A 55,196-nucleotide genomic window follows, 5' to 3' on the forward strand; every position below is an offset into this window, starting at 1 on the left:
CGGCGTCACCTACCTCAACCCCGTGGCCGAACGCCTGACTGGCTGGCAGGCGTTTGACGCGGCAGGCCACAACGTGGACGAGGTGGTGAGCCTGCGCAGCGCAGACAACGACGACCTGCTGGCCAGCCCGCTGCGCGCTGCCATCCAGCAAGCTGCGGTGGTGGACGTGGTGCGTGGCGTGGTGGTGCACCGCCGCAGCGGCCAGCGTTTTCAGGTCGAAGAAACCGCCAGCCCCATCACCGATCGCCATGGCGCGGTGACCGGCGCCGTGGCCGTGCTGCGGGATGTGACCGAGGCCGCGGCCATGGCCGAGCGCATGGCCCACCTGGCGCAGTACGACGCACTGACGGACCTGCCCAACCGTGTGTTGCTGCAAGACCGCGCCCAGCTGGCCATCTCGCAGGCACGGCGCGATGGCAAAAGCCTGGCCGTGATGTACCTCGACCTGGATGGCTTCAAGGCCGTGAACGACAGCCTGGGCCACGATGTGGGCGACCAGCTACTGGTGCAGTTTGCCCAGCGTTTGCAGGCGGCTGTCCGCGCGTCAGACACCGTGTGTCGCCAAGGGGGCGACGAATTTGTGGTGCTGCTGCCGGGGCTTGATGGCGCAGAGGCCGCATGTGGCGTGGCGCGCAAAATTCTGGCGTCGTGCGACGCGCCGTTTCACCTGGCGGGCGAGATGCTGCATGTGGGCCTGAGCGGCGGCATCGCGCTGTACCCCCAGCACGGCGACACGTTTGACGCGTTGTCGCGCCACGCCGACAGCGCGATGTACGCCGCCAAACGCGGCGGGCGCATGCGCTTCATGCTCTACGTCGGGCAGGGCGCCGAGCCCACGGTGGTGTTGGCGGGCACGGTGGTGGTCACCGCCAAGTAGTGAGTGGGAGTTTTCGAGAGTTATTGAGTCGGCACCTTCGCACTGGAAACACCCGTTCGGGCGGTGCCCTTTGGCAGGCTCAGGATAGAAAGCTCAGCATGAACGGTTTTCCGTAGATGGATGCCGACTCCATGCAACCCTTCACGTTCTCATCACGAGGCGCGGAGGACACCAGCCTTGGCGATCGCTTCCTGCACGGTGTCCATGCGCGGTTCTTGGTGCAGTGCCCGGTTTTCTGCAAGGTTCAGCAACAAGGGCAGCTGCCCGCAGCATCGTTCCGTTGACGGGTCGAGTTCTGCTGGTGAAATTTTTGCGGCAGTGCGCCTGCCGTAAATATTTTGCAGACCATCGAAATAATTTTGATGGCTGGGCGGCTCGCCACCGCCTAACATGCAGCGCATCCCCCGTTCTGGAGAGCTGCGTGCCCAATCTGTCCAAAATCACCTGCATCGAAGACCTGCGCGTCATTGCCGAGCGCCGCGTGCCGCGCATGTTTTATGACTATGCCGATTCAGGCTCGTACACCGAGGGCACCTACCGGGCCAACACCACAGATTTTCAGAGCATCAAGCTGCGCCAGCGCGTGGCCGTGAACATGGAAGGCCGCAGCACCCGCACCACCATGGTCGGGCAGGACGTGGCCATGCCCGTGGCCATTGCGCCCACGGGCCTCACGGGCATGCAGCACGCCGACGGTGAGATTTTGGGAGCCAAGGCGGCCAAAGCGTTTGGTATTCCGTTCACGCTGTCCACCATGAGCATCTGCTCTATCGAAGACGTGGCCGAGCACACTGGCAACCACCCCTTCTGGTTTCAGGTGTATGTGATGCGCGACCGCGATTTCATCGAGCGTTTGATCGACCGCGCCAAGGCCGCCAACTGCTCGGCGCTGCAGCTCACGCTGGATTTGCAGATCCTGGGCCAGCGCCACAAGGACATCAAGAATGGTCTTTCGGCTCCGCCGCGGCCCACGCTGAAGAACCTCATCAACCTGGCCACCAAGCCCCGCTGGTGTCTGGGCATGCTGGGCACCCAGCGCCGCAGCTTTGGCAACATCGTCGGCCATGCCAAGGGTGTGGGCGACTTGTCGTCGCTCTCGTCGTGGACGGCCGAGCAGTTTGACCCGCAGCTTAACTGGGGCGATGTGGAGTGGGTCAAAAAACGCTGGGGCGGCAAGCTGATCCTGAAAGGCATCATGGACGCCGAAGACGCCCGCCTGGCCGTTGATAGTGGCGCCGATGCGCTCATCGTCAGCAACCACGGCGGCCGCCAATTGGACGGCGCTCCATCCTCCATCGCCGCGTTGCCGGGCATTGCCGCCGCAGCGGGCAAAGACATCGAAGTGTGGATGGACGGCGGCATTCGCAGCGGGCAAGACGTGCTGAAGGCCCGCGCGTTGGGTGCGCAAGGCACGTTGATCGGCCGCAGCTTTTTGTATGGCCTGGGCGCGTTTGGCGAGGCGGGCGTGACGCGCGCGCTGCAAATCATTCAGAAGGAACTGGACATCACCATGGCGTTCTGCGGGCACACCAACATCAACACGGTGGATCGGTCGATTCTGTTGCCGGGAACCTATCCGGTTTGAAATTTGAGCGCTGCTGTCATCGAGTGAGAGTGACTGGGCGCTTCAGGCGATCACGGCTGAGCGAGCAAGCGAATAAGCACGCCTGAGCCTGCGCATCGTTGAATTCCTGGAATCTGCTCTAGTTGCTGTCGATCTGCGGCTGGGACGGCGAACTACCGCCCATGGAGCCAGCCTGTTCGCCGCGTGCCAGCCGGTGCTGGATATCGTCCAGCACCGGTAGCAGGTCAGCGACCGAGTCGATCACATAGTGCGCTCCGGCGCCATGTAGCTTTGCGGCCGCCGCCGCGCGTCGTGCGATCTGCTGTTCCTCAGAAAGTGCCTGCCAGTCTGCGAGCGACAGGCCCATCGCGTTTCCGCTGACGCACACCCCCACGGTCCAGGTCCCTGCATTCAGCCCTTCTTCGATGCCCACTTCCGTGTCATCGACCTTGACGACAGTCGAGGGCCAGCAAATGCCCAAGTCCGCAAAGGTGCGCCACATCATCAACGGCGTGGGCCGACCCGTGACGAGATCGCCTGCGCACACCAGGCTGTCAGGCACAAAACCGCCACGGGCGGCGATGGCGGACACCACCTCCATGATGGGCCGGTTGTAGCCCGTGGTGGAGCCGACTTTGAGGCCCCGCTGACGGATGGCCGCGACTGTGTCCAGCGCTCCCGGAATGAAATCCGAAAAGTCTGGCACCACGGCCGCGTTGAGAGGTGTGAAAACCTCGTAGAGGCGGTCCACATCAGCGTCGCTCATGGGCTGGCCATAGCGGTCCTGCCATTGTGCGGCGACCTCAGGCAGAAGACCCAACGCGCGGATGTGATCCCACTTGGCCATGCCCATGGGGCCTCGGGCCTGTTCGATGCTGAGCGTGATGCCGAACTGCTCGAAAAGGCGCACGAAGGCACCCATGGGCGCGCAGGAGCCGAAGTCCAGCAAAGTGCCTGCCCAGTCGAAGACAACGGCGCTCAATTGGTCCTGGGCATTAGAAACGGAAGGGGTGGATTGGATGGTGGCGTTCATGAATCGGTTTCAGAGTGAGGGGTGATCACCAGGCAGAGAACACGTCTTCGGCGATGCCAAAGGCCGTGCTCGCGCCGGTGCCGCTGGTGACGAGGACGAGGCGCGTGGAATCGTCGGGCGCATCGATGAGGCAATCCCGGGTGGCGGACGAGGGGTACGTTCCGACCCACCGGGCGGTCACGGTGGCCTGTTGGAGCTTGAGCGTCTCGCGCAGGTGGCGCAGGATCAATGTGTCCACGTGCTCTTGCGCAAAAGGTTCGGGCGCCGCGCCGTAGTGATGCGAGTCGCCTACCACCAGAGAACCGTCGGCGCTCTGCACCACGATGAGGTGGATGCCATGGGCCAGCGACTCGGCCTCCTCGCGCTGCAGTTGGGCCAGCAGTGGCGCAGCTTCGGGCAACTGGCTGTATCCGGGGTAGCGCACCAAACTGAGATCGCCCATCACCGACCCTGGCAACCGGAATCCCGGCTCAGGCGTGACACGCAGCATCTGCAGCTGACACAGGCGCAAGTCCTGGTGGCTCAGTCGCTCGGCAAACAAACCGTGCAGTTCGGTGTTGGTGCAGACTGCCACGCGCTCGGCGCGCAGCACCGCACGCGAGGTGCGCACGAGGGGCGTGGATATCTCCAGCACGGCTTCTCCAAAACGGAAAATCACACCGTGCTGTGCGGCCAGCCAGCGCGCCAGCAGGCCGATGGCCGTGCGGGACTCCACGCGCAGATCGTGTGGGCTGTAGAGTACGGCCTGCGCTGCGTCGAGCTGCAACACCGGCGCGCGCAGGGAGGCTTCGGCCGACGTGAGCAGCTCGCAGCCCTCGCCCATCTCCGTGCGCATGAAGGCTTCCAGAACCGCGTGGGCCGAAGGCCGCTGCGCACGGACGTACAGCCCACGGTGCAGAACCTCGATGCCCGCCTGCGGGGCCACCGTGTCCCACACTTCGCGCGAGCGGCGCGCCCGGCGCCAGGTGTCGCCTGCGCCCTGGCCCGTGACGGTGACAAAGCCGAAGTTGCGAATCGAGGCGCTGACACAGGCGGCGTCACGTTCGACGACGCAGACTTTGAGGCCTCGACGGGCCGCCGTGTAGGCATGGGCCAGGCCCACGATGCCCGCACCGACGACGATCAGATCGAAGTGCGAGGCATTTCTCGTCGGCTTGTGAAGGATATCTGTCATTTCAGGTAGCCATCCGGTGCGGGCTGCTGAGAGGTGGAGCGCCAGAGTCCAGAGAATCGGGGAAGGACGTTCATGCGGCTTCGGCCTCCAGGGCTGGGGCAGAGCCAATGAAGTTGCGCCCGCGTGCGCCGGTCAGTGCGTGCGCGACCATCCGCTCGGCCTCGGCGTCGGACACGCCGTAGTCGGCAAAGTGCGTGCCCACGCCCAGGCCTTCGATAAAGGCCGACAGCCTGCCAGGTGCGTCGGTCAGGGGGCCAAGCGCCTGCTGCAGCACGGCATCCCGCGCAGCGTCGCGCCCGATGGCCCGTGCCAGCACCAGCGGCAAGGGGAAGGCGCACGCAATGCCGTGCGGCAAGCCGTGGCGCAGCGTCATCTCGTACGAGATCGAATGCGCCAGCGCAGTGCGCGTGTTGGAAAAAGCCATGCCTGCCTTCAGGGCGGCCAGCGCCATCCGGCCCCGCAACTGCACGTTGTTCAGCGCCCCCATCAGGGCTGGCAATGTGGCAAAAATCTCTTGAACTGCGGCAACGGCGAAGGTGTCGGAGACCGGGTTGGCATTGACGTTCCAGATCGCTTCCAGCGCGTGCGACAGGGCATCGAGCCCGCTCTGCAGCGTGACGGACGCCGGCAGCGACAGCATGAGTTCTGGGTCGAGCAACGCGACCGAGGGCCAGGTCTGCGGCAGATGCAGCGAATATTTCTTCTGCGCCGCTTGGTCCCAGATCGTTGCCCAAGGCGTTACCTCGCTGCCCGTGCCTGCGGTGGTGGGAACGGCTATGAGTGGCTTGAGACGGGTCGGTGTGAAACCCTTGCCAGCCTCCAGCGCCCGAATCAGTTCGCCGAAGCTGCCATCGGTGGTGCCCACCATCAACGCCTTGGCGGTGTCGATGGCGCTGCCCCCACCCACCGCAATGAGGAGGTCGGCTTGCTCAGGCGCACCCCAGAAGGCTTCGTAGAGCGCGCGCAGCTCGCGCACATCGGGATTGGGTCGCACGTCGTCGATGACCTGGACGAGCGACGGCCCCAGAAGCTGTTCGATGCGATGGACCAGGCCCAGCGCGCGGGCTTCAGGAAAAGTCACAAGTGCCGCTTTGCGGCCGTCCACCAGCGCGGTAAGGGACGTGAGCGAACCGACTCCGTAGACGCTGCGAACGGGGTTAAAAAAAACGTGGGTCATGGGGGTTCTACGTAGAGGCTAGTGTGTGGTTCAACACGAGGTCGAACACATCGAAGTTGCGCAGGCGGCGGCCAGCATCCACGCCCTGCAGAGGCCGGTTGAACAGCAGCGGAACCTTCTGTTCCGACAGGCCGCCGTGGGAGCGCAGCGGCACGTCCAAAGCGCTCAGGTCGTGATCGGCAGGACGGGTGCCGAACACGGTCAGGTGATCGCCCAGCACCACCCAGTCACCGATGCGGTCGGTCGGCAGTTCGAAGCGCTGCGCAGCCTCCTCGCGCGGCAGCACCTGCTCCACGCCCGGTTGCACGCTCAGAACCTCTTGCACGCTCGAACCGAAAGCAGAAGCCGCATAGACCGTTGCAAAGGAGCCCAGCGCCCCGTGATGCACCACATAAGGGTCGGTGATGGGCAGGATCACGCGCGTGCTGCCAGCGCCCAGGCGTTCATCCAGAATCTGCTGCAGATAGAGCACCTGGGGCTGTCCGGCTGCGTCGGTTTTGGCGCTCATGCCATGGTCGGCTGTCAGACCGATCACTGCGCCCAGCGCGTCCATGCGGCCCAGGTAGCCGTCCATCATGGCGTAGAAATCGTTCGCTTCGGTCGTGCCGGGCGCGGCCTTGTGCTGCACGTAGTCGGTGGTCGACAGGTACATCAGGTCGGGGCGCCTCGTCTTTAGCAAGGCCACGCTGGCGGCAAAGACAAACTCGCTGAGATCGGCGCTGTAGACCGATGGCAACGGACGGCCGACCAGATCCAACGCATGGTCGATGCCGCCATCCGCCAGCGTCGCCTGGTCCGCCTTTTCGGCCGAGAAGCAGATGCCACGCAGGCCATGCCCCAGCAGGCGGCGCAGCTTGTCCTTGGCCGTTACGGCTGCGACGACGGCGCCTGCTTGCGCAAACGCGGCCAGCAAGGTGGGCGCTCGCAGGTAGGCGGGGTCGTTCATCATCACCTCGCCGCCGGTCGTCACATCGTAAAAGTAGTTGCCGCAGATGCCGTGCACCGAAGGCGGAACGCCCGTCACGATCGAGACGTTGTTGGGGTTGGTGAAGCTGGGCACCACGCTGTCGCCGGTCAGTGCGCCGTAACGCGACAGCACGCTGTCCAACCATGGCGTGACACCTGCACGGCGGGCCTGCACGAGGTAGTCGGGCTCGCAGCCATCAACACACACCACGACCACGGGCGCTTGCGGCCAGGCGTAGCGGCGCCCATTCACCTCGATAGCTTGTTGGGAATGTGGGGAAAGGGTCATCACAGGAATTCTTCAAAAAGGCACAGAGCGGGCATGCGCGCATCGGTGTGGTGCAGCCCTGGCCGAAGCCAGGATTGCGCCAAGGCGTTGTCAGATGAAGCGCTTGCGCACCTTGGCCGACACCACGTCGATCAGCGATACCGTGACCACCAAGATCAACAGAACGGCCGCAGTCTGGCCGTACTGGAAACTGCGAATCACCTCGTACAGCACCACACCGATGCCGCCCGCGCCCACCATGCCAACCACGGAGGCCGAACGCACGTTCGACTCGAAGCGGTACAGCGTGAAGCTGAGCCACAGCGGCATCACCTGCGGGATGACACCATGGATCACTTCTACCAGGCGGTGGCCGCCGGTGGCACGGATGCCTTCCACCGGGCGCGGGTCGATGGCCTCCACCGACTCGGAGAACAGCTTGGCCAGCGTGCCGGTGGTGTGGATCGCCAGGGCCAGCACGCCTGCGAAGGGACCAAGCCCGACGGCGACGATGAATAGCATTGCGAACACCATCTCGTTGATGGCGCGGCAGGCATCCATGAGGCGGCGCATGGGCTGATACACCCAGGCCGGCGCCACGTTGGAGGCACACAGCAGGCCTGCGGGCACGGCGGCCACCAAGGCCAGTACCGTGCCCCAGATGGCGATGTGCAGCGTGACCAGCATCTCCTTGGCGTAGATCCGCCAGTCGCGGAAGTCAGGCGGGAAGAAGTCGCTGGCGTAAGTGCTGATGTTGCCCGCATCGCGAACCAGGTCCAGCGGCCGGATCTCGGCACCCCGCCAAGCCCAGGCCAGCACGCCCATCACGGTCGCCCACACCACGTAGGTCAACACGCCCGGGCGCTCGCTTTCGGCGCGCGCCCGTAGGCGCTCCAGCGCTGCATCGCTGGGCGCGGCGCGGTGAAAGGTTGCGGTGTTCACAGTTTCAGTGCCGCCAGCTTGGCGTCAATCTCGGCCAGTTGCTTGGCGCGCGTTGCAGCGTCCAGCGCGGTGTCGTTCTCGACCTTGCTGCGGTCCTTGAACAGCTCCAGTTGCCGAATCGGCACCAACTGCGCATTGCTGGACTCGCGGAAGCCGCCGTAGTTGTAGATGTTCTTGAGGATCGTCTTTTCCTGTTCATCCGTCTTGGCGTAGTTCAGGACGAAGTTCTTGATCTTTGCTTTCACGGCCGGGTCCAGGTCCTTGCGCCAGACGAAGGGGTCGCTCGGGATCAGCGGGCTTTCCCACAGCACGCGCAGTTGGCTGGCCAGCTCGGGCTTGCTGGCTTTCAGCTTGTCCATCTCTTCGGTGTTGTTGGTGGCCACGTCGATCTGGCGGGCCAACACAGCTTGGATGTTGGCGCCGTGGCTGGCGTTGCGCGCCGTCTTGAAGGCCGTGCGGTAGTCGATCTTGTTTTGTGAGAACAGGTAGAAGGTCGGCACCAGGAAGCCCGATGTGGAGTTTGGGTCGCCGATGCCGAAGTTCAGCGACTTGCCGTTCTTCACCACGTCCTCCCACGACTTCAGGGGGCTGTCGTTGCGCGTGATGAGCAGGCTTTTGTAGCCGAAGCTGCCATCAGCAAACATGACCTGCGCAAAGACCTCGCCGTTGGCACGGTCCACGGCTTCCATAGCGGACTTGTTGCCGTACCAGGCCACCTGGATTTTGTTAAAGCGCATGGCTTCGATCACACCCGCGTAGTCGGGTGCGTAGAAGGACTTGACGCTCAGGCCTGTCTTCTTCTCCATGTCCTTAAAGAAGGGCTCCCAGCGTTCGCGCTGGGTGGACGCGGAGTCGGTGGCGATGATGCCGAAGTTGATGTCCTGCGCATGGGCGAAAGCCGCTGCGGCAGACAGGGCAGCAATGGCGAGGGTACGAAGCTTGAGCATGTAATTTCCTTTGGGGGTTGAAGGGAGTGGGTGCTGGCGTCAGGCCGCCAGCGCGAGTGGGATCACGTTGTTGACAGAGTCTTCGGTGCCTGGTTTTTCGGTACCCGGTTCTTGCAGCAGCTCTGCTGCGGCAGTGCCGTAGAGCTGTTCAAGAAAGCGCGGAGTCAACGCATCGCTGGGGCCGTCGTAGACCAAAGCGCCATCGCGCAGGGCCACCACGCGGTCGCAGTAGCGCTGCGCCAAGGCCACGTGGTGCAAGCTCACGACGAGCGTCATGCCGGACTCGCGGTTCAGGGCCGCCAGGTGCTCCATCACGCGGTGGGTGGACTGAGGATCCAGCGACGCAACCGGCTCATCGGCCAGCACCAGTTCAGCGCCCTGCAAGAGGACGCGGGCGATGGCTGCACGTTGCTGCTGACCACCCGACAGCGTCGATGCGCGCTGGAAGGCCTGGGGCATCAGGCCAATGGCATCGAGCGCGTCCAAGGCACGGGCCTGGTCATTCACGTGATATCGACCGGCCAGTGCGCGCCACAGCGGCGCCTCAGCAGCCAATCCCGTCATCACGTTGTTCATCACGCTCAGGCGGCCGACCAGGTTGAACTGCTGAAAGATCACGCCGATGCGCCGCCGCAGTGCGCGGATGTCCGGGCTGAGCCGACCTCGTGCCTGCAGCAACTGGCCAAAGGCTTCGATGCGGCCGCCGTCCGGGTCGGTGGTTTCGAGCCCGCACAGACAGCGGATCAGTGTCGACTTGCCAGAGCCGGAGGCACCCAGCAGTGCGACGCGCTCGCCGCGCCGCACCTCCAGAGAGACATTTCGCAGAGCCTGATGACTGCCGTAACTGCGCTTCACGGAGCTTGCGCTCAAGACGATGGGATTCATGAGATGGGAGGCCTTGCACGCCGAGTTGGCGATGGCCTTGCAACAGGGATGACGGCAGTATTTCGGCGCTGTTTGACGATTCCGTGACAGCGGAAGCTCCCTCAGCTATTTAGTCCATACAAAAAACTGTCATCAACTATTGATTCAATCTATGGATTCACCCAGACCCACCTGAACCTGTCTCCACACCTCCCATGCGACTGACCCAACTACGTTCTTTCCACGCAGTAGCAACCACCGGCAGCTTCACGGCCGCGGCCCGAAGCCTGCATGTCAGCCAGCCCACGGTGACTACGCAAGTGGGCCAACTGGAAGTGCTCTACGGCGTCGAGCTCTTCCATCGCGCGGGACGACGGGTTCGACCCACAGAGATGGGCGAACGCCTGATGACCTTGTCGCGGCAGATCTTTGGGTTGGAAGCGGAGGCTGTGCAATTGCTGCGAGAGTCGGGTGAGCTGCGCACGGGCCACCTGCGCGTGGCAGCGGTTGGTCCGTCACACGTCACGCGGATGCTGGTGGCGTTCAACCAGCACTATCCGGGAATCACGGTATCGGTGAGCACTGGCAATTCGCAGGAGGTTTTGGACCGGCTGGCGGATTACAGCGCCGATGTGGGCGTGCTCGCGCAGGTTGCTCACGACGAGCGCTTCGTATCCGTGCCCTATAGCGAGCACGCAGTGACCATTTTTTGTTCGACACAGCATCCCTTTGCACTGCGCCGCAGTATTGGAATTGCCGAGCTGCAGGGCGAGAGACTGATCCTTCGCGAATCGGGTTCTACGACCCGCAAGGCCATTGAAATGGCCATGGAGTCGGCGGGTGTGAAGCCCGATGTGGTCATGGAGATCGCCAGCCGCGAGATCATCCGCGAGGCGGTGCTGCAGAACGTTGGTGTAGCGGCCGTCTCGGAGGTGGAATATGTTCCAGGCCCCGGCTTGCGCGCAGTGCGAATCAGCGATGCCAAAGTGCGAACGTACGCGCACGTGGTGTGTTTGGCAGAACGTCAGAACAGCGCCATGGTGCGTGCCTTTGTGCAGTGCGCGCAGGATGCTCGACCTGCGAAGGAATCGGGCGCTCCCCAACGTTCAGCCACACCGTCGCTCTCGACCAACCCATAGCGCAGACCTCTTTGCGGAGAACAGCGGATGTTGCGGGCTGAAAGGAAAATCGTCTTCCATTGCCGCACCCGCCGCTTGGAGTGCAATAGACGTTTGCGAAGGCCGACGCGATGGTGGCCGGTGGCCGAAGCGGGGCACATCTCTGCGGACTGATCAATGAGTGGGTGGGCGGGGCACGGACTCATCGTGCTTCCCATGAGTTCTGTTCACAGATTTTTTAAGCAAAAATAGCCTCTAGCGCTTATCCATCAAGCGCTAGCAGCTATCAAATTTGAATCTCTCGCCGATGGATGTGTGCCATGCGCTGCCTCAGCGCAGACGCTTGAGCGTGGCGAGATACGCCACCACATCCTCACGCTCGCGTTCATCGTCCAGTTGGTAGTCCATGCCCTGGCCGGGGATCAGCGCCTCGGGGTTGGTCAGCCAGGCCTTGAGCGTGGCGCGTGTCCACAGCAGCTTGCTGCGCTGCAGCGCGGGCGAATAGTCAAAATCTTTGAGCGCCCCCGCGCGACGGCCCACCACGCCCACATGCGCGGGGCCGTCTCCGTGCACGTTGACGCTGTGGCAACTGCTGCAATGCGCTGCATAGACGGCGCGCCCCCGCTCCACGGATTGCGCCCTGCCGGGGCTGTGGGCGGCGCACAGCACAAGCAGTGCGGCCAATGTGGCAGTTGAACGAACGCGGTGCGAGGGAGGCGAGAGCAGGGGCTGGGTTTGCATGGGCGGCGGTTGAATGAAAGGGAGTGCGCTGGCGACCCGGCAGAGCGCGCAAGGCGATGTGGACCCTTGGAGTACGGCCCGGACCCGCGGCTGGATTCAACCGGCGGGCACATCCCTCTGGCAGTCTCTTCACGACGGGTGCTCGCCAGAAAACAGGTTTTTTTTGCCGCTGGCTACATCCAAAGGGCTGGTTGTGGCGTATTCACCTACAACAGCAAATCCCTGCAACCCCGTGAAAACCGGCCTATCCCAGAGAATGGGCGCATGAGCACCCCCCAACCAGATCGTGAACTGATGGACCTTCTTGACCGCATCGCCGCGCAGGACGACTCCGCGCTCAAAAGGCTGTACGAGCGCACCTCGTCACCGCTTTTTGGACTGGCGTTGCGCATTGTTCGCAACCGCGATGCGGCCGAGGACGTGCTGCAAGAGGCGTTCATGGGCATCTGGCGCGGGGCCGGCAACTACCGCGCCTCGCTCAGCCCGCCGATGGCGTGGATGGGGCTCATCGTGCGCAGCAGGGCGCTGGATGCTTTGCGCAAACGCACCAGCGACCGCTCGGACCTGATGAACGAGCTGGACGACGACATGGCGCAGATTCTGGAAGGCGACTCGCCCAACCCCATGGATGCCGCCGACGCCAGCGAACAGGCCTTTGCCTTGCACCAGTGCCTGGGCAAGTTGGACCACAAACAGCGCGAAGTGGTCAGCCTGGCCTACCTGCGCGACCAAAGCCACGGTGAGCTGGCCGAACAGCTCAAGCTGCCGCTGGGCACCGTCAAGACCTGGATTCGGCGCGGGCTGGAACAGCTGCGCACCTGCATGGCACGTTACGCCTGAGCACGGAAGGTCACCATGAACATCACCCAACACCCCGAACTGCTCGACCGCCTGGCTGCCAACTATGCACTGGGCACACTGCGCGGCGGCGCACGCCGTCGCTTTGAAACCCTGGCCCGCGAGCACGCCACCGTGCGCGCCGCCGCCCTGGTGTGGCAGACCCGATGGTCCGGCCTGACCGAGCTGCAGCCCGCAGTCAACCCCGCTGACGTTGTATGGACGCGCATCGACAACCTGGTGCAGGCCGACAAGGCCGCCGCCGCCATGCAGGCTGCACGCGCTGCCGAGCCGCCCGCAGCCCACGTCGGCTGGTGGCGCAACCTGCTGGTGTGGCGCGGCGCTGCGGCGGCCGGGGCCATTGCCACGGTGGCCGCGGTGCTGGTCGGCGTGCAGGTCAACGGCGGTCTGCGCACCACCTCGGGCGCGCAGATTGCTGCACTGCAGCAGCAGTTGCAGGCGGCGCCGCAGATTCAATACGTGGCGGTGTTGGCGGACGACAAGGCTGCCGCATCGATGCTGGTCACCTTCGATCCCAAGAACAACCAGCTAGTGCTGCAACGCGTGGGCGGCTTCCAGGAAGGTGCGGACAAGTCCCTGCAACTGTGGGCGCTGCCACCCGCCGGTGGCCCGCGTTCGCTGGGGGTGCTGGGGCAAGACAAGCTGCTCAAGCTCGTGGCCGACGAGGGCGACGTGAAAGAAGTCCCCACATTGGCAATTAGCCTGGAGCCGCGTGGCGGAGTGCCTGGTGCCACCGGCCCCACTGGACCCGTGCTTTTCAAGGGATCTTTGATTCGGAAAGAGACATGATTTTTTGCAGCGGCGCGCTTTGATTGGTTGTTTCAAATCACAGATTTTTTGCGGATGTGGCATCGGTAGTTTCCCGATTTGCATCGCCTTTATTTGCTGTTTTTTGCGTCGGCAATAGAAAGAATGGGGCTGGAGAGAAAAACCACATCCAAAGGGCTGTGGGGTCCGTAGTGGATGGTGGGAGGCGCCGCTTCCCTACTTACCCACGAGGAGATCTCCATGAATTTGAGGAAACTCAATTTAGTTGCAGTTGCTGCAATGGCCGTTTGCACTGCGGGTGTCAGTCTGGCATCCAGCCACCGCGAGGCCCCGTTCATCACGACCCAGCCCAAGGTTGATGGCGCCGATTTTTATCTGTTTAACAGCTATGAACCGGGGCGAGCGGCTTTTGTCACGATGATCGCCAACTACCTCCCCTTGCAGGACGCATATGGTGGGCCTAATTATTTCAGCCTGGATTCCAATGCGCTGTATGAGATCCATATCGACAACAACGGCGATGCGTCAGAAGACATCACGCTGCAGTTTCGCTTCAAGAACACGCTGAACAACGCGGGCAACGGCATCACGCTGGACATCGGCGCAGATGGCGCCAAGAAAAAAGTGGCTATTCCACTGCGCAACGCCGGTGGTATCAGCGGTGGCGCATCTGACCCGCTGTCCTACCGCGAAGAGTATGAGATGTTCATTGTGCGTGGCGATCGCCGCACGGGTAAGCGCGAGCAGATCACGATGGCGGGCGGAGGCAGCACCTTCACCAAACCGATTGACTACATCGGAGAGAAGTCACTGGGCAACGCCGCAACCTATGACGCCTACGCAGGTAAATATGTCTATGGCATCAACATCCCCGGGTGCTCCACTCCCGGCAAGGTATTTGTCGGCCAACGCCAAGATCCGTTTGCCGTATCGCTTGGTACCATTTTTGATCTGGTCAACGCGCCTGCAGGCGTGATCACGAGCGAGTCGAATGCCGCGGCCTTTGGCGCCGGGCAGATCGCCAGCAAGAACGTGACTTCGCTCGCCGTGGAAATGCCCACCAACTGCTTGACCGCTGCTTCGGGCGAAAAAGTGATCGGTGGCTGGACCACGGCCAGCCTGCGCCAGGCCCGATTGCTCAACGGCAAGCCGGAGTCGGGCCTGCAAGCCAGCGAAAAGGCGGGTGGCGCATGGACACAGGTGTCGCGCCTGGGCATGCCGCTGGTCAATGAAGTGGTGATTGGCCTCAAGGACAAGGACAAGTTCAACGCGTCCAAGCCCAAGGATGACGCCGCCAACTTTGCGGACTATGTCACCCACCCCACGCTGCCAGCGTTGATCGAGGTGTTGTTTGGTGCCAAGGCCCCCACCAACTTCCCGCGCACAGATCTGATGACCGCGTTTTTGACGGGCTTGCCCACGGTTAACCGCCCTGGCAACGTCACGGCCCTCGGTGCGGGAGGCCCCTTGGCCGAAATGCTGCGCCTGAACACGGGCATTGCGGCCACTGCTGCGGGCGCTCAAAGCTCTTTGGGTGTGGTGGCGGGCGATGCTGCGGGCTTCCCGAATGGTCGGCGCCTGGGGGACGACGTGGTGGATGTTTCTCTGCGGGTCGCCATGGGAGCGCTGTGCACTGTCACGGGTGCCGCAGACGCGTTGAAGGTAGGTTGCAAGCCTGCAGACGCACCTGCGGGCGGTGTGGAGTTTGTGGATGGGTCACGCACCAAGGCCACGGACTACCGCACCGCCTTTCCATACGTGAACCCACCCCTGCCAGGCGCCAAGAACTTCTGATTCAAAGGAGCAAGACCATGCACAAAATACTTCGAACTCAACAGTGGGCGCTCGCACTGGTGGCCCTGCTTGCAGTTGCAGGCTGCGGAGGCGGTAACGACAACACCGCTGATACAGGCGCGGGGCCCGTTGTGGTGGATGCCTTTGCCTACGTTCGGCCCATTGTGGCCAGCGGTGCATCAGAAACCGCTGAGCCCCAGGAGGTGAACCAGATCGTGCTGTCCAGCAGCGAGACCCAAGAGCCTGATTCGCGGCTCTGAAGGTTGTGCAGTGACCCCGTGACTGCACGTTTGCGCGTGCGCATCGGGGTCACTGCGGGCCCTGCTTTCCTGCGAGATCGTGAACGCGATCTCAGCTCCCTTCCCCATTTCGCGCAAAGACGACATGAAAAGCTCTGTTCACCGGTATTTGGTCCTGGGCGTTGCGCTTTGGAGTTGCGCATTGCTTGCAGCGGTGCCGAAAGATCTTCGTCCCAGCGTGGATACCGAGGTGATCGAAAAACTGCCCGCGCGGGTCAGTGCAGCCCCGGCCACCCCCCAGGCTGCTGCCGAGGCCGCTCGCCGCTGGATCACCCTCTCCCGCGAGACGTCAGACCCTCGCTACCTGGGGCGCGCGCAAGGCGCAATGGCCCGCTGGTGGAACCAGCCCGACGCACCCTCCGACCTGATGGTTTTGCAGGCTACCGTTGAGCAAAGCCGACATGAATTTTCTGCAGCACGCGCCACTTTGCAGCGCGCCTTGCAGGCCAATCCGGCCCACACGCAGGGCTGGCTCACCCTGGCCACGCTGGAGCGTGTGGCTGCACGTTATTCCGCTTCTGAGTCGGCATGCCGCAACGTGGCGCGGTATGGCGCAGCGCTGTATGCCACGGCCTGCTTGTTGGAGAACAAGTCATTGCAGGGTCAGCATGATGCAGCGCGCAAGGGCTTCACGGCGCTGACACTGCAATTGGACGACTCGCCGAACCGTGCGTGGGTCCTCTCGCTCCTGGCCGAGAGTGAGGAGCGAGCCGGTCGCGACGACGCTGCCGACGCTGCTTACCGCCGCAGCCTGGCGGACGCGACCGATGGCTACACCGCGCTGGCTTACGCTGACCTGCTCCTGCGGCGCAGCCGAGCGGAGGCTGCTATTGAAGTTCTCAAAAACCAGCCAGAAAGTGATGGTGTGCTGTTGCGGCGCGCCTACGCGCTGCGCTTGATCGGCGACGCTGGCTGGAAAGGGTTGACGAGCGATCTGCAGGGCCGTTACGCCGCCATTGCCGCCCGCGGTGAGGAGCTGGATACGCATGCCCGCGAGCGCGCCTTGCTCGCCCTGTGGCTTCAAGGCGATCCGTCGGATGCCTGGCGTGCTGCGCAAGCCAACCTGGCGTTGCAAAAGGAGCCCCTTGACTGGTGGCTGGCGTTACAGACATCCGAGCAAGCTGGCGATGCGTCGGCGCACCAGGCTGTTCGGCAGGCCTTGCTTCAGTCGGGCCTCAAGGATGCGCGCCTGGCACGGTGGCAGATTGAGGGGGCTCGATGATGCGGTTTTTCCAACGAACAAACACCGTTTGTAAAAACTGGGTGCCAAGCGTCTGGTTGGTTGTTGCTGGTGCGCTGGCACCCCCTGCCTGGGCGCACAAGGCCAGCGATGCCTACCTGCGCGTATCTGATGTGGCTGCGTCCAATGGACAAAGCCCCTCGGGTGCGGTGGGGCTGCAACTGTCGCTCGCGCTCAAGGATGTGGATGCTGCGCTTGAACTGCTGGATGCGGATGGCGACCGGAAGCTCACTTGGGGGGAGATTCGACAAGCCACCCCGGCCGTCGCGCAGTGGGCGAGTGCGGGTGTGCAGTGGCAGTGCGGTGACGTGGTAACGCCCTTGGCATGGCGCTTTGAAGCGCTGGAGCAGCGCACCGATGGCCGGTATATCCGTTTTGCCTCCGCGCTGGACTGCCCCGCCGCCAAGACCCTGGCACTCACCTACCGTTTGATGCAGGGTATCGACCCCACACATCGCTTGCTGGTGAGTGGCGAGCTGAACCAACAGCCGTTGGCTGCTGCGCTGGCGCCCGACGGACGTTCCAGCAGCGATCTGCGGACGGCACGACTTGGTGATTCCTCGGGAGTTTTGAGCCCCCAGACGTCCAGCACCACCCGCGGCGGTTTCGCCACGATGCTGCACTTTGTCACCGAAGGTGTGCATCACATCCTGGAGGGGTACGACCACTTGGCATTTCTGCTGGCTTTGTTGCTGCCGATTTCTCTGCTGCAGCGGCGCAGGTCCACCCGCAAGGATGCTGCCGGGTTTTTTAGCGAGTCCCCGGAGAAGGCCCACCAGAGTGGAATCAAAACACTGCTGATCACAGTGACCAGTTTTACGCTGGGCCACTCGGTCACGCTGGTGTTGGCGGGCCTGGGTTGGGTCACCGTGTCGGGCAACTGGGTGGAGCCGGCAATTGCCATCAGCATTGGAATATCGGCGTTGCTCAACCTGTTTCCCGTCAAGGGCCTGCAAAGCGTATGGCTGGCCCTGGGCTTTGGGCTGGTACACGGGCTGGGTTTTTCTGGGGTACTGGTGGAGGCAGGGGTCTCTGGCACCTTGTTGGTGTGGGCGCTGGCGGGGTTCAACCTGGGGGTAGAAGCAGGCCAGCTCATGGTGGTGGCCCTGTGGTGCGCGGTCTCTGTGGTCTTGGTGCGCTGGTCGCTGTATCACACCGTGGTGGTGCGCGGCGGCTCGGTCGCTTTACTGGTTTTGTCCCTGTACTGGACCGTCCAGCGGATCGCTTCTTCGGGATGACCGTGCGATTGAACCGCGGTTGCGCGCAAAGACCTTGGTACGCACTCAAATTTTGAATCCAGCCGATGTTCCTGTGCGTAACTACGCTGCAGTAGCATTTTTTAACAAAATACAGGAACACCGCTATGAATACATCCCATTTGTTTGTAGTGACGGCCGGACTCGCGCTCGCCGCTATTTCTGCCCAGGCGGACACCGGCAAGCTGCTGCTGACCGGCGGCGTCAGCACCATTGCCGGGTCGGCCGGCGGCGGGTTGACGCCTTGGGCCGTCATCGGCAGCAACGCCACGGCCGGTGAGGTGGGCTTCAGCGGCTACGTTACGCGCGCGGCCACGCAGGACTATGGCCTCACGGGCTACGGCGTGGCGGTGGGGCTTCATGACCGGGTGGAACTGTCGCTGGCGCGCCAGGATTTCGATGCATCTCCCGCCATCGCCTTGAACGGCATCGCGCCCTTTGGCGTCACGCCGGGCCAGCACATCAAGATGGATGTGATCGGCATCAAGGTCAAGGTAGCGGGCGATGCCGTGCTGAACGCTGATTCGTTCATGCCGCAGATCGCCGTGGGGCTGGAGCACAAGCAGACGCGCCCCGGCTCCATCGGGTCGGTACTCGACTTTCTGGGCACCAAAACCAGCGGCACCGATGTGTATGTGAGCGCCACCAAGCTGCTGCTGGCGCAAAGCCTGCTGGTCAACGGCACGCTGCGCTACACCAACGCCAACCAGAACGGCCTGCTGGGTTTTGGCTCTGCCGCACCGGGTAAAAACAGCCGCAGCCTGCAGCCCGAGTTCTCCATTGCCTATCTCATCAACAAGAACCTGGCGGTGGGCGCTGAATATCGCTTCAAGCCCAACAACCTGCAGGCGCTGGGTGCCGCTGTGGGCCTGGGCGCAGCGCTGCGCGAGGACGACTGGAAGGACATCTTCATCGCCTGGGCGCCCAGCAAGAACCTGTCGCTGACGCTGGCCTATGTGGACCTGGGCCGCATCGTGCCGGGCGTCACCAACAACCGCCGCCAGACGGGTTACTACCTGTCGGCCCAAGTCGCTTTCTGAGGAGATTGTTTCCATGACGCACCCCAAAACCCTCATTGCCATCGCCCTTTCACTCGCGCTGAGCAATCTGCTGGCCCAGCCAGCCTTTGCGCAGACCAGCCCCGTCACGGCCACGGCGCCCGCAGGCCTGTACCAGGCGCTGGGCGAAAAGCCCGGCATCACCCGCTTGATGGACGACTTTGTGAACCGCGTGGTCAAAGACCCGCGCATCGGCGGCCATTTCAAGGACGTAAAACCCGCCGCCCTCAAGGAGAGCCTGACCGACCAGATCTGCCAGTTGAGCGGGGGGCCTTGCAAATATGAAGGCGCTGACATGAAATCGGCCCATGCCGACATGGACATCAACAAGGGCCATTTCAACGCCCTGGTCGAGGTGCTGCAAAGCGCCATGGATGCCCAGGGCATACCGTTCGCCCAGCAAAACCGCCTGCTGGCCTTGCTGGCGCCCATGCACCGCGATGTGATCACCATCCGCTGAAAAAATGTACCTATGAAAAATACTATGGTTTTTGTAGCTGCTAGCGCTTTGTGGATAAGCGCTAGCGCCGGAAATGTTCAAATTCAGGTGCTGGACCGCGACGGCAAGCCCGTGCCCGAAGCCGTGGTGGTGGTGTACCCCGGCGGCACGGGCGGCACACCGCCCAGCCTGCTGCAACCCAACCCCACCATCGAGCAGGAAAAGATGCGCTTCGTCCCCGCCGTCACGGTGGTTGCGCCCGGTGCCACCGTGCGTTTTACCAACCAGGACCGCTGGGACCACCACGTGCGCGGTGCTGCTGCGGGCCTGTCATCGGCGGCGGCCACCAACGGCTTTGAGCTGCGGCTGGCAGGCAAGGCCGATGGCAAGCCCGCCAATTCCACCGAGGTCAAGCTGGACTCGGCAGGCGTGGTGCTGTTGTCGTGCCACCTGCACGGCTCCATGCGCGGCCATGTGTTTGTGACGGATTCGGCCTGGACCTTCAAGACCGACGCCGACGGCATTGCGCGGTTTGCGGGGGTGCCCGATGGCGCTGCACAGGTGCGCGTGTGGCATGCCGAGCAACTGGTGGACTTGCCACGCAAAACATTGAACGTAGTGCCGGGGCCGGTGCTGGATACCGTGCAGTTGAGCGTGGTGCCGCGCGTGCGGCGGGCGCCGCCTGCTGCTCCTTCTACGACGCCTGGAGGGCCGATGGGAGGGTATAGCCAGGGGCCTGGGAGGAGCGTGGAGCAGGTGGCGCATCGGCATTGAGAGCCTGGGAGCGCGCGATCCAACCCCACTCAAAATTACTCCGCCAACAAATCACTCAACGCGCGCGCCACCACCTTCGTCGCTCGGCGCAGGTCTTCCAGGTCCAGCCTTTCATCCGCCCGCTTGGCATGCGATTCCAGCACCGTGCGCGGCCCGGCCCCGAAAATGACGCCGGGAATGCCACGCTCTACATACAGCCGCACATCGGTGTACAGCGGCGTGCCCACCGCAGGCACCGGCTCGCCCATCACCGCCAGCGCATGTTTCTGGATGGCGTCGACCAGCGGCTGGTTGCCCGCCAGCGGCGTCATGGCGTTGGCCAGCAGCAGGCGTTTGATGTCCACGCTGATGCCCGCCCGCTCGCCCGCGGCCTGCTCGATCACGCGGCGGATGGTGGCCTCGACTTCCACCGGGTTTTCTTCGGGGATCATGCGGCGGTCCAGCTTGAACATGACCTTGCCGGGCACGACGTTGGTGTTGGTGCCGCCCTCGATGCGGCCCACGTTCAGGTAGGGGTGTTTGATGCCTTCGACCTTGGACGTGACCTTCTTGTATTCATCGTTTTGCGCGTACAGCGCGTTCAGGATGTGCACCGCGCCCTGCAGCGCGTCCACGCCGGTGTGGGGCACGGCGGCGTGGGCCATCTTGCCGTGCACGGTGATTTCCATCTGCAGGCAGCCGTTGTGGGCGGTGACGACCTCGTAGCTGAAGCCCGCGGCAATCAGCAGGTCGGGTTGGGTCAGGCCCTTCGCCAGCAGCCAGCCGGGGCCCAGTTCGCCGCCAAATTCTTCGTCGTAGGTGAAGTGCAGTTCGACCGCGCCCTGGGTGGGCTTGGCCACTGCTTCCAGCGCGCGCACGGCAAAGGTAAAGCTTGCAAAGTCGCCCTTGCTGACGGCGGTGGCGCGGCCGTACATCTTGCCGTCGACGATCTCCGCGCCGTAGGGGTCGTGGGTCCAGCCTTCGCCGGGTGGCACCACGTCGCCATGGGCGTTGAGGGCAATCGTCTTGCCGCCCTGGCCGTACGGGCGGCGCACGATGAGGTTGGTGATGGATTCCATGCCATAGGCCACCACATCGGTGGCGGGCACGGCGTGTTTTTCGGCCTCGTAGCCAAAGTCTCTCAAAAGCTCTGCCGTGCGCTCGGCGTGGGGCGCGTTGTTGCCAGGCGGTGTGTCGGTGGGCACGCGCACCAGGGCCTGCAGAAAGCGCACTTCCTCGTCAAAGTGCTGGTCGATCCAGGCGTCCAGCGTGTCGTAATGGGTGGTCGTCATGCTTGTTGTTCCTCGGCAAGCTGGTGCAGGAGCTGCGTGAATGCGTCTACAGCCAGCTGGATGTCGTTGTTGGTGGTGCTTTCCAGCGGGTTGTGGCTGATGCCGGAGTTCTGGCCGCGCACAAAAAGCATGGCCTGCGGCAAGATTTCATGCAGCTTCATCGCGTCGTGGCCGGCGCCGCTGGGCATGCGGAACACGGGCACGCCCAGCGTGTCTACCGCGCGCTCCCAGTGGTGTTGCCAGGCGGGGGCGCTGGGGGCGGCTGCGGCGCGCATGGATTCTTCCAGCGTGTAGCGCAGGCCGCGCCGCTGGGCGATGCGCGCCAGCTCGTCGAGCACGTCGCTGACCAGTGCATCGCGCTGCGGGTCGGTGGGGGCGCGCAGGTCCAGGCTGAATTGGCAGCGGCCGGGCACCACGTTGATGGAGCCGCCGGGCACGTTCAGCAAGCCGATGGTGCCGACCGAGTCGCCGTCCTTGGCGGCGCGCTGCTCGATGTACAGCGCCAGCTCGGCCACCGCCACGGCCGCGTCGCGGCGGCGGTCCATGGGGGTGGTGCCGGCGTGGCTCGCGGTGCCGATCATTTCGGCAATAAACCGCACGCCGCCGTTGATGGAGGTGACCACGCCCAGCGGCAGGTCCAGTTCGTTGAGCACCGGGCCCTGCTCGATGTGCACCTCGACAAAACCCAGGTACTGCGCGGCGTCGCGCTGCAGCTTGGCAATGTCGTCAATGCACAGCCCTGCATGCTCCATGGCGGCGCGCATGGTGATGCCGTCGGCGTCCTTCTGGTCCAGCCAGGCGGGGTTGAAGTGGCCGATGAGCGCGCCCGAGCCCAGAAAGGTGGCCTTGTAGCGCTGGCCTTCTTCTTCGGCGAAGGCAATGACTTCGATGCCAAACGGCAAGCGCTTGCTGGCGCGGTGCAGTTCGCGCACGCAGGCCATGGGCACAAAGATGCCCAGGCGGCCGTCGTATTTGCCGCCGTTGCGCACGGTGTCGTAGTGCGATCCGGTCATGAGGTAGCGCGCACCGGGCGTTGCCGGGTGGTAGCGGCCCACCACGTTGCCTACAGCGTCAATAGTTACTTCATCAAAACCGCATGAGTTTTTCATCCAGAACTCGATTCGCTCAGCGCAGGCCCGGTGCGCGTCGGTCAGGTAGGTGACGGTGAGCTGGCCTTTTTCGGCAAAACCGGGGTCGCTGTATTTTGCGAGTTCTTCGAGAGCATCCCATGTTAGGTTGCCAAGCTCTGGCACGTAGCCGAACTTGTCGTTCAGCCGGATCTCGGCAATGCGGTGGATGTTGCGCAGCGCCTCGGCCACCTCGAAGTCGGGGTGGTTGTCCAGCCGCCGCGCAAAGGTGTCGATGATTTCCTTTTTGGACAGGCCCGCGCCTCGGGGCCCGCGCACGGCCAGGATGAACGGGAAGCCGAAGCGTTCGTTGTACGCGGTGTTGAACTGCTGAATGCGCTCGAACTCTTGCGGGCTGCACTGCGTGAGGCCCGCCTTGTTCTGCTCGTTGGTCGACTCGGCCGTCAGGTTCTGCGCCACCATGGCCTTGCCTGCCAGCTCGGGGTGGGCGCGGATCAGCGCCAGCTTGGCATCCAGCTCTGCCGTGCGCACCACCTGCGCCAGCGCGTGCTTCAGGTGCGCCAGCGAGCGAAATGGCCGCTGCGCCAGCGCCTGCTCGGCAATCCAGGGGGAGTGTTCGTACAGGCCGTCCAGCAGCTGCAGGGCGTCTGCGGCGCCAGCGGTATTGAGTTGTTCCAGAGTCAATGACATGGTGAATGCTTCAAAAAAGTGAGCTGCTAGCGCTTATGGAATAAGCGCTGGAGGCTGTTTTGGTTCATAAAACCGGCGCCGGGTAGCGTTGCGCCCAGTGGCGCGCGATGTCGATGCGCCGGGCCACCCACACCCGGTCGTGCTGCGCAATGTGGTCCAGAAACCGCTGCAGCGCCGTGATGCGACCGGGGCGGCCCAGCAGGCGGCAGTGCATGCCAATGCTCATCATCTTGGGGGCGTTGTCGCCGTTCGGGTCGCCCTCGGCGTACAGCGCATCGAACGTGTCTTTCAGGTACTGAAAGAACGGGTCGGCGTGCGAGTAGCCCTGGGGCAGCGCAAAGCGCATGTCATTGCAGTCCAATGTGTAGGGCACGATCAGTTGGGGCGCTGCGGTGCCATCAGTTTTTTGCACCTTCATCCAGAACGGCAGGTCGTCGCCGTAGTAGTCGCTGTCGTATTCAAAGCCGCCAAAGTCGGCCACCAGGCGGCGGGTGTTGGGGCTGTCGCGGCCGGTGTACCAGCCCAGGGGCCGCGTGCCCGTCATGCGCTGGAGGATGTCCATCGCCTCCTGCATGTGCGCGCGCTCGACGTCTTCGGGGATGTGCTGGTAGTGAATCCACTTGAGGCCGTGGCAGGCGATTTCGTGGCCCAGCTCGACAAAGGCCGCCGTCAGCTCGGGGTGGCGCTGCAAAGCCGTGGAGACGCCAAAAACGGTGAGTGGCAGCTTGCGCTTTTCAAACTCGCGCAGGATGCGCCACACGCCAGCGCGCGAGCCGTATTCGTAAATACCTTCCATGCTCATGTGCCGCTCGGGGTAGCTGGCGGGGTTGAACATTTCGGACAGAAACTGTTCGCTGCCCGCATCGCCGTGCAGCACAGCGTTCTCGCCGCCTTCTTCGTAGTTCAGCACGAACTGCACCGCAATTCGGGCGCCGCCCGGCCATTGCGCGTGGGGCGGGTTCTTGCCGTAGCCGATGAGGTCGCGGGGGTAGGGGGCGGTGGCGTCGTAGATCGTCATGGTGAAAAGGTGGGGTTCAGGAGGCCAGCGCGGCAGCCAGGTCGCTGGCGGGTCGCTTGCGGTCAAAGGTCAGGCTGGCTTCCACGTGTTCGAGGTGGCTTTGCATCAGCGCCACGGCGCGTTCTTCATCGCGCGCGGCCAGGGCGGTCACGATGTCGGCGTGTTCCTCGTGCGAGTGTTCGGCCGCGCTAGCAGACTGGTACATCAGCGTGATGAGTGCGCAGCGCGAGATCAAGTCGCCCAGCATCTGCGCCAGCACCTCGTTGCCCATCAGCTCTGCCATGCGCACATGGAAGTCGCCCAGCAGCTCGGTGCGGCTGCTGGCGTCGGCGGTGACCATGGCGGCCTTCTCGCTGGCCACATGGGCGCGCAGGGCCTTGATTTTTGCCGCCGTTGCGCTTTGCACAAACGCGCGCGTCATCTCGGTCTCCAGCATGCGGCGCACGGCAAACACCTGGCGGGCTTCTTCAACGGAGGGGGTGGACACAAACGCGCCGCGCGCAGGCTCCAGCGTGACGAGGCGGTTTTGTGCCAGCTGAAACAGCGCCTGGCGCACCAGCGTGCGCGACACGCCAAAGTGGTCGGCCAGTTTCTGCTCGGCCAGCTTGGTGCCGGGTTGCAGGCGGTGCTCTACGATGGCGCGGGTCAGCGCGTCAACAATCGCGCTGGTGGATGAGGATTCCATGGCGGCATGATACGGTGGATGGCGAAAAGTGTATACACTTTTGGTCTACACAGTTCGACCCACGTTCGACCCACGCCGTCGCGTCTGTGGACCGCGTCACCACCTGAGGAGATTCCCCATGGGCCTTAGTACCCACGTTCTGGACACGATGCACGGCTGCCCCGCGGCTGGCATGGAGGTCGCTTTGTATTCCACCCATGGCGACGCCGCCACGCTGCTGCAGCGTCTGGTGCTCAACAGCGATGGCCGCACCGACGCGCCGCTGTTCGACAACGCCAGTCTGCGCACCGGCACCTACCGGCTGCGTTTTGACGTGGCGGGGTACTTCAAGGCCCGGGGCGTGTTGTTGCCCGAACCCAATTTTCTGAACCAGGTGAGCCTGGACTTTGGCATTGCGCATGCCGACCAGCACTACCACGTGCCGTTGCTGGTCAGCCCCTGGAGCTATTCGACGTACCGGGGGTCGTGAGACTGCTCTCAAATAAATAGCTGGTTGCGCTTGTTAAATAAGGAATTCAGATTAAAAACCATCTGAAACCCAATGAAATCAAGCGCTGCCTGCTATCTTTTTCTAAAGCTGGCCTTCGGTGAGGGTATCTAATTGGAAGTGGCCACTCTTGTCCCACAGCCAGGTGTCGGTGTAGGTGACCTTGCCCATGCGCGTGGGCGCCGGGAAGGGGCCTGCGGCGCGCACGGTGCGTTCGATTTCGGCCACCACTTCGGGCGCGTGTTTGGGGGCGCGCATCCAGTTCAGACGGGTGACCTTGCCCGTGCGGTCAATGTCAACCTCCAGCACGCCGATGGCATACAGCAGCGGCGGCAGTTTGCCTTTGAACACGCGGTCCTTGTTCAGGCCGTACAAGTGCGTGGCGGCGTCCTGGCGGTAGGCGCGGGGTGTGCTGGCCGCCGATGTGCGGGCCGAGCCCGCGCTGGCAGGCACGGGGCCTTTGATGCCCGGGGAGGGGTCGGCGCTGGGCGTGCGGCTGTCCTGCACGGGGGGCGGTGGCTCAGGGGCTGCTTTGCAGGCTGCCACCAGTGCCGCCACAGAGGCCATGAGCCCGGCTAGCAGCCAGTGGCGGCTGCGGGTACTGGGGGGGCGCTCGGGGGCTGAAGACGGCATGATGGATTGAAGTGGCTGGTGCATCGCCCTGGATGGCGGGCCTGCGACATGTGTGAAGGAACTGGATTGACTGATTTGCGTTTGCTGATGGACGCCCTGAAGGGCGCTCCGGCTTGTCTCGTGCGGGTGGAGTCTACCGAAGGCTCGGCCCCGCGTGAAGCGGGCGCCTGGATGGCCGTGTTTGCGGAGCACATCGTGGGCACCATCGGTGGGGGGCACCTGGAGCTTCAGGCCATTGCCGAAGCCCGTCGCCGCCTGGGCGGGGCGCCGGGCTCCGCGCAGGCCCATTCACCGATGCGTTTTGCCTTGGGGCCAGCGCTGGGTCAGTGCTGCGGCGGCGTGGTGCACCTGGGTTTTGAACGCCTTACCGCCGCCGATCTGGCGCCCGCCGCCGGGCTGCGCCAGCGCCTGGCGCCGCAGCAATACCCCGTGGCGCTGTTCGGCGGCGGCCACGTGGGCCATGCGCTGGCGCGGGTGCTGGCCCCCTTGCCCTTCGCGCTGACCTGGATCGACAGCCGCGACGGCATCTTCCCCAACCCGGTGCCCGAAGGCGTGGTGTGCGAACACTCTGATCCCGTGCAACAGGCCGTACCGCACCTGGCGCCGGGCAGCCGCGTGCTGATCATGAGCTTCAGCCACGCCGAAGACCTGGACGTAGTGGCCGCCTGCCTGCGCCGCCAGCGCGAGCACGGCGATCTGCCCTTCATCGGCCTGATTGGCAGCAAGACCAAGTGGGCCACCTTCAGCAACCGCCTGCACGGGCGCGGTTTTGCGCAGGAAGAACTGGCACAAGTCACCTGCCCCATCGGCATCCCCAGCATTGAGGGCAAAGAGCCCGACGTGATCGCCGTGGCGGTGGCGGCGCAGTTGTTGCAAACCCTGAAGGAGACAGCCCGAGGGTAATTCCGGCCCTCCATGCCTCGGTTTGGGGCTGGAGTCGGGAACAAATCCTGCATACACTTTTCACTGTTTTTGATGTTCAAGGGTCGCAGCGGTGCCCCGGCAGATTTTTGCCAAGGTGCGCGACCCCCTTCTTCTGCTCAGAGCGCCCGCAGTGGTGAGCAGGTTTGCTGTTGTGGCGCATCTGCGCCACCAAGGTTGAGATATGGAAAGCTACTTTCTCGACTGGGCCAACCTGCTGTTGCGCTGGGTCCACGTCATCACCGCCATCGCCTGGATTGGCTCGTCGTTCTACTTCGTCTTTCTGGACAGCAGCCTTACGCCGCCCGAAGACGAAGACCTCAAAAAACAGGGCGTCAGCGGCGAGCTCTGGGCCGTACACGGCGGCGGTTTCTACCACCCCGTCAAGTTCGCGGTGTCGCCGCCCCAGTTGCCCAAACACCTGCACTGGTTCTTCTGGGAAAGCTACAGCACCTGGATCAGCGGCTTTGCGCTGTTCACCGTGTCGTACCTGTACAGCGCCAGCACCTACCTCATCGACAAGTCGAAGATGGACTGGGCGCCTGCCACCGCCATCGTGGTGGCGCTCGCGTTCTTCGTCGTGTTCTGGCTGCTGTACGACGCCATCTGCCGCATCTTTGGCCAGAAGAAAAACGGCGATGCCATCGTCGGCGCGCTGGTGTTCGTGTTGGTGTGCGTGGCCTCGTGGCTGGCCTGCCACTGGTTTGCGGGCCGCGCGGCGTTCTTGCTGGTGGGCGCCATGATCGCCACGGCCATGAGTGTCAACGTGTTCTTCTGGATCATCCCCGGCCAGCGCACCGTGATCGCGCAGATCAAAGCGGGCGAGCCCGTAGACCCCATCCACGGCAAACGCGGCAAGCAGCGCAGCGTGCACAACACCTACTTCACGCTGCCGGTGCTGTTTGCGATGCTGAGCAACCACTACAGCTTTACCTGGAGCCACCCGCAGAACTGGCTGGTGCTCATCCTGATGATGTTTGCGGGCGCCGCCATTCGCCAGTTCTTCGTCATGCGCCACGGCTACAAGCTGGGCCGCAACGGCAACCCGCTGCCGTATGCGCTGGTGGGTGTGGCCGTCATCGTTGGCGTGATCGTGTGGATGCGCCCAACTCCCATGACCACGGTAGGTGGCGCTCCTGTTTCAGGAGCTACTAGCGCAGGTGGAATAAGCGCTAGCGGCCAAAATGACTATAAATCGGTGCAAGCCGTGCTGGAGCAGCGCTGCTACCTGTGCCACGGCGAGGCGGTGCAGATGAAGAACCTGCGGCTCGATTCGCCCGACAGCGTCAAGCAACACGCCCAGGCCATCTACCAGCAGGTGGTGGTGCAAAAGCTCATGCCCATGAACAACTCCACGCAGATCACCGATGCGGAGCGAGCGCTGATTGGGCGCTGGTTTGAGGCCGGGGCGGCTACGGGGCCTTGAGGGTTGCTGGGGGCGTTGGTGCGCTGGCAGGACTGGGCTGGCAGCAGTCATTGGGGGCTATTGAAAGCTGATGCTCAACGCTTCAGATGCGAGACGTCCGCCTCGATGGGAGGGCTAGATACATGCGCAACTTCCCCCCACTCATAACAAGCGCCCTTTACAAGACCTGAAATCTCAGCAAGTGATCTTGTTGGGTGTTGGACGTGAATCTCGGTAACGAGGCCGGTGGTCCAGCCACGAGAGACGATGTAGTCGAATTGCTTATGGCTAAACACCTTATAGCGAGCTCTAACCCGAAGCTTTGCAATCAGAAGACGGATGTCTTGAATTGCGAACGCGAGGCCTGTTTCATGGCTCACCAGATGTAGCTGCTCCTCCAATGGCAAACGCTCGGGAGCATCAAGTCCAGCGAACTCGCGTTCGAAGGCGTCAGGCCATGCTCTGTCTGCTGAGTTAAGAAGATCAGAAGCATGTGTCAACATGCTGAGCACTTCATCTAGCGATTGCGTCGGATTCATCAATGTTCTCTAACGTTTGAATTCAGCGGCGTGCCGATGGCAAGTCCGTGGAAGTAGGTTTGCGACGCTTAGAGCGTGGGGAGGTTAGGTCTTGATGACCCGTGCATCGATTTCAACGAGTTGACCTTCGTAGCCAAGGCAGGCAACACCCAGCAGGGTCGCTGGCGGGACATCCTCAGAGAACCAGGCCGTGACGGCGGCCCAAGCGCTTTCGAGTTGGGTCCGATCTCCGACGACGTAAACCACGAGTTGCCGGATGTCCGTGATCGAGAAGCTGTGCACCGACAGGAGTAGGTCCAGATTTCGTAGGCACTGTGTCGCTTGCGCACCCGCGTCATCGGGTCCCACCAGTTCTCCGCAAGAGTTCAGAGGCACTTGGCCTGCGACGAAGAGCTGATCGCCTACCTGTTGCGCGTATCGGTACATCGGTGTGCTTGCAAGGCCAGCGGCTACTTCGGCTTCATTCATGGCGTAACGGTGCGAATTTGGATTGGGATGAGCTGCTTGCGTACGCTCGCTGAATGCGTTTGCGACGTCAAGTGTTTGACATGAGGGGCGGCCGAGGGCGAAAGTCCTTGGATGTCCCTCTCGATGGAGGTGTAGGCGTCACTGTCCCTTCAGTAGTAAACGATTGACGACCAAACATGTGTCTTTTTTCTTTCGGCGCACCACTCAGTAAACGTTCCGAGTGGATTTGCTTTGTACTTGAACCAGTCGCCCAAGAGTTCGTGCTGATCAATAAATCGGGTCTGAAGCTCGCGGCGATGTGAGCTATCAGGAAGTTGGGCAATGTGATCTGCTACTTCCTCAAGCTCAAGTGCCGTTTCTGCCTCATCACCCAGAAATTGGCTTTCGACCAAATGATGTGTTGAGAACTCTGCTGAAGCAAGCAGTTTGGTCGCCAGCAGGATGCGGGCGAGCCAATCCTCAGGATCAATCTGCAGTGCGATTCTGAGTGAGTCCCTGCTGCGAAAAACATAGCCATGCCACCTATGTGCTGCTGCGTCACCTGGACAGTTGGCCAGCCACTCTTCCACAGTTGGTTCAATAAGATTTTTTAGAACCGGATGCGGCAGCAGTTGATGAACATGCGGAGAACGAAATTGGGTCTCAAGCAACCACCACGAGATTCGCTTTCGCTCCTCTAGTGAGGCTGATTGTGTTTCCGCCAGAAATCCGCGCAGCGCATCCAATGCTTTCCCTCGTAGGCCAGATGAACGCAGCTTGCAATACAGCGCGAAGCTATGTGGAATTGATGCTGTCACCGCTTCTTCCGAGATGGCATCTAGGCCTTCGAAGTTGTCACGATTCCAGTAGTGCATGAGTTTGTGACGCCTAACGTGAAAGTCAGCAGCCTGCGCGGCCTTTCGTGCAGGTCCGCTCGACTGCAAGGTTATGCAGCGCCGCGGACATTGCGATACCAGCTCAAGGCCGTGACTGCTCGTGAAATGGCTACGCCTCTGATGGTGCCATCCGTTTCGTCACCGTCACTCACAAGGGCGACCACGCGGCGTTCTGTATCCACAATAGGCGCCCCGCTGCACCCTCGAAATGACTTATGCCCTGGATGGTCAACAGGCAATTTGAATACATGAAATAAGCCTTCACTACGAAGGAAACGCAAGTTTGGATATACGTTCATTTCAGTGGCAAATGAATTTGGGCCGTGCATCTCTGGTTTGATCTCGCCTGCAAAGGCATATATTGCAGTCAGACTTGGCTCGACAAAATTTTCGATCCCGAATATGTGCCGAGGACGAACGTCTGATACTGAGTGGGGCGTTCTGTGGGCATACGTCGACTCGAGATCTGCTGCGACCTCTGCGAAGCAAAAGTCGACGTCATCGATGATGCCCGACCCCTTCTTCATTTCCGCCATGTACGAGAAGCTCTTTGGCCAGTACATCTCAGTGCCCTTTTCGCTGTCGTAGCCGAGTTCAATTGCCCAGCCGTTGGATTCAGGCTTTACTGCATGACGGGCTGAGAGTATGAACTTCCGGCCAGCGGAGAGAACCAAACATCCCGAAGCAATTCCTATTGGGTTGCCAACTTCGTCAAGGTGACGCAGCGGAATGCTTGTGACGAGCACCCATTGCAACCAATCTTGGATATGGGCACTAAGCTGCATAACGTGATGTACCCCGAAAACCTTGTGAAATAAGCTGGACTGCGAGGGATATTCTGGACACGGATGCCTCCTGAAATCGGCTTGCAGCCGGTGTGGTGTGAAAGTATGCAGGTATAAAACTCCGCGAAACCCGGCACGCCTCAGCCGCGCAAACTATAGCCTGCGAAGTCGCAAGGCAGGGTTATCGAGGCTCTGATTTGAGCCGTGCAAAAAACCCATGAACGGATGGAGAGCGCCGCTCATAGGCGCGTCTGGGTCCGAAGCGAGCTGGCATGCCTCGTGAATCGTCCAACCGCAATAGCCGACTGAAGCCACGCTGCTGGCACGGGCCTCCGAGCCATGCGTGCTCTCCTTGCTGTGTGGTCGCTCCACAAGCCCATCACCCCCGCTGCACCCTCCGCTCCCTACGCCGCCAGCACATCCTGCAGCGCCCGCGTCGCCGCCAGTGCACCCAGCGCGGATTCGGTAAACCCACCATGCAGCACCACACCGGTGGCGGCCTGCTTGGCTTCGTGTTTGGCCACAGCGGCCAGGTTGGCCACTTCTTCGGCATGCCGAAAACGCCCCGGCGTAATGCGCACGGCGCCGATGGCCAGCGTGGTGCACGGGAAAAACCGCTGGATGCCGTGCCGGTCTTCGGCCTGTATGCCACCGGCCAGCCGCGCGGGCTCGTCAAACAGTGTGACGGCCTCGCGCGCGAACTCGTCCACGATGTTCTTGCAGCGCTGCAGCCAGTTGCTGCTCTGAAAAATCAGCATGAAATCGTCTCCGCCCACATGGCCCACAAAGTCGCGCCGCGCGTCGCAGTGCGTGGTGGCCAGGCGTGCGACGAGGCGAATCATCTGGTCGCCGCGCCAGTAGCCGTAGTGGTCGTTGAAGGGCTTGAAGTTGTTCAGGTCGGCGTAGCAGGCCACAAACTCGGTGCCGCTCTCCAGCAGGCGCTGCATGTGCATGCTGATGGGGATGTTGCCGGGCAAAAACGTCAGCGGGTTGGCGTGGCGCGCGGCCTCGATGCGGGTCTCGGTGACGGCACGCACCAGTTGGTCGCCCGTGCCCAGGCCCAGGTAGCGGCCGTTGTCGGTGACGATGTAGCCGTCATTCAGGTAGCGCTGGTCTTGTGATGTGAGGATGCCCACGAGCTGGTCTACATCACAGTCCAGCTCCACCACGCGCGGCGCGGGGTTGGCAAAGCCCAGGCAGGGTTTGCGGCCATGCACCTCGCGAAAGTACAGCGTGGCGTAGTGGTTCATGAACTGCTGGCGGTTGATGAGCGCCACGGGGCGGGTGCCATCCACCACGGCCATGGCATGCAGATCGGTATGCCGCTGAAACACGGCGGCCACCGCGTCGTTGCAGGTGGCGGGTGCCACGGTGGGCGCCTGCACCACCAGCAGGCTGCGCAAGATGCCCGGGCGCGCTGTTTGCCCCAGGTGCGGCAGCACGGCGACGCGGCGGTCCTGCATCACCTCCAGCGCGGGGGCGTCCACCACATCGCGTGGCGCTTTGGCCGGGCGGCCCAGCAGCCAGCCCTGGCCAAAGGGAATGTCCAGGTCGCGCAGCGCGCGCAGGTCGTCGCGGGTCTCGATGCCCTCGGCAATCAGCGTGGTGCCAAACACATCGGCAATGCCTTTGATGGCCTGCAGCATCTGCAGGTTTTCGGGGTGGTCGCTGATGTCATGGATAAAGTATTTGTCGATCTTCACGAAGTCGGGCTTCACCTCGGACCACAGCCGCAGGCTCGATCGCCCGTCGCCAAAGTCGTCGAGCGCCAGGCGCGCACCGCAGGCATGCACGGCCTTGATGGCTTGGCGCAACTGGGGCATGTCGGTGACACGTTCGTGCTCGGTAATCTCCAGCACCAGCATGCGCGCACTCACCCCAAAGCTGCGCACGGTTTCGCCCAGCGCCTGGGTGCCCAGCAGCGCCACCCCGTGCACCAGGGCATCGGCGCTGATGTTGACGAACAGACGCCCAGGCGCCTCGTGCTGGCCCCATTGCTGCAGGGCGGTGAACACACACAGCAGCTCAAAGTCCTGCAGGATGCGTTCGCGCCGGGCCAAGTCCAACAGCACATCGGGGGTATGAAACGGGGTGTCCTGCGGGCCGCGGATGAGGGCCTCGTGTGCATAGATGCTGCCCTCGCGCAGGTCGGCCAGGGGCTGAAAAACGCAGTACAGCGCGCCCTCGCGCATCAGCCGCGCCAGTGGGCCCGTGCCATGGCGTACTGCGGGCGACAGCAGTGCCAGCATGGCCTCCAGTCGACTGCCTTGGATGTTGTGCATGGCGTTGGTTGGGTCCCTGAGCAAGAGCCTGAAGATACCCAGCGTCTGTGACATGGCGGTTACAACCTGTCACGCATAGCAGGTCAGGCTGCAGGGCCATTGCACAATGTGCGCCATGCACAACCCCCAGCCTGCCCAGGCCGCAGCGTCGGCCGCCCCCCCCCAGTCCACCTCTGCCGCAGCCGCGACGGCCCTGCCGGATTTTCGGTCGGAGCCGCACGCCTTCTTGCGGGCCTTGTTTGAAACCGCCGTGCGCAGCGCCCAGCCCCTGCACGGCATGCGCGAATGGCTGCCCGCGCCACCCAAGGGCCGCACCCTGGTGCTGGGCGCTGGCAAAGCGGGCGGCGCGATGGCGCAGGCGCTGGAGGCGCTGTGGCCGCTGGATGCGCCCTTGTCGGGGTTGGTCGTCACGCGCTATGGGCACGTTCCGCCGCGTCCCGCCCACCTGCCTGAACGCATTGAAGTGGTCGAGGCAGCGCACCCGGTGCCCGATGCGGCGGGCCTGGCCGCGGCCGAGCGCATTCTGGCGCTGACCCAAGGGCTGACCGAAGACGACCTGGTGCTGTGCCTGATCTCCGGCGGAGGCTCGTCCCTGCTCACGCTGCCGTGTGACGGCCTCACGTTGCAAGACAAGCAGCGCATCAACCGCGATTTGCTGGACAGTGGCGCGCACATTGGCGAGATGAACTGCGTGCGCAAGCACCTGTCGCGCATCAAGGGTGGGCGGCTGGCGGCGGCCTGTGCACCCGCGCGGGTGGTGACGCTCACCATCAGCGATGTGCCGGGGGACGACCCTTCGGTGATCGCCAGCGGCCCCACGGTGCCTGACGCGACCACCTGCGCCGACGCGCTGGAGATTCTGGCGCGCTATGGCATTGATGTGCCGCCCGCCATCCGCGCCGCGCTGGAAGCGGGCACGCTGGAAACCCCCAAGCCCGGTGACGCCTGTTTTGAAGGCCACGCCGTGCACCTTATCGCCACACCGTGGCAGGCCCTGCAGGCGGCGGCGGAGGTGGCCCGCGCTGCCGGGCTGGCCGCGCATGTGTTGTCGGATGAGATCGAAGGCGAATCGCGCGAGGTGGGCAAGGTGCACGCGGCACTGGCGCGTGCTGTGGCGCGGCGTGGACAGCCGTTTGTGGCGCCCTGTGTGGTGTTGTCGGGTGGCGAAACCACGGTCACCGTGCGACCCCGTGCGGCGGGTGTGGCGCGGGGGCGTGGGGGCCGGGCCGGAGAGTTTTGCCTGGGGCTGGCCAACGCGCTGCAGGACGAGGCCGCGGTGTGGGCGCTGGCGGCCGACACCGACGGCATTGACGGCAGTGAAGAGAATGCCGGGGCCTTTGTGTGCCCCGACACGCTGGCGCGGGCCGGCGCTGCCGGTCTGCGCATTGACGACCACCTGGCGCGCAACGACGCCTGGGGGTTTTTTGCGGGGCTGGATGACCTGCTCGTCACCGGCCCCACGCACACCAATGTGAATGACTTTCGCGCGCTACTGATTTTGTAGCTGCTAGCGCTTTACCATCAAGCGCTAGAGGCCAATTTCATTCAAATTTTGGTGAAGTGCGCTGCTGTGTGCAGCCTCAGAACCTGTGGCGCACGCCCACGCCAAAGCTGCTGCCCTTGGTCTGGTTGGTGATGCGGTCGGCCATGGCCATCACGTACACGTCGGTGCGCTTGGACAGGAAGTAGTCATACCCCACGGTAAAGGTCTTGCGCGAGATGTCGGTCGCGCTCATCTCGGTATTGGCCCACGACGCCAGCACCTTGCCCGTGGCACCCACCGGCACCGACGCACCCAGCTGCAGCGTCTTGGCCTTGTTGGTGGTGTTGTCGGCCTTGGCCTGGCCGTAGCTGGCAAACGCCTTCACCACGGCAAAGTCGTACGCGCCGCCCAGCATCCAGTCGGTCTTGGTGGTGCCCAGGTAGGTGTTGGGCACGGCGGGGTTGCTGATCTGGTCGCGTTCGTAAAACGCGGTGACGGTGATGGGGCCGTTGAAGTACAGCGCGTTGATGCCGATGTTCTTCTTGCCACTGTCGCCGGCAATCTCGCCAAACTGGTAGTGCAGGTTGGCGGTCAGGCCGCCCATGCTGGGCGTGCTGTACGTGATCTGGTTCGACCAGCCCGTGTCAGACGGCGTGGTGGAACCCCAGCCTGTGCCGTTGAACAGCGGCACGTTCATGTGCAGGATCAGCGGCGCAAAAGTGAACGAATCGCCCATCGGGTTCGACAGAATCGACGGCAGAAAATTGGGCGCCAGGCCACGGCCCAGCGTGACGGTGCCAAAGCCCCCCGACAAGCCCACATTGGCATCGCGCGAGAAGAAGGTGTCGTTGGCAAACCGGCCCTGCACACCGCTGTCTACCTTGATGAACGAGGTGAGCGCGAAGTTGGCCTTGAGCCCGCCGCCCAGGTCTTCGGTGCCCTTGAACCCAAACCACGAGGTGGTCATTCCGCCGCTGTTGACGACCGATGCGCGACCGGCGTCACCGGCATTTTTCATGGACCCGACAAACACATCGGTCAGGCCCATCAGCTGGACCGAGCTTTGGGCGTGGGCACTGGTGGTGCACAGCAGTGCGCCACCGAGGGACAGGGACGAGAGTGACAGGGCAATCAGGTTTTTTTTCATTGGTACTCCTGGGGGTGAAACGCCGGGCGTCCGGCGTGGGCGAGGTGTGGCGCCAGCCAGTGGTGCACCGTGGTGCATGGCGGGGGCTCACGGGGGAACTTTGCAAGTTCCATGCCCCGCTGACACAGTTGCTTACGCAGTGGGGCAATGGGCGCCGGGATGCGGCGCGCGGTGTGTTGTGCGTGGCCCGGGGCGTGCCGCTCGTTTGATCTTGCTCAATGCCCACGGGGCACAGGCACGGCACATTCCATGGCATGCAGCACGCCCCCTTTTTCTCTTTGCCTCCCGACACCGAGGTCATCGCCGCCGGTGAGGTGCTGCGTCGGCGCAACGAGGTGCTGACGTCGGTCTTGCACCTGGACACCGGACGTGTGCTGCGCGGGGTGCTGGACGATGGCGTGATGCGCCATCAACTGGGCGCGGTAGAGGGGCCGTTCTGGCTCGATGCGGCGTCCGCGTTGATGGGCCTGCCGTTCCCGGTGGACATGGTGGCAGACACTCGCCTGCAGGTGCGCCGCGTGCCCATCGCGGCATTCCGCCACAGCCTGGATGCCCTGCCCGCCAGCGCACGGGGCCTGCTCCTGGACATGGCCAAGGGCTATCGCGAGCAGTCTGAACTGGCGGTCAGCCGCCTGGCGCAGGACGCTGAATCGCGCTGCGCACAGTGGTTGCTGAACCACGCCGAGGCGGACCCCAGCGGGGCCATGCAGGTCACGCTGCACCAGCGCAAACGCCTGATTGCGGCGCAACTGGGCATCGCCCCTGAAACCTTCTCGCGGGTGCTGCGCCATTTGCGGGAGCTGGGCCTGATCCATGGCACCGGCAATGTGCTGAACCTGCCCCAACCTCGGGCGTTGCAGTCCATGGCCAGTTGCTAGACAACACCCCCTGAGGCGCTTCGCGCCTTCACCCCTCTCTCGCTGCGCGGGAGGGGGACGCACCCGGTGGCCTGGCAAAGCAAGTTCCACGGGTGCACTCGTCTCGTCCGCGCCGGTTTCAGAAGCGGGCGTGCAGCGCAAGCTAGGTGTTGCGGATTGGTCCTTTGTCCGCGTTCTGGCTCAGGGTTTCTCCTTGGGGTGAAGTGAGGGTTCCACCCAAGCCCTTGACCGTGGGGGCTGCGTATATTTGTTGGGACATGCCCGGTTTGACCTGTCCCATGACCCACGCCCACCCTCTGCGCCCGCACGGCGCCTGCCACCCGGAGTGCCCATGACACCCGCGACCCCCCCCGCGCCGCCACACGACGCGCCGGGCTGGTGGGTGCCCGGGACCCTGGTGCTGCGGCTGATGCTGGTGGCGGTGCTGGCCGTGGCGTTGTCGGGTGCGTTGTCCGCCTGGCTGGTCACCCGCGCATCGGGGCAAGAGGCCGTGCGCCGCGTGGTCGCCCAGCAGACCGACGAGGTCGAGGTGGTGGCCCGCCTGCTGGCCAGCAAGATCGAGCAGAGCCAGAAAGTGCTGCGCACCGTGGCCGCAGGCATCACACCGGCCATGCTCGAATCCCCCTCCACGCTGGAATGGATCCTTCAGCAGGGCCTGCCTGCCGTGCAGTTTTTTGACGCCATGCAGGTGGCCCGCGACAACGGCGAACTGCGCATCAACCTGCGTGCCGGGCGGCTCGAAAAAGCCGCCGACCTCGACCCGGCCGAGCGCGATGCCCTGCGCCGCACCCTGGTAGACGGCAAGCCGCTGGTGTCCGAGCTGATTGCCGCGCGCACCAGCGGGGCGCGTGTGATGTTCACCATGCCGCTGCACCGCGAAGACGGCACGGTGCTGGGCGTGGTGGCCGGCGTATTGCGGCTGCAGTCGCAAGGCCTGCTCCCGCCCTCCATGACCCTGCCTGCGCGCGAGGATTCGCGGCTCATCGTCTTCACGCGGGACGGCACCATCCTGTCCCACTCCGACCCCACCCGCATCCTGGGCCAGGTGCGCGATGAGCCGGGCCTGGCCCCCGTCTATGCCCAGTGGCAAAGCCAGGCGCAGCCCGTGGTGGGCCGGGGCGCCACCCATGTCCAGCCCGACCACATCGTCAGCATGGCCGGCATGCCGCTGCCGCAGTGGATTGTGGCGCGGGTCAGCCATTCGCAAGCGTTGCTGGAGCCCCTGCAGGGCGCGCAGCGCGAGGCCTGGTGGCTGGCTGCGGCCAGCATGCTGCTGTGCATGTTGCTGGTGGCCGCCATCATGGCTTTTATGGCGCAGCCGCTGGCCCAGCTGACCCACAGCGCGCGCCGCATGCTGAGGCCGGACGCGCGCTCTTCAGACCCGCCGCAAGATCTGGTGTGGCCACGCGCAGGCGGCGAGGTCGGCGAACTGGTGCGGGTGTTTGAAGGGCTGGTGCGCCAGGGTCGACAACAGCAGTTGAACCAGTCCACGCTGGGCGGGCAGTTTCAGGCCATTCTGGACAATGCGTCGGTGGGCATCGTCATATCGCGCCACGGCATGCTGGACGTGGTGGGGCGCCAGGCCAGTGTGATGCTGGGCTACGCCGCAGGCGAATTGCAAGGCCGCCCCGCGAGCACCCTGCACGCCACCGAAGCCGACTACGCCCGCCTGGGGGAACGTGTACAGGCCGAGTTTTCTGCGCACGGCACCTTCGACGGCGATGTATGTTTTATACGCAAGGACGGCACTCCCGTGTGGGCCCGCGTGCAAGGCCGCGGCGTGCGGCCCGGCGAGATGGACGGCGGCACGGTCTGGATATTGGAAGACATCACCGCTGCGCGCGAAGCGCAGGTGCAATTGGCGTGGGAGCAAACCCACGACGCGCTCACCCAGCTGTACAACCGCGCCGCGTTTGATGAACGCCTGGGCCTGTTGCTGGCCGAACGCTCAGCCCGCCCGCGCGTGCTGGACGCCCAGGGGCAAGAGTTGCACGGCCATGGCGTGGTGTTGTTCATGGACCTCGACCACTTCACGGTGGTCAACGACATCGCTGGCCACGACGCGGGCGACGACGTGCTGCGCCACGTGGCCCGTTTGCTCGAATCGCAGGTGCGCCAGATCGGCTGGGCCGCGCGTTTGGGGGGCGATGAGTTTGCGGTGGTGTTGCCAGGCTGCGCACTGGCGCGTGGCCAGGCGGTGGCCGAACAGCTGCGCGCATCGGTGCAGGCGTGGGAGCCGTCGTATCAGGGGCGCAGTTTTACGCTGGGGGTGAGTATTGGGCTGGTGGTGCTGGATGCGAGCTTGCAGGATGTGCCTTCGGTGCTGTACGCGGCCGACATGGCGTGTTACGACGCCAAGCGGGCAGGGCGCAATCGGGTGGAGACGCGGCATGCGAACCAGGCGACTGCGTCGGGGCGGATGGCGTTGGGGCCTGTGTGAGGAAAATTTTTGGTGTTTTTGGGCTCTAGCGCTTATTTGATAAGCATTTGTAGCTATATTTTTGATAGTCGTGGATATCTCCACAACCGTTCAAGCAGAGCGTGTCGAAGCTAGGGCGCCTCCACCCGGTCGAGGTGAGCGTGCAGAAGCTGGTGGGGAGGCAGCCCCAAGCCGTTCGGGGCTAGCGTCCAAACTTAGCCACGCTCAGCCCGAAGCAGAACAAATCCAGTATCCTTGCGCCCCTCGACAGATCCCCGAGGCCCAGAACGTTTTCTTCCATGGCGCCAGCCGCGACACCTCCGCCGCTGTCCCGCCGCACGCCAGCCTGCCGCCCACCAGCGTCCCGCCTGCCCGCTGCCAGAAAACCCGCACGATCCCCCTCTTGGGCAGCTTCTGCTCCCGAGGGGTTTTAGCTCCATGCCGCATACGCATAAACGTGCATGCCAGCCACCCACGCCATCGGGTACCCTTGTTTTTGCATTCCGCCGACGACCTCCAGGATTTCCGTATGACCCAGACCCTTTCCGCCGCCGAACAGGCCCTGCGCGAAGCTGCGCGCGAGTACCACCGCAACCCCAGCCGGGGCAAGATTTCGGTGATGCCCACCAAACCCTTGTCCAACCAGCGCGACCTGTCGCTCGCGTATTCGCCCGGCGTGGCGTATCCTTGCCTGGACATCGAGGCCGACCCGTCCAAGGCGTTTGACTACACCTCGCGCGGCAACCTGGTGGGCGTCATCACCAACGGCACGGCCGTTCTGGGCCTGGGCGACATCGGCCCGCTGGCCGCCAAGCCGGTGATGGAAGGCAAGGGCTGCCTGTTCAAGAAGTTTGCGGGCGTCGATGTGTTCGACATCGAACTGGCCGAGCGCGACCCCGACAAGCTCATCGAGATCATTGCGGCGATGGAGCCCACGCTGGGCGGCGTCAACCTTGAAGACATCAAAGCGCCCGAGTGTTTTTACATCGAGCAGCAACTCAGCGCGCGCATGAACATTCCGGTGTTCCATGACGACCAGCACGGCACGGCCATCATCTCCAGCGCGGCGCTGCTCAACGGCCTGGAGCTGGTGGGCAAGGACATTGGCGCAGTCAAGCTGGCGGTATCGGGCGCGGGTGCTGCTGCCATCGCCTGTCTGGACGTGATGGTGGGCCTCGGCGTGAAGCGCGAGAACATCTACGTCGTCGACTCCAAGGGCGTCATCTACGAAGGCCGTGCAGGCACCCTGGATGTATCCAAACAACGCTACGTGCAAAAGACCGACGCGCGCACGCTGGCCGATGTGGTCAATGGCGCGGACGTGTTTTTGGGCTGCTCGGCACCCGGTGTGCTGACGGCCGAAATGGTAAAGACCATGGGCCCCAAGCCCATCATCCTGGCGCTGGCCAACCCCGAGCCTGAGATCCGCCCCGAGCTGGCCAAGGCCATCCGGCCCGATTGCATCATTGCCACGGGCCGCTCGGACTACCCCAACCAGGTCAACAACGTCCTGTGTTTCCCGTACATCTTCCGCGGCGCGCTGGACTGCGGCGCCACCAAGATCACCGAGGCGATGAAGCTGGCCTGCGTGCGCCAGATTGCCGACCTGGCCAAGGCCGACATCAGCGAAGAAGTGGCCAACGCCTACGCGGGCAAAGAGCTGACCTTTGGCCCCGACTACCTCATCCCCACACCGTTTGACTCGCGCCTGATCCTCAAGATTGCGCCCGCCGTGGCCAAGGCCGCGGCCGAGTCGGGTGTGGCCACACGCCCCATCGAAGACATGGAGGCGTACAAAGAGACGCTGTCGCGTTTTGTCTACCAGACCGGCATGCTGATGCGCCCCGTGATCATGGCGGCCAAGGCGCTGCCAGAGTCGCAAAAGCGCGTGGCCTATGCCGACGGCGAAGACGAACGCGCGCTGCGGGCCGCGCAGATGGCGATTGACGACAAGATCGCCGTGCCCATCCTCATCGGCCGCCCCGCCGTGATTGCTGCCCGCATCGAAAAAGCGGGCCTGCGCATGCAGCTGGGCAAGGACGTGGAGGTGTGCAACCCCGAGGACGACCCCCGCTTTCGCCAGTATTGGGAGCACTACCACCAGCTCACCAAGCGCAATGGTGGGTCGATTGAAGTGGCCAAAGCCGCTGTACGCCGGTCCAACACCATCATCGCCTCGCTGATGGTGACGCTGGGCGACGCCGACGCCATGATCTGCGGCCTGGTGGGCACGTATGAAACCCACCTCGAACGCATCCACAGCATTCTGGGCCGCCAGGCGGGCGTGAACGACTACGCCGCGCTGAACGCGCTGATGACCAGCCGCGGCACGCTGTTCATCGCCGACACCTATGTGAACGAAGACCCCACCGCGCAGCAACTGGCGGACATTGCCTGGATGTCGGTGCAAGAAGTGCAGCGCTTTGGCATTCCCCCGAAGGTGGCGTTCCTGTCGCATTCGAGCTACGGCTCGTCCAAGCGCGCATCGGCCAAGAAGATGCGCCTGGCGCGCGACCTGTTTGTGGCCGCCCACCCGGACATCGAGTGCGACGGCGAACTGCACGGTGACGCGGCGCTGGAGCCCCACATCCGCAACGCCTACATGGCGGATTCGACGCTGACCGACTCGGCCAACCTGCTGATCTGCCCGAACCTGGACGCGGCGAACATCCTCTACAACGTGCTCAAGACCACCACCAGCGGCGGCGTCACCGTGGGCCCCATCCTGATGGGTGTGGCGGCCACGGCGTACATCCTGACGCCCGCGGCCACCGTGCGCCGCGTGCTGAACATGACGGCGCTGGCCGTTGCCAGCGCTGCAGCGCGGCACAGCTGAACGGCACAGCCCACAGCACAAAAAACGGGGCCTTTTGAGGCCCCGTTTTTGTTGCAAAGCAAACGTCCGCTACCTCACATCCACGTCCACAAATCCCGCCACCGGGGGCAGATGCTCGGCCAGCCATTCAGAGTCCAGCTGCAGCGCCTGCTTGATCTCCGCAGGCAGGCTGGCAATGGTGTCGGCGGGAGACTGGGGCTCTTCCAGCCCGATCTCAGCCAGCAGCATGGCAACGTGCAGGATGCCGCCCAGGCGGCAAAAGGGGGTGCATGCCATCGGGTCGTCGGCCGTTTCCAGCGCCAGCACCAGGGTTTCCGGAAACTTCCAGCGGCGGGCCAGCTCGGCAGTGACCTGGGCTTCTGTAAATCCCAGGAGGGTGCGCTCGCGCTCCCAGCGCCCGCCCGCGTGGTGAGGCAAAAGCTCAATGGCGGGAATCTGCTCGGGCGCCTTCTGGGCAATGATCAGCTCGCCCAGCCGCACCAGAAACCCCGCCAGCCACGACTGCTGCACGTCAGATCCCAGCGTGCGGGCCAGCCACTGCGCATAGCCCGCAATGGCCATGCTTTCCTTCCAGAAAGCTGTGGCGTCCACGCCCTCCGCGTCCTTGAACACCCCCGACATACACGCCGCCAGCGCCAGCGTGCGCACCTGGTTGAGCCCCACCATGGTGATCGCGTCGTCCAGCGATGCGACCTGGCGCGGCAGGCCAAAACGGGCGCTGTTGGCCAGGCGGATCAGCTTGGCCGTCAGCGCCGGGTCGCGCGAGATGGCGTTGCGCACTTTCTCGAACGGGATGTCGTCGTCGCGCATGGTGGCAATCAGGTCCCGCGCCACATCGGGCATGGTGGGCAATTGCACGTTTTCAAAAAACTCTGAAACCTTGGGCATGTCGCAGTCCCCCCGGGTGGTGTGTGGATCTTGGAGTCGACTTCGTTGTACCACCGCCATTGGCCAGGGTTCTGCGCGTTTGCCCCATTGCACTTGCGCCACCGCATGCGTTTGCACCATTTCGGGAAACCCTGCATGTCGCCATGCACCACTTCGGTGAACAATGGCCCCCTGCAGGACACCCGCGTCCAGAAACCGGGCATCGTTTTTGCTGAACCCAGCTATGGCTCCTATATGTAGCCAGCACCTTCCCTCCCCGGATTTTTTCTTTGCCTGACAGGAGCCCCTATGAAAAAAAGATTGTTCATGCAAACCGCCGTCGCACTGGCCCTCGTCAGCGGCGCTTCGCTGGCCCAGGCTCAGGCCACGACGCCGATCAAGTTCCAGCTGGACTGGCGTTTTGAAGGCCCTGCCGCACTGTTCCTTCAGCCTGTTGCCAAAGGCTACTTCAAGGCTGCGGGCCTGGATGTGACGGTGGACGCGGGCAATGGCTCCGGCGGCGCCGTGCAGCGCGTGGCATCGGGCACGTATGACATGGGCTTTGCCGACTTGGCTGCCGTCATGGAATTCCACGCCAACAACCCCGACGCGCAGAACAAGCCCGTGGCGGTGATGATGGTCTACAACAACACGCCCGCCTCGGTCATGGCGCTCAAGAAGAGCGGTATCACCAAGCCGGCCGACCTGGCAGGCAAGAAGCTTGGCGCCCCGGTGTTTGATGCAGGCCGCCGCGCGTTCCCCATCTTTCAGAAGGCCAACGGCATCGGCGCTGTGACCTGGACCGCCATGGACCCACCGCTGCGCGAAACCATGCTGGTGCGCGGCGATGTGGACGCCATCACCGGCTTCACCTTTACCTCGCTGCTCAACCTGGAAGCCCGTGGCGCCAAAGCCGCTGACGTGGTGGTGCTGCCGTATGCCGACTTCGGCGTGAAGCTGTATGGCAACGTGATCATCGCGTCTCCGAAGCTGATCAAGGAGAACCCGGCCGCCATCAAGGCGTTCCTGCAAGCATTCTCCAAGGGTGCAAAGGAAGTGATCGCCAACCCCGCAGCCGCCATCGAACACGTGAAGGCGCGCGACGGCATCGTGAACGTGCCGCTCGAAACCCGCCGCCTGCAATTGGCCATCGACACCGTCATCAACAGCCCCGACGCACGCGCCGAAGGTTTCGGCAAGGCCGTGCCCGGCCGCCTGTCGCTGATGGCGTCGCAGGTGTCGGACGCTTTCAATACCAAGACGCGCGTGAACGCCGACGACGTGTGGAACGCCAGCTTCCTGCCCAGCGCGGCCGAGCTGAACATCCTGCCCAAGAAGTAAACGCCGCAACCACAGCGCATTTACTATTATTTTGATAGCTACTAGCGCTTATTGGATAAGCGCTAGCGGCCATTTTTATTCAAATTTCTTCCATGCAGGCTGCTGACTCCTATTTTGTGGACTTCCGCGATGTCTGGCTCGCCTACAACGACGAGCTGCGCGCGCAGAACCACTTTGCCGTCGAGGCCATCGACCTGCAAATCCGCCAGGGTGAATTCATTGCCATCGTCGGCCCCTCGGGCTGCGGCAAGTCCACCTTCATGAAACTGGCTACGGGCCTGAAGATGCCGTCGATGGGCAAGATCCTGATCGACGGCCAGCCGGTGACCGGCCCGCTCAAGATCTCGGGCATGGCGTTTCAGGCGCCTTCGCTGCTGCCCTGGCGCACCACGGTCGACAACGTGCTGCTGCCGCTCGAAATCGTCGAGCCCTATCGCAGCAACTTCAAGCAAAAGCGCAAAGAGTACGAAGAGCGCGCCCGCAAGCTGCTGCAAAAGGTGGGCTTGGGCGGCTACGAAGACAAGTTTCCGTGGCAGCTGTCGGGCGGCATGCAGCAGCGCGCCAGCATTTGCCGCGCGCTCATCCACGAGCCCAAGATGCTGCTGCTGGACGAGCCCTTTGGCGCGCTGGATGCCTTCACGCGCGAAGAGCTGTGGTGCATCCTGCGCGACCTGTGGACCGAGCAGAAATTCAACGTCATCCTGGTCACCCACGACCTGCGCGAGTCGGTCTTTCTGGCCGACACCGTGTACGTAATGAGCAAGAGCCCCGGCCGCTTTGTGGTGAAGCGCGAGATCGAACTGCCCCGCCCACGCGAGCTGGAAGTCACCTACACCAAGGAATTCTCGGACATCGTGCACGAGCTGCGTGGCCACATCGGCGCACTCCGAAAAGTCGGCGCGCCCCTTTCGCAATAAACCAGTCGACCCCAACCCATGCACAAGAAAACCGTAGAACGCTGGTCGCCGTGGCTGCTGCTGGTGGCCATCATCCTGCTGTGGCAGATCATCTGCTCGGCCTTCAGCGTCCCAGAATTTCTGTTCCCCAGCCCCTGGGTCATCGCCACACAGCTGGTCGAGTTCGCAGGCGTTATTTCTGCCCACGCCTGGCGCACCTACTGGGTCACCATGGCGGGCTTTGGCATTGCCATCGTCGTCGGTGTGCTGCTGGGTTTTGTCATCGGCAGTTCGCGCCTGGCCTACGCCGCGGTGTACCCGCTGATGACCGCCTTCAACGCGCTGCCCAAGGCGGCGTTCGTGCCCATCCTGGTGGTGTGGTTCGGCATTGGTGTGGGCCCGGCCATCCTCACGGCCTTCCTCATCAGCTTCTTCCCCATCATGGTCAACATTGCCACCGGTCTAGCCACGCTGGAGCCCGAGCTGGAAGATGTTTTGCGCGTGCTGGGCGCCAAGCGCTGGGACGTGCTGACCAAGGTGGGCCTGCCACGCTCCATGCCGTATTTCTTTGGCTCGCTCAAGGTCGCCATCACGCTGGCGTTTGTGGGCACCACGGTCAGCGAGATGACGGCTGCCAACGAGGGCATTGGCTACCTGCTCATCAGCGCGGGCTCGTCCATGCAAATGGGCCTCGCGTTTGCGGGCCTGATGGTGGTGGGCGCCATGGCCATGGTGATGTACGAACTGTTCAGCTGGATCGAAAAGCGCACCACGGGGTGGGCGCACCGGGGGTCGCAGGGAGAGTGATCCGCCCCCCGCGCTTCGCTGCAACGCAGCCCCATGCCCCGTTGCCGACGGGGCATTTTTTTGCCTGAACCACCAGGGTGAAGCGCATCGTGTGGCACAGAAGCTGCTAAGTCTTCACCAAGAGTAGAAGCGTTCACCGTGAATGGACTGCGCGCGCACCGCCAAGGTGCCCTGCGCGTTCGCCACGTCCGGAAATTGCTCTTGAAGATCCACTCCGCGCGTCGCCCTGGTGCGCTCCACGGTGTGGGCTGTGTCTTCAAGATCGCCGGCCGTCCACGCAGGTTCTTGCAGACACCGCCAGTTTGTTGTTGCCAACCTGTCACGGAGTCCCAGATGAAACGTCGTTCCCTCCTCCACGCGGCTGGTGCCGCCGCCTTTGTCGGTGCCGCCTCTCCCCTCGCATTCGCCCAAGGCAGCCTGCAAAAGTTCAAGTTCAACCTGGGCTGGAAGATCGAAGCCTCGGGCGCTGGCTTTTTGCTGGCGCACCAGCGGGGCTACTACAAGGACGCGGGGCTGGACGTAGCCATCGACACCGGCAATGGTTCGGCGTCGGCCATCAGCCTGGTGGCGGGCGGTGCGTATGACGTGGCTTCGGCCGACCTGTCGACCATGATCGAGTTCAACACCGCCAACCCGCAGGCACGCCTGGCGGCCGTGGCGATTCAGTACGACCTGAACCCCAACTCCGTGATGGTGCGCAAGGACGGCGCGATCAAGAAGCCATCGGATCTGGCGGGCAAGACTATCCTGGGCCAGCCCTTCAATGCATCGCGCAAGCTGTTTCCAGTCTTTGCCAAGGCGCAGGGTTTTGACCCTAGTGGCGTGAAATGGGAGAACGTGGCGCCAGACATTGGCGACACGCGTTTTGTCAAAGGTGATTTCGATGCAGCGGCGTATTTTTTCTTCACAGGGCTGCTCAACCTCAAGGCCCGTGGCTTGAGGCCTGAGCAGCTCACGGTGTTCCGCTTTTCTGACTTCGGTATGAGGTCGTACGGCAACGGGCTGATTGCCAACCCCAAGAGCATGCAGGACGCACCCGATGCGATGAAGGCGTTTGTGAAAGCCACCACGCGCGGCTGGATTGATGCCATTGCCGACCCCAAGGCCGGTGCCGCAGCCATCAAAGCACGCGAGCCGCTGGCCAATGAGGCCATCGAGCTGGAGCGCCTACAGCTCATTGTGGACGGCACCATGAAGACCGACGAGACCCGCGCCAACGGCTGGGGCGCCGCCACGCCCACCCGCCTGCAAGCCACCATCGACGAGACCGTGGCCGCGTTTGGCCTCAAGTCCAGCCTGGCAGTGGCCGACATCTGGACCGACCGCTTTTTGCCAACCGCCGCAGACCGTAAGCTCAAGGCCTGACGACCATGGGCATCCCGCTGATCGACCTTGCAGGCGCGCTGCCGATGGGCGCGCCGCGCGGTGCAGAAGTGGCAGCGCAGTTGCGCAAGGCCTGCATGGGGCCAGGCTTCTTCTATGTCACGCACCATGGTGTGCCACAGGAGCTAATTGCACAGCAGTTTGCGCTGGCGGCCCGGTTTTTTGACCTGCCGTTGGCAGACAAGCTGGCCATCTCGCTGCACCAGTCGCCATCGATGCGCGGCTACGAAAGCCTGGGCGGCCAGACGCTGGACGCCGCAGCGCGCCCCGACCTCAAAGAAAGCTTTTACTGCGGGCTGGACTACCCGCCAAACCACCCGTACGTGCAGCGTGGCTACCACTCGTACGGCACCAACCAGTGGCCCGCGCCACTGCCCGCGCTGGCCCCGCAGTGCAGGGCCTACATTGCGGCGATGCAGGCCCTGGCCCTGCGGCTCATGCAGTTGATGGCGCTGTCGCTGGACCTGCCCGAAGACTATTTCGACCACACGCACCAGAACCCCATGCTCACGCTGCGGCTGCTGCGCTACCCGCCGCACCCCGAGGGCGCAGACGCGTTGACCTTTGGTGCAGGCGAACACACCGACTGGGGCGCCATCACCTTGCTGGCGCAAGACCACCATGGCGGGCTGGAGGTCAAACTGCCCAGCGGCGAGTGGGTGGCGGCCACGCCCGTGCAAGGCGCGCTGGTGGTGAACCTGGGCGACATGATTCCACGCTGGACCAACGGGCTTTACCGGTCCAACCCGCACCGCGTGCGCAACGTGCACAGCGCAGGCGCACCGCGGCATTCCATCCCGTTTTTCTACACGCCAGACTACGAAGCGCAGGTCAGCGCGGTCGCCACCTGCATCCCCACAGGCGAAACCCCGCGCTTTGCGCCGTGCACAGTGGGCGAACACCTCCAGGCCATGTACAAGAAGACCTATGGGTTGCAGCCTGGCAGCAAAGCAGCGGTGATGGCATGAAGCTCTGGTTCAACCTCTTTTGCCAGGACATCGACGCCCAGCAGCAGTTCTACCAGGCACTGCTGCAGCTGCCAGAGGCCGTGGGCACACGGTCTCCCATCTACCGTGCCGTGGAGACCGAGAGTTTTCAGCTCGGGTTCAACGCACCTGCCGCCTACGCGCTGCTGGGGCTGGGCGACCGCACACCTCCAGACGGACAGCAGAGCGCGGTCACCGGCTACGCCACCTTCATGCTCGACAGCCCCGACGCTGTGACTGCTGCCAGCCACCACGCAGCTGCCCTGGGCGGGCGGATCGTCAAAGCGCCGTACGCCACGTACTACGGCCAATGGCAGACCGTGTTGGCCGACCCGGAAGACAATGTGTTTCGGCTCAGCGCCATGGGTTTGCCCGCTGCGGGCGCGGCCACGGAGCCTTGACCTCACACCTTGCCATGCACACCACACCAACCAACTCACCCCATCGCACATCGCCGCTGGACGCGGAGGCGGCCCCGTGGCCCTGGCCCGCCGAGCGACTGCAACGCCACCTGCAGCGCGCCGACGCCGTGGCGCGGCGCGCCATGTCCATGGGGCGGCACCCCTTTGGCGCCTTGCTGGTGGCGCCCGATGGCGAAACCGTGCTGGCCGAGCAAGGCAACATCGACACGGCTAACCACGCCGAATCCACGCTGGCACGCACGGCTGCGGCCAACTGGCCGGGGCCCTATCTGGCGCACTGCACGCTGGTCACCACCTTTGAGCCCTGCGCCATGTGCGCGGGCACTATTTACTGGGCGGGCATCGGGCGGGTGGTGTTTGGGGCGCAAGAGTCTGCCCTGCTCGCGCTGACCGGCAACCACCCCGAGAACCCCACGCTGTCCTTGCCCTGCCGAGAGGTCTTTGCCAGCGGGCAGCGACAGGTGCTGGTGGAGGGGCCGGTGGCGCAGGCAGAGCAGGCCATGCTGCAAACCCACCAAGGGTTCTGGGAGCAACGGGGCGCGTGATACAACCGCCTTGGCGCACCTGCCGCATCAAGGAGTCCTTCATGTTCAAACCCGGGGATCCCCTGCCACCCGCGGTGCTCGCGTCTCTTGCCCAGGGCCGCACCATCGACGCCATCAAACAGTTGCGCGAGGCCCATGGCCTCTCGCTGAAAGAAGCCAAGGACATTGTTGATGCGCATGCGCGCCCCGCCGCCGCATCGCACTCCGCTTCACACTCCGCCATGCCACGCCCCACGGGGTTCACCGCGTCCACCGCCATGGGCAGCGTGCCCGACACCGTGCAACACGCATTGGCGCAGGGCAACAAGATCGAAGCCATCCGCCTGCTGCGCGAACACGCAGGCATTGGCCTCAAGGAGGCGAAAGACCGGGTGGACGCGCTGGATGTTTCTCGCCAGCGCCACGCAGACGGCCTGGCGCCCGGCGAAATGTCCCGCAAAACAGGGGCTTTGACATGGGTTGCGGTCGCGGCGATTGTGGTGCTGAGCGCCTATGCATACCTGCGCTCCGGTGCGTAGCGCCAAGCCTGTACCGTTCCCGCCCCACACCGGCACCACCATGCAACGCACTTGAGCGCGTGGCATGGCCTTGCATGGATTGGCCGCAGTTTCAGTAGGTCTTGAAGTTGGCTGCGACGCGCTGGTTGAGGTAGTCGCCCGCGGCAATGGCCGGGTACTTCTTGCGGGGGCCTTCGATGATGGCGTCGCGGTTGGCCTGCGCAAAAAACGCAATGCTGTAGCGCGGGCCCATGTATTCACCGGGCAGCGGGTTCTTCACGCGGTGGAAGTTGCTGGGCAATTGGTCATCGCTCCAGCGCATCAGCATGTCACCGATGTTGCAGGTGATGGCTTCTTCATCCGGGGTGACCGAAGTCCAGGCCTGGCTGTCCATCTCTTTGCCCGGGCACACCTGCAGCCCGCCCTGCCCTTGGCGCTGGAACAGCAAGGTCAGGCAGTCAAAGTCAGTGTGGGCTCCGGCGCGCCACAAACCCAAACTGGCCTGCTGCTCGGGCGGCGTTGCAAAGTAATGCAGCAGCCGCAAGGTGCTTTGGTAGCTGGCCTGCGCCGGGTCGTGCGCGCGCTGAAAGAACGCCTCATCAAACCCCAGCTTCCACGCAAAACATGACAGCACCTGCATCGCCACGTGCCAACATTTGCCTTCAAACGCGAGCAGCGCGGACTGGAACCCCGCCAACTCCGCATCGGTGGGCCACAAGCCGTCCATGTGCGGGCGGGTGATCTGGTAGGACTCCTTCTGGTCCGGCGTACCGGTGGAGGGGCGCACCTGCGCTCGGCTCTCCCACCCCACGTTCAAGGCCTTCTTCAAGGGGTACTGGGCTTTCACAGACTCGGGCAGCGCAAAGAAGCGCTCGGTCATGGCAAAGGCGTTGCGCACCTCGGCCAAGTCAATGCCGTGGTTCACGATCTGGAAAAAGCCGACATCTACGGCGGCGTCCCACAGCTGATCAGCGATCTCGGTTTTGCGCTGCGCAAAGTCCGACAAGTCAATGCGCCGGATCTCGCGGTTGCCGGTTTCCGAGCCCATCGCGCCCATGCGCGTTTCTTTCTGCAGCTCGTCGAGTGGGTAAGGGTTGGGGGTCATGCGGTTCTCCTGAAGACAAAGTGGATGAAGTGAACACCTCCCGCTCCACGCTTCAAAAATGCGACCCGCTGCTTGCGACTGCTCGTGCAGGTTTCCTCTTGTCGCTACAAGGCAAGGCCGATCTCATCCTGAAGCCAGGGTGCGCCACGCGCACCGCAGGGTGCGGGCTTCAAGAGCAATTTCCGGCTGACCTGGCCCACATGCACAAGGGCATGAGCGGCTGCGCAGTGAACGCTTCTACTCTTGCAAACGGCCATGCAAGAAGAATGCCCACCCCCGCCTTTGGGCACCTCTGCAATGCGCCGTCTTTGCGCGAAAAGAAGCATGCATACATGTCACTGTTTGTTATTGGCATGCCAAATGCATAGCGATGGCAACAGCAATGGCGGGCATGCCGGCCGCACGACGTTGCGCCACCGATCCCGACCATCACGCCATCCACGGAGACAACCCATGCACGCCCTCTTGTCCGCAGCCCCCACCGATCTGGACGACCCCACGCCCCTCAACGACACCGACGGCACCTACCTGCGCCAAGCCATCGCCTGGTCGTGCACGGCACGCGCACGCGGCAACCGTCCTTTTGGAGCGGTGGTGATCAGCGCCGACGGCGAGCTGCTGGCCGAGGCCTACTGCAACACCACCGAGACGGGCGACTGCACAGGCCATGCCGAAACCAATGCCGTGCGCCAACTCAGCCCCAGTGTGGGCCGCGATGCGCTTGCCAAGGCCACGCTGTACTCATCGGCAGAGCCTTGCGTGATGTGCGCAGGCGCCATTTTTTGGTCGGGCATTGGCCGGGTGGTGTTTGGCATCGACGCCGTGCGCCTGCGCGTTTTCCGCGGTGAACGCGGGGAACAACGTGACGCCGAGCTGTCGTGCCGCGACGTGTTTGCGGCCTCGCCCCACGCCATCGAATGCATCGGCCCGGCCCTGATCGAAGAGTCCAGCGCACCACACATCGGTTTCTGGAAAACCTGACCCCCGGTGAGCAAGCAACGGCGAGAATCAGCACCTTCTTCGCCGACCCCATTCCATTCCCCATGACCGAACCCGAAACCGACAGCGGCAGCAATGTCTCCGGCGCCTTGCTCAGCCGCTCCAAACAGGGGCGCGAGCGCATTCTGGCGGCCATCCGCGAGGCGGCCATTGCAGAGTTCAGCCGCCACGGGTTCAAGGGCGCGTCCACCAAGGCCATTGCCGAACGCGCGGGGCTGACCAAGCCGCAGCTTCACTACTACATCAGCAGCAAAGAAGAACTGTATGAAGAGCTGCTGTACTCTGTGCTCAATGGGTGGTCCGGCGCTTTCATCTTTGACAACAACAGCGACGACCCCAAAAAGGTGCTGACGAGCTACGTGCGCAAGAAACTCGACTACGCGCTGGACAACCCCGGCCTGTCGCGCATCTTTACCACCGAGGTGCTGGGCGGTGGGCGCAACCTGGGCAAATACTGGCCCGTGGCCGTCAAGTCCACGCAGCAGAAGGTGGAGCTGATCGACCGCTGGATCGCCGAGGGCCGCATGCGCGCCGTCAACCCCACGCTGCTGCTCATGCAGATTTGGGGCATGACGCAGCACTACGCCGACTACGGCGTGCAGGTGCACATCATGCTGGGCCTGGCACCCGACGAAGCCATCGACCGCGAGCCCATCGTGCGCGAACTCACCACTTTTGTGCTGTTGGGCTGCGGGCTCGCACCAGATTAAACACATCGCGCCCGGTTGCGGGCATCGCCACCAGTTCTCGCAGCCCTTGACGCAGGGCAAGCCCTCGTAACGCGCCGAAACCCGCTCCTGGCCTTGCTGGCACAGCGTTTGCATTAGTTTGACCAATCGATCAAATCAAATGGTCAAAAATGCAAACCATCAGCCCAACGCCACCTTCGGCGGCCACCGAAACCACCTTTGAACTGGTGCTCGCCCGCAGCCAGATGCGGTTGCCCGTGGGCCCCGGCGAAAGCATGGCCGACGTGCTGCAACTGGCGGGTGTGGCCATCGAGACGCTGTGTGAACAAGGCGTGTGTGGCACCTGCGTGACGCGCTGGCTGGACGGCGCCCCCGACCACCGCGACAGCTGCCTGAGTGCCGACGAGCAGGCCACCCAGGTTGCGGTGTGCTGCGCACGCAGCCACAGCGCCACGCTGACGCTTGATCTCTGACCCGGCTCGAAGGACACCCGCCATGCGCATCCTCGTCATCTATTGCCACCCGGTCGAAACCAGCTACAACGCCGCCCTGCACACCGAGGTGGTGAGCAACCTGCGCAGCGCGGGGCATGAGGTGGACGACTGCGACCTGTACGCCGAGGGCTTCAACCCCGTGCTGACGCGCGAAGAGCGCCTGGGCTACCACGACGTGCCCAGCAACCGCCTGCCGGTGCAAGGCTATGTAGATCGCCTGTTGTGGGCCGAGGCGGTGGTGTTCTGCTTTCCCACCTGGTGCTTTGGCATGCCCGCCATGCTCAAAGGTTTTTTTGACCGCGTTCTGATGCCCGGGGTGGCCTTTGACATCAGCGACCCGAACAACGTCAAGCCCTCGCTCACACACATCAAGCGCATTTCTGCCGTAGTCACCTACGGCCGCGCACGCTGGACGGCCATGCTCATGGGCGACCCGCCACGCAAGTCCATCACGCGTTACCTGCGCCTGCTCACAGGCGGAAAGGCGCGGGTCAGCTACCACGCGTACTACCACATGAATGTTGCAACACCTGTGCGCCTGGCCGCTTTCAAGACCCGGGTGGGGCAGGCCATGGCGCGGTTCGCCTGACGCAACGAAAGCATCGGCATGCACACATCCAACACCCCTGACCACATCGTTGGCGCACGGCTGCCCCGGTGGCTGTTGCCGCAGCACTGGCCTGCAGCGGGCCACCAGCCCGCGCTGGCTACCGTGCATCTGTCCCTTGGCAAGGTACAGGACATCACTCCTTGCGACCCTGCCGCGGCCCTGCACGGCACCACGTGGGACGTGGCTGGTGCCCTGGTGCTGCCGGGCCTGGTCGATGCCCACACCCATCTGGACAAGGCCTTCACCCTGCCCCGCATGGGTATCGTCAAGCCCGGCCTGCTGGGTGCCATCGACGCCATGATGGTGGACCGCCAAAGCTGGACCGAGGCCGACATCCACGCCCGAGCCAGCCGCGCCCTGCAGTGGGCCTACGAAGCGGGCACCGTGCACGTGCGCACCCACTGCGACTGGTGGGAGCCCGATGCCAAACCGCTCGCTTGGAACGTGTTGCGAGAGCTGGCCCACGACTGGGCGGACCGCATCACGCTGGAACGCGTGGGCCTGATCCCGCTGCATCTGTACGCCGACCGCAGCACCGCCATGCGCCTGGCCGCCACGGTGGCTGCCAGCGGCCCCGGCGCCTTGCTGGGCGGGTTTGTGCACTCCACCAACTGGAACTCCCAGGCCCTGCGCCACCTGTTCGAGGCTGCGCAGCACCACGGACTGAACGTGGACTTGCATGTGGACGAAGAGCTGCACCCGGGCGCCCTGGGGCTGGCCACCACCGCGGCGCTTTTGAAAGAGCTACGGTTCGAAGGCCATGTGGTTTGCGGCCACACCTGCGCACTGGCCGCGCAGGATGAAACCACGGCACTCGCCACGCTGGATGCGGTGGCGCAAAGCCCCATCACCCTGGTGACGCTGCCCATCACCAACCTGCTGCTGCAGGACGCCACCACTGGCCGCACGCCGCGCCAGCGCGGCCTCACGCTGATCAAGGAGGCCCGCGCACGCGGTATCCCGGTGCTGGTGGCCAGCGACAACGTGCAAGACCCGTTCTGCCCCGTGGGCAGCTTTGACCCGCTGGAGGCTCTTGCCACCGGCGTGCTGGCCGCGCAACTGGACGCGCCGTTCGACCAGTGGAGTGAATCGCTGTGCCGCGCCGACTGGATGCGCCGGGGCACACCCGCACTGCCATTGCAGGCTGGCGACCCGGCTGACTTGCTGGTGTTCACCCAGGCCGACCACTGGGGCTTTCCATCGCGCTCACAAGGCCGCGTGGTGCTGCGCCAGGGCCGCGTCGCCAGTGGCCATGCACCTGCCGCCTGGCATGTGCCCACACCCCAATTGACAAGGAGCCCGGCATGACCGCCCCCACACCTGCCACACCCATCACACCGGGCATCGCCCAGCCCCTGGCCCGCTACGCCGCCTGGCGCCGCGCAGGCGACTTCATCTACCTGAGCGGAATCATCGCCGTGGACCCCACCGCCAGCCGCATCGTGCGCGGCTATGCCGACATTCCCGACGACGCCGCCACGCTGGTCG

The 55,196-nt window shown here is 63.7% G+C and carries 56 protein-coding genes (1 of these 56 running past the window's edge); 34 read left to right on the forward strand and 22 right to left on the reverse strand.

Going from position 1 to position 55,196, the window contains the following annotated elements; translation table 11 throughout:
• On the forward strand, positions 1-877 hold an 877-nt coding region (locus tag ACK41V_RS08385; protein ID WP_409780524.1), incomplete at its 5' end, for a diguanylate cyclase domain-containing protein.
• A 152-nt stretch (positions 878-1,029) separates the two neighbouring features.
• Here the strand turns inward: ACK41V_RS08385 and ACK41V_RS08390 are convergent.
• Positions 1,030-1,269: a hypothetical protein gene (locus ACK41V_RS08390; RefSeq protein WP_409780527.1), complete on the reverse strand. Its 240-nt coding sequence runs from the start codon at positions 1,267-1,269 to the stop codon at positions 1,030-1,032.
• 29 nt (positions 1,270-1,298) lie between these two features.
• On the opposite strand from ACK41V_RS08390, the gene ACK41V_RS08395 reads away from it, so the two are divergent.
• Complete coding sequence (locus ACK41V_RS08395) at positions 1,299-2,462, forward strand: L-lactate dehydrogenase (protein WP_409780530.1); 1,164 nt, start codon at positions 1,299-1,301, stop codon at positions 2,460-2,462.
• 118 nt (positions 2,463-2,580) lie between these two features.
• Here the strand turns inward: ACK41V_RS08395 and phnX are convergent, their stop codons facing one another.
• From phnX to phnC, 7 genes are all read right to left on the reverse strand, one after another.
• Positions 2,581-3,474, reverse strand: coding sequence for a phosphonoacetaldehyde hydrolase (gene phnX / locus ACK41V_RS08400; RefSeq protein ID WP_409780533.1), 894 nt, complete (start codon positions 3,472-3,474; stop codon positions 2,581-2,583).
• A 25-nt stretch (positions 3,475-3,499) separates the two neighbouring features.
• Entirely contained in the window at positions 3,500-4,648 is a 1,149-nt protein-coding gene (locus ACK41V_RS08405) for a TIGR03364 family FAD-dependent oxidoreductase (RefSeq protein WP_409780535.1), read from the reverse strand.
• A gap of 70 nt (positions 4,649-4,718) precedes the next feature.
• Positions 4,719-5,825 carry an iron-containing alcohol dehydrogenase PsrA gene (psrA, locus tag ACK41V_RS08410; protein ID WP_409780538.1) on the reverse strand — a complete coding sequence of 369 codons (1,107 nt, stop codon included), beginning with the start codon at positions 5,823-5,825 and terminating at the stop codon, positions 4,719-4,721.
• A gap of 7 nt (positions 5,826-5,832) precedes the next feature.
• Entirely contained in the window at positions 5,833-7,080 is a 1,248-nt protein-coding gene (gene phnA / locus ACK41V_RS08415; RefSeq protein ID WP_409780541.1) for a phosphonoacetate hydrolase, read from the reverse strand.
• A gap of 90 nt (positions 7,081-7,170) precedes the next feature.
• Positions 7,171-7,914 carry a phosphonate ABC transporter, permease protein PhnE gene (gene phnE, locus ACK41V_RS08420; protein WP_409780728.1) on the reverse strand — a complete coding sequence of 248 codons (744 nt, stop codon included), beginning with the start codon at positions 7,912-7,914 and terminating at the stop codon, positions 7,171-7,173.
• 83 nt (positions 7,915-7,997) lie between these two features.
• Positions 7,998-8,948: a phosphonate ABC transporter substrate-binding protein gene (gene phnD / locus ACK41V_RS08425; RefSeq protein ID WP_409780544.1), complete on the reverse strand. Its 951-nt coding sequence runs from the start codon at positions 8,946-8,948 to the stop codon at positions 7,998-8,000.
• A gap of 39 nt (positions 8,949-8,987) precedes the next feature.
• A complete protein-coding gene (phnC, locus tag ACK41V_RS08430) occupies positions 8,988-9,833 on the reverse strand; it encodes a phosphonate ABC transporter ATP-binding protein (protein ID WP_409780547.1) in 846 nt (281 codons plus the stop codon).
• A gap of 194 nt (positions 9,834-10,027) precedes the next feature.
• Here phnC and ACK41V_RS08435 point away from each other — a divergent pair, with 194 nt between their 5' ends.
• Positions 10,028-10,951 (forward strand): LysR substrate-binding domain-containing protein, encoded by a 924-nt coding sequence (locus ACK41V_RS08435; protein WP_409780550.1) that lies wholly within the window; start codon positions 10,028-10,030, stop codon positions 10,949-10,951.
• A 309-nt stretch (positions 10,952-11,260) separates the two neighbouring features.
• Here ACK41V_RS08435 and ACK41V_RS08440 read toward each other — a convergent pair whose 3' ends face one another.
• Positions 11,261-11,671: a c-type cytochrome gene (locus ACK41V_RS08440; RefSeq protein WP_409780552.1), complete on the reverse strand. Its 411-nt coding sequence runs from the start codon at positions 11,669-11,671 to the stop codon at positions 11,261-11,263.
• A gap of 264 nt (positions 11,672-11,935) precedes the next feature.
• On the opposite strand from ACK41V_RS08440, the gene ACK41V_RS08445 reads away from it, so the two are divergent.
• The 9 genes from ACK41V_RS08445 to ACK41V_RS08485 all read left to right on the forward strand — a co-directional run bounded on the left by ACK41V_RS08445 (position 11,936) and on the right by ACK41V_RS08485 (position 20,157).
• Positions 11,936-12,511: an RNA polymerase sigma factor gene (locus ACK41V_RS08445; RefSeq protein ID WP_409780555.1), complete on the forward strand. Its 576-nt coding sequence runs from the start codon at positions 11,936-11,938 to the stop codon at positions 12,509-12,511.
• Between the two features lie 15 nt (positions 12,512-12,526).
• On the forward strand, positions 12,527-13,318 hold the full coding sequence (locus ACK41V_RS08450) for an anti-sigma factor domain-containing protein (RefSeq protein WP_409780558.1): 792 nt from the start codon (positions 12,527-12,529) through the stop codon (positions 13,316-13,318).
• 219 nt (positions 13,319-13,537) lie between these two features.
• Positions 13,538-15,091, forward strand: coding sequence for a DUF4331 domain-containing protein (locus tag ACK41V_RS08455; RefSeq protein WP_409780561.1), 1,554 nt, complete (start codon positions 13,538-13,540; stop codon positions 15,089-15,091).
• A gap of 17 nt (positions 15,092-15,108) precedes the next feature.
• Entirely contained in the window at positions 15,109-15,351 is a 243-nt protein-coding gene (locus ACK41V_RS08460) for a hypothetical protein (protein ID WP_409780564.1), read from the forward strand.
• A 124-nt stretch (positions 15,352-15,475) separates the two neighbouring features.
• Positions 15,476-16,612, forward strand: a complete 1,137-nt coding sequence (locus ACK41V_RS08465) for a hypothetical protein (RefSeq protein WP_409780567.1) — start codon at positions 15,476-15,478, stop codon at positions 16,610-16,612.
• Positions 16,613-16,653: 41 nt separating this feature from the next.
• Positions 16,654-17,868: a HupE/UreJ family protein gene (locus tag ACK41V_RS08470; protein WP_409780569.1), complete on the forward strand. Its 1,215-nt coding sequence runs from the start codon at positions 16,654-16,656 to the stop codon at positions 17,866-17,868.
• 125 nt (positions 17,869-17,993) lie between these two features.
• Positions 17,994-18,926, forward strand: a complete 933-nt coding sequence (locus ACK41V_RS08475; RefSeq protein ID WP_409780571.1) for a DUF3034 family protein — start codon at positions 17,994-17,996, stop codon at positions 18,924-18,926.
• Positions 18,927-18,939: 13 nt separating this feature from the next.
• The gene (locus tag ACK41V_RS08480) at positions 18,940-19,404 is read left to right on the forward strand and encodes a group I truncated hemoglobin (RefSeq protein WP_409780574.1); all 465 of its coding nucleotides are present in this window, start codon (positions 18,940-18,942) and stop codon (positions 19,402-19,404) included.
• Between the two features lie 87 nt (positions 19,405-19,491).
• Positions 19,492-20,157 (forward strand): plastocyanin/azurin family copper-binding protein, encoded by a 666-nt coding sequence (locus ACK41V_RS08485; protein WP_409780577.1) that lies wholly within the window; start codon positions 19,492-19,494, stop codon positions 20,155-20,157.
• Between the two features lie 35 nt (positions 20,158-20,192).
• Here the strand turns inward: ACK41V_RS08485 and ACK41V_RS08490 are convergent, their stop codons facing one another.
• The 4 genes from ACK41V_RS08490 to ACK41V_RS08505 form a co-directional block, all read right to left on the reverse strand.
• A complete protein-coding gene (locus ACK41V_RS08490) occupies positions 20,193-21,428 on the reverse strand; it encodes a M20 family metallopeptidase (RefSeq protein ID WP_409780580.1) in 1,236 nt (411 codons plus the stop codon).
• Positions 21,425-23,206, reverse strand: coding sequence for a 2-oxo-4-hydroxy-4-carboxy-5-ureidoimidazoline decarboxylase (gene uraD / locus ACK41V_RS08495; protein WP_409780583.1), 1,782 nt, complete (start codon positions 23,204-23,206; stop codon positions 21,425-21,427). Before uraD ends, ACK41V_RS08490 begins: the two co-directional genes overlap by 4 nt.
• Positions 23,207-23,270: 64 nt before the next feature.
• Positions 23,271-24,224: an allantoinase PuuE gene (gene puuE, locus ACK41V_RS08500; protein ID WP_409780586.1), complete on the reverse strand. Its 954-nt coding sequence runs from the start codon at positions 24,222-24,224 to the stop codon at positions 23,271-23,273.
• A 16-nt stretch (positions 24,225-24,240) separates the two neighbouring features.
• Entirely contained in the window at positions 24,241-24,909 is a 669-nt protein-coding gene (locus ACK41V_RS08505) for a GntR family transcriptional regulator (RefSeq protein WP_409780589.1), read from the reverse strand.
• Positions 24,910-25,027: 118 nt separating this feature from the next.
• On the opposite strand from ACK41V_RS08505, the gene uraH reads away from it, so the two are divergent.
• Positions 25,028-25,378, forward strand: coding sequence for a hydroxyisourate hydrolase (uraH, locus tag ACK41V_RS08510; RefSeq protein WP_409780592.1), 351 nt, complete (start codon positions 25,028-25,030; stop codon positions 25,376-25,378).
• A 102-nt stretch (positions 25,379-25,480) separates the two neighbouring features.
• Here the strand turns inward: uraH and ACK41V_RS08515 are convergent, their stop codons facing one another.
• Complete coding sequence (locus tag ACK41V_RS08515; protein ID WP_409780731.1) at positions 25,481-25,963, reverse strand: hypothetical protein; 483 nt, start codon at positions 25,961-25,963, stop codon at positions 25,481-25,483.
• 153 nt (positions 25,964-26,116) lie between these two features.
• On the opposite strand from ACK41V_RS08515, the gene xdhC reads away from it, so the two are divergent.
• Complete coding sequence (gene xdhC / locus ACK41V_RS08520) at positions 26,117-26,932, forward strand: xanthine dehydrogenase accessory protein XdhC (RefSeq protein WP_409780734.1); 816 nt, start codon at positions 26,117-26,119, stop codon at positions 26,930-26,932.
• 202 nt (positions 26,933-27,134) lie between these two features.
• Positions 27,135-28,376: a urate hydroxylase PuuD gene (locus tag ACK41V_RS08525; protein ID WP_409780595.1), complete on the forward strand. Its 1,242-nt coding sequence runs from the start codon at positions 27,135-27,137 to the stop codon at positions 28,374-28,376.
• Between the two features lie 74 nt (positions 28,377-28,450).
• On the opposite strand, the gene ACK41V_RS08530 is transcribed toward ACK41V_RS08525, so the two are convergent.
• The 5 genes from ACK41V_RS08530 to ACK41V_RS08550 form a co-directional block, all read right to left on the reverse strand.
• Positions 28,451-28,894, reverse strand: a complete 444-nt coding sequence (locus ACK41V_RS08530) for a hypothetical protein (RefSeq protein WP_409780598.1) — start codon at positions 28,892-28,894, stop codon at positions 28,451-28,453.
• An 84-nt stretch (positions 28,895-28,978) separates the two neighbouring features.
• Positions 28,979-29,362 carry a RidA family protein gene (locus ACK41V_RS08535; RefSeq protein WP_409780601.1) on the reverse strand — a complete coding sequence of 128 codons (384 nt, stop codon included), beginning with the start codon at positions 29,360-29,362 and terminating at the stop codon, positions 28,979-28,981.
• 149 nt (positions 29,363-29,511) lie between these two features.
• A complete protein-coding gene (locus tag ACK41V_RS08540; RefSeq protein ID WP_409780604.1) occupies positions 29,512-30,216 on the reverse strand; it encodes a hypothetical protein in 705 nt (234 codons plus the stop codon).
• Between the two features lie 71 nt (positions 30,217-30,287).
• Positions 30,288-31,022, reverse strand: coding sequence for a hypothetical protein (locus ACK41V_RS08545; RefSeq protein WP_409780607.1), 735 nt, complete (start codon positions 31,020-31,022; stop codon positions 30,288-30,290).
• Positions 31,023-31,426: 404 nt separating this feature from the next.
• On the reverse strand, positions 31,427-33,304 hold the full coding sequence (locus ACK41V_RS08550) for an EAL domain-containing protein (protein ID WP_409780610.1): 1,878 nt from the start codon (positions 33,302-33,304) through the stop codon (positions 31,427-31,429).
• 115 nt (positions 33,305-33,419) lie between these two features.
• Between ACK41V_RS08550 and ACK41V_RS08555 the strand changes: the two genes are divergently transcribed.
• Positions 33,420-34,808, forward strand: coding sequence for a glycerate kinase (locus ACK41V_RS08555; protein WP_409780613.1), 1,389 nt, complete (start codon positions 33,420-33,422; stop codon positions 34,806-34,808).
• Positions 34,809-34,884: 76 nt separating this feature from the next.
• Here the strand turns inward: ACK41V_RS08555 and ACK41V_RS08560 are convergent, their stop codons facing one another.
• Positions 34,885-35,934 (reverse strand): porin, encoded by a 1,050-nt coding sequence (locus ACK41V_RS08560; protein WP_409780616.1) that lies wholly within the window; start codon positions 35,932-35,934, stop codon positions 34,885-34,887.
• 254 nt (positions 35,935-36,188) lie between these two features.
• On the opposite strand from ACK41V_RS08560, the gene ACK41V_RS08565 reads away from it, so the two are divergent.
• From ACK41V_RS08565 to ACK41V_RS08575, 3 genes are all read left to right on the forward strand, one after another.
• Positions 36,189-36,812, forward strand: coding sequence for a Crp/Fnr family transcriptional regulator (locus tag ACK41V_RS08565; RefSeq protein ID WP_409780619.1), 624 nt, complete (start codon positions 36,189-36,191; stop codon positions 36,810-36,812).
• Between the two features lie 331 nt (positions 36,813-37,143).
• Entirely contained in the window at positions 37,144-39,252 is a 2,109-nt protein-coding gene (locus tag ACK41V_RS08570; protein WP_409780622.1) for a diguanylate cyclase domain-containing protein, read from the forward strand.
• Positions 39,253-39,760: 508 nt separating this feature from the next.
• Positions 39,761-42,067, forward strand: a complete 2,307-nt coding sequence (locus ACK41V_RS08575) for an NADP-dependent malic enzyme (protein WP_409780625.1) — start codon at positions 39,761-39,763, stop codon at positions 42,065-42,067.
• Between the two features lie 69 nt (positions 42,068-42,136).
• Here ACK41V_RS08575 and ACK41V_RS08580 read toward each other — a convergent pair whose 3' ends face one another.
• A complete protein-coding gene (locus ACK41V_RS08580; RefSeq protein ID WP_409780628.1) occupies positions 42,137-42,955 on the reverse strand; it encodes an HDOD domain-containing protein in 819 nt (272 codons plus the stop codon).
• A 288-nt stretch (positions 42,956-43,243) separates the two neighbouring features.
• Between ACK41V_RS08580 and ACK41V_RS08585 the strand changes: the two genes are divergently transcribed.
• The 8 genes from ACK41V_RS08585 (at position 43,244) to ACK41V_RS08620 (ending at position 49,832) form a co-directional block, all read left to right on the forward strand.
• On the forward strand, positions 43,244-44,275 hold the full coding sequence (locus ACK41V_RS08585; protein ID WP_409780631.1) for an ABC transporter substrate-binding protein: 1,032 nt from the start codon (positions 43,244-43,246) through the stop codon (positions 44,273-44,275).
• A 92-nt stretch (positions 44,276-44,367) separates the two neighbouring features.
• Positions 44,368-45,192: an ABC transporter ATP-binding protein gene (locus tag ACK41V_RS08590; protein ID WP_409780634.1), complete on the forward strand. Its 825-nt coding sequence runs from the start codon at positions 44,368-44,370 to the stop codon at positions 45,190-45,192.
• Between the two features lie 18 nt (positions 45,193-45,210).
• Positions 45,211-45,978, forward strand: coding sequence for an ABC transporter permease (locus ACK41V_RS08595; protein ID WP_409780635.1), 768 nt, complete (start codon positions 45,211-45,213; stop codon positions 45,976-45,978).
• A 333-nt stretch (positions 45,979-46,311) separates the two neighbouring features.
• Entirely contained in the window at positions 46,312-47,343 is a 1,032-nt protein-coding gene (locus ACK41V_RS08600) for an ABC transporter substrate-binding protein (protein ID WP_409780638.1), read from the forward strand.
• Positions 47,344-47,348: 5 nt separating this feature from the next.
• A complete protein-coding gene (locus ACK41V_RS08605) occupies positions 47,349-48,329 on the forward strand; it encodes an isopenicillin N synthase family dioxygenase (protein WP_409780640.1) in 981 nt (326 codons plus the stop codon).
• Positions 48,326-48,748: a VOC family protein gene (locus tag ACK41V_RS08610; protein ID WP_409780643.1), complete on the forward strand. Its 423-nt coding sequence runs from the start codon at positions 48,326-48,328 to the stop codon at positions 48,746-48,748. The genes ACK41V_RS08605 and ACK41V_RS08610 overlap by 4 nt, the downstream gene beginning before the upstream one ends.
• A 14-nt stretch (positions 48,749-48,762) precedes the next feature.
• Positions 48,763-49,314: a nucleoside deaminase gene (locus tag ACK41V_RS08615; RefSeq protein WP_409780646.1), complete on the forward strand. Its 552-nt coding sequence runs from the start codon at positions 48,763-48,765 to the stop codon at positions 49,312-49,314.
• A 41-nt stretch (positions 49,315-49,355) separates the two neighbouring features.
• Positions 49,356-49,832: a ribosomal protein L7/L12 gene (locus ACK41V_RS08620; RefSeq protein WP_409780649.1), complete on the forward strand. Its 477-nt coding sequence runs from the start codon at positions 49,356-49,358 to the stop codon at positions 49,830-49,832.
• A gap of 91 nt (positions 49,833-49,923) precedes the next feature.
• On the opposite strand, the gene ACK41V_RS08625 is transcribed toward ACK41V_RS08620, so the two are convergent.
• Entirely contained in the window at positions 49,924-50,916 is a 993-nt protein-coding gene (locus ACK41V_RS08625) for an isopenicillin N synthase family dioxygenase (protein WP_409780651.1), read from the reverse strand.
• A gap of 20 nt (positions 50,917-50,936) precedes the next feature.
• On the opposite strand from ACK41V_RS08625, the gene ACK41V_RS08630 reads away from it, so the two are divergent.
• The 7 genes from ACK41V_RS08630 to ACK41V_RS08660 form a co-directional block, all read left to right on the forward strand.
• Positions 50,937-51,284 carry a hypothetical protein gene (locus tag ACK41V_RS08630; protein ID WP_409780654.1) on the forward strand — a complete coding sequence of 116 codons (348 nt, stop codon included), beginning with the start codon at positions 50,937-50,939 and terminating at the stop codon, positions 51,282-51,284.
• An 85-nt stretch (positions 51,285-51,369) separates the two neighbouring features.
• Positions 51,370-51,897: a nucleoside deaminase gene (locus ACK41V_RS08635; protein WP_409780657.1), complete on the forward strand. Its 528-nt coding sequence runs from the start codon at positions 51,370-51,372 to the stop codon at positions 51,895-51,897.
• A gap of 62 nt (positions 51,898-51,959) precedes the next feature.
• A complete protein-coding gene (locus tag ACK41V_RS08640; RefSeq protein WP_409780660.1) occupies positions 51,960-52,625 on the forward strand; it encodes a TetR/AcrR family transcriptional regulator in 666 nt (221 codons plus the stop codon).
• A 149-nt stretch (positions 52,626-52,774) separates the two neighbouring features.
• Positions 52,775-53,077, forward strand: coding sequence for a 2Fe-2S iron-sulfur cluster-binding protein (locus tag ACK41V_RS08645; protein WP_409780663.1), 303 nt, complete (start codon positions 52,775-52,777; stop codon positions 53,075-53,077).
• Positions 53,078-53,099: 22 nt separating this feature from the next.
• On the forward strand, positions 53,100-53,687 hold the full coding sequence (locus tag ACK41V_RS08650; RefSeq protein ID WP_409780666.1) for an NAD(P)H-dependent oxidoreductase: 588 nt from the start codon (positions 53,100-53,102) through the stop codon (positions 53,685-53,687).
• Between the two features lie 18 nt (positions 53,688-53,705).
• Positions 53,706-55,016 carry an amidohydrolase family protein gene (locus ACK41V_RS08655; protein WP_409780669.1) on the forward strand — a complete coding sequence of 437 codons (1,311 nt, stop codon included), beginning with the start codon at positions 53,706-53,708 and terminating at the stop codon, positions 55,014-55,016.
• On the forward strand, positions 55,013-55,196 hold the start of the coding sequence (locus ACK41V_RS08660; protein ID WP_409780672.1) for a RidA family protein. 296 nt of this gene lie beyond the right edge of the window; the window shows 184 of its 480 coding nt (coding positions 1-184); the start codon lies at positions 55,013-55,015; its stop codon lies beyond the right edge, outside the window. The genes ACK41V_RS08655 and ACK41V_RS08660 overlap by 4 nt, the downstream gene beginning before the upstream one ends.

It is taken from the genome of Acidovorax sp., from assembly GCF_046291265.1.
In the GTDB taxonomy this organism is placed as follows: domain Bacteria; phylum Pseudomonadota; class Gammaproteobacteria; order Burkholderiales; family Burkholderiaceae_C; genus Acidovorax.

Coding starts and splice junctions, on each gene's coding strand:
- ACK41V_RS08390 (WP_409780527.1), bottom strand. CDS start 1,269: ATGTTAGGCGGTGGCGAGCCGCCCAGCCATCAAAATTATTTCGATGGT.
- phnX (WP_409780533.1), bottom strand. CDS start 3,474: ATGAACGCCACCATCCAATCCACCCCTTCCGTTTCTAATGCCCAGGAC.
- ACK41V_RS08405 (WP_409780535.1), bottom strand. CDS start 4,648: ATGACAGATATCCTTCACAAGCCGACGAGAAATGCCTCGCACTTCGAT.
- psrA (WP_409780538.1), bottom strand. CDS start 5,825: ATGACCCACGTTTTTTTTAACCCCGTTCGCAGCGTCTACGGAGTCGGT.
- phnA (WP_409780541.1), bottom strand. CDS start 7,080: ATGACCCTTTCCCCACATTCCCAACAAGCTATCGAGGTGAATGGGCGC.
- phnD (WP_409780544.1), bottom strand. CDS start 8,948: ATGCTCAAGCTTCGTACCCTCGCCATTGCTGCCCTGTCTGCCGCAGCG.
- phnC (WP_409780547.1), bottom strand. CDS start 9,833: ATGAATCCCATCGTCTTGAGCGCAAGCTCCGTGAAGCGCAGTTACGGC.
- ACK41V_RS08435 (WP_409780550.1), top strand. CDS start 10,028: ATGCGACTGACCCAACTACGTTCTTTCCACGCAGTAGCAACCACCGGC.
- ACK41V_RS08440 (WP_409780552.1), bottom strand. CDS start 11,671: ATGCAAACCCAGCCCCTGCTCTCGCCTCCCTCGCACCGCGTTCGTTCA.
- ACK41V_RS08445 (WP_409780555.1), top strand. CDS start 11,936: ATGAGCACCCCCCAACCAGATCGTGAACTGATGGACCTTCTTGACCGC.
- ACK41V_RS08450 (WP_409780558.1), top strand. CDS start 12,527: ATGAACATCACCCAACACCCCGAACTGCTCGACCGCCTGGCTGCCAAC.
- ACK41V_RS08455 (WP_409780561.1), top strand. CDS start 13,538: ATGAATTTGAGGAAACTCAATTTAGTTGCAGTTGCTGCAATGGCCGTT.
- ACK41V_RS08460 (WP_409780564.1), top strand. CDS start 15,109: ATGCACAAAATACTTCGAACTCAACAGTGGGCGCTCGCACTGGTGGCC.
- ACK41V_RS08465 (WP_409780567.1), top strand. CDS start 15,476: ATGAAAAGCTCTGTTCACCGGTATTTGGTCCTGGGCGTTGCGCTTTGG.
- ACK41V_RS08475 (WP_409780571.1), top strand. CDS start 17,994: ATGAATACATCCCATTTGTTTGTAGTGACGGCCGGACTCGCGCTCGCC.
- ACK41V_RS08480 (WP_409780574.1), top strand. CDS start 18,940: ATGACGCACCCCAAAACCCTCATTGCCATCGCCCTTTCACTCGCGCTG.
- ACK41V_RS08490 (WP_409780580.1), bottom strand. CDS start 21,428: ATGACGACCACCCATTACGACACGCTGGACGCCTGGATCGACCAGCAC.
- uraD (WP_409780583.1), bottom strand. CDS start 23,206: ATGTCATTGACTCTGGAACAACTCAATACCGCTGGCGCCGCAGACGCC.
- puuE (WP_409780586.1), bottom strand. CDS start 24,224: ATGACGATCTACGACGCCACCGCCCCCTACCCCCGCGACCTCATCGGC.
- ACK41V_RS08505 (WP_409780589.1), bottom strand. CDS start 24,909: ATGGAATCCTCATCCACCAGCGCGATTGTTGACGCGCTGACCCGCGCC.
- uraH (WP_409780592.1), top strand. CDS start 25,028: ATGGGCCTTAGTACCCACGTTCTGGACACGATGCACGGCTGCCCCGCG.
- ACK41V_RS08515 (WP_409780731.1), bottom strand. CDS start 25,963: ATGGCCTCTGTGGCGGCACTGGTGGCAGCCTGCAAAGCAGCCCCTGAG.
- xdhC (WP_409780734.1), top strand. CDS start 26,117: ATGGACGCCCTGAAGGGCGCTCCGGCTTGTCTCGTGCGGGTGGAGTCT.
- ACK41V_RS08525 (WP_409780595.1), top strand. CDS start 27,135: ATGGAAAGCTACTTTCTCGACTGGGCCAACCTGCTGTTGCGCTGGGTC.
- ACK41V_RS08530 (WP_409780598.1), bottom strand. CDS start 28,894: ATGAATCCGACGCAATCGCTAGATGAAGTGCTCAGCATGTTGACACAT.
- ACK41V_RS08535 (WP_409780601.1), bottom strand. CDS start 29,362: ATGAATGAAGCCGAAGTAGCCGCTGGCCTTGCAAGCACACCGATGTAC.
- ACK41V_RS08540 (WP_409780604.1), bottom strand. CDS start 30,216: ATGCACTACTGGAATCGTGACAACTTCGAAGGCCTAGATGCCATCTCG.
- ACK41V_RS08545 (WP_409780607.1), bottom strand. CDS start 31,022: ATGCAGCTTAGTGCCCATATCCAAGATTGGTTGCAATGGGTGCTCGTC.
- ACK41V_RS08550 (WP_409780610.1), bottom strand. CDS start 33,304: ATGCACAACATCCAAGGCAGTCGACTGGAGGCCATGCTGGCACTGCTG.
- ACK41V_RS08555 (WP_409780613.1), top strand. CDS start 33,420: ATGCACAACCCCCAGCCTGCCCAGGCCGCAGCGTCGGCCGCCCCCCCC.
- ACK41V_RS08560 (WP_409780616.1), bottom strand. CDS start 35,934: ATGAAAAAAAACCTGATTGCCCTGTCACTCTCGTCCCTGTCCCTCGGT.
- ACK41V_RS08565 (WP_409780619.1), top strand. CDS start 36,189: ATGCAGCACGCCCCCTTTTTCTCTTTGCCTCCCGACACCGAGGTCATC.
- ACK41V_RS08570 (WP_409780622.1), top strand. CDS start 37,144: ATGACACCCGCGACCCCCCCCGCGCCGCCACACGACGCGCCGGGCTGG.
- ACK41V_RS08575 (WP_409780625.1), top strand. CDS start 39,761: ATGACCCAGACCCTTTCCGCCGCCGAACAGGCCCTGCGCGAAGCTGCG.
- ACK41V_RS08580 (WP_409780628.1), bottom strand. CDS start 42,955: ATGCCCAAGGTTTCAGAGTTTTTTGAAAACGTGCAATTGCCCACCATG.
- ACK41V_RS08585 (WP_409780631.1), top strand. CDS start 43,244: ATGAAAAAAAGATTGTTCATGCAAACCGCCGTCGCACTGGCCCTCGTC.
- ACK41V_RS08590 (WP_409780634.1), top strand. CDS start 44,368: ATGCAGGCTGCTGACTCCTATTTTGTGGACTTCCGCGATGTCTGGCTC.
- ACK41V_RS08595 (WP_409780635.1), top strand. CDS start 45,211: ATGCACAAGAAAACCGTAGAACGCTGGTCGCCGTGGCTGCTGCTGGTG.
- ACK41V_RS08600 (WP_409780638.1), top strand. CDS start 46,312: ATGAAACGTCGTTCCCTCCTCCACGCGGCTGGTGCCGCCGCCTTTGTC.
- ACK41V_RS08605 (WP_409780640.1), top strand. CDS start 47,349: ATGGGCATCCCGCTGATCGACCTTGCAGGCGCGCTGCCGATGGGCGCG.
- ACK41V_RS08610 (WP_409780643.1), top strand. CDS start 48,326: ATGAAGCTCTGGTTCAACCTCTTTTGCCAGGACATCGACGCCCAGCAG.
- ACK41V_RS08615 (WP_409780646.1), top strand. CDS start 48,763: ATGCACACCACACCAACCAACTCACCCCATCGCACATCGCCGCTGGAC.
- ACK41V_RS08620 (WP_409780649.1), top strand. CDS start 49,356: ATGTTCAAACCCGGGGATCCCCTGCCACCCGCGGTGCTCGCGTCTCTT.
- ACK41V_RS08625 (WP_409780651.1), bottom strand. CDS start 50,916: ATGACCCCCAACCCTTACCCACTCGACGAGCTGCAGAAAGAAACGCGC.
- ACK41V_RS08635 (WP_409780657.1), top strand. CDS start 51,370: ATGCACGCCCTCTTGTCCGCAGCCCCCACCGATCTGGACGACCCCACG.
- ACK41V_RS08640 (WP_409780660.1), top strand. CDS start 51,960: ATGACCGAACCCGAAACCGACAGCGGCAGCAATGTCTCCGGCGCCTTG.
- ACK41V_RS08645 (WP_409780663.1), top strand. CDS start 52,775: ATGCAAACCATCAGCCCAACGCCACCTTCGGCGGCCACCGAAACCACC.
- ACK41V_RS08650 (WP_409780666.1), top strand. CDS start 53,100: ATGCGCATCCTCGTCATCTATTGCCACCCGGTCGAAACCAGCTACAAC.
- ACK41V_RS08655 (WP_409780669.1), top strand. CDS start 53,706: ATGCACACATCCAACACCCCTGACCACATCGTTGGCGCACGGCTGCCC.